Source organism: Kitasatospora sp. NPDC054795 (assembly GCF_053611565.1).
This window is the reverse complement of record NZ_JBSHAP010000013.1, coordinates 49039-105504: the sequence shown is the minus strand read 5'-3', so window position 1 is coordinate 105504 and position 56466 is coordinate 49039. Positions and strand designations below refer to the sequence as shown.

The following is a 56466-nucleotide window of genomic DNA, read 5'->3' as shown; positions in this document are numbered from 1 at the left end:
GGTCCCGACCAGCCGGCGCCGACCCCGGTGGCCGGCCCCGGCGCCCGGTCCGATCTGCGCGGCCGTCCCGGCCGGCCGTTCCCCGGCGGGCCCGCCGACGCCCCGGGCGCCCCGGGCGGTCCCGGCGGTCCGGGCACGCCCGCCGAGGGCAGCCTGCTGGACATGCTCAAGGTCGCCATCGCGATCCTGGACACCGCGGGCCGGGTGGTGCTCTGGAGCCCGGCCGCCGAGGAACTGCTCGGCTGGCCGAACGAGCTGCTGGTCGGCCGCCGGATCGACGAGCTGATCCCCGACCGGGAGCAGGTCGTCCGGATCCGGCGCGCGATCCAGGACACCCTGCGGCACGGCCGCTGGGCCGGCCCCGCCGAGCTGCGCGACCGGGACGGCTCCCCGGTCGCCGTGGACGCCCGGATCTCCCTCCTGGTGGACGGCGACGGCACCCCGTTCCTCCAGGTCAACATGGCCGAGGCGGCCGCCGTCCAGGCCGTCGAGCGGGACCTCGCGGTGCGCGACGCGCTGTTCGAGCAGTCCCCGCTGGGCATCGCCATCATGGACACCGACCTGCGCTACACCGCCGTCAACCAGACCCTCGCCGAGATGAACGGCGTCGCCCTGGACGACCACGTCGGCCGCACCACCGGCGAGACCCTGCCGGAGCGGGCCGCCGACGAGATCACCGCCATCCAGCGCCAGGTGCTGGCCACCGGCGAGCCGGTCATCGACGTCACCCTGGCCTCCCCGGTCACCGCCCGGGCCGGCTACCGGTCGATCTCCTACAGCCGGATGACCGACCGTTCCGGCCGGGTGCTCGGGATCTCCGGCACCGTGATGGACGTGACCGAGCGCTACCGGGCGGTCGCCAAGGTCGAGCACGCCCGGCGCCGGCTCTCGCTGCTCAACGAGTTCGGCTCCCGGGTCGGCGACCTCCTGGACGCCTCCCGGATCGCCCAGGAGCTGGCCGGCTCGGTCGTCCCCCGGCTGGCCGACCACTCCGCGGTGATCCTGCTCCAGGCCGTCGCGCACGGCGACGACCTGCCCCGGCACGGCCACGACCGGCGCACCTCGCTGCTCCAGCTCGGCACCGCCTCCGTCCAGGACGGCCCCGAGGTGGACGTGATGCTGCGCCGCGGCGCCCGGATCACCTTCGCCGAGGACTCCGTCTGCGGCCGGGTGCTGCGCACCGGCGTGCCCGAGCCGCTGTCCGGCGCCGACCAGCTGGACGAGGTGACCTACCCCGGCGACCCGAAGATGCAGGCCGCGCGGGACCTCGGCGTGCACTCGATGCTGGTCGTGCCGCTGCGCGCCCGGGGCATCGTGATCGGCCTGCTGCTGGTCAGCCGGTCCGGCTACCGCGAGGGCTTCGACCGGGACGACCTGGCCTTCACCGTCGAGCTGGCCGACCGGGCCGGCAGCTCGCTGGACAACGCCCGCCTCTACGCCCGCGAACGCACCGCCGCGCTCACCCTCCAGCGGACCCTGCTCCCGCAGCAGGTCCCGCAGCCCACCGGCGTCGAGGTCGCCTACCGGTACGTGCCCGGCAGCAGCGGCACCGAGGTCGGCGGCGACTGGTTCGACGTCATTCCGCTGCCCGGCGACCGCACCGCGCTGGTCGTCGGCGACGTGATGGGCCACGGCCTGCGGGCCGCCGCCACCATGGGACGGCTGCGCACCGCCGTCCGGGTGCTGGCCGCCCTCGACCTGCCGCCGGACGTCCTGCTGCGGCACGTCCACGAGCTTGCCGACGACCTCGCCCAGGGCCCGGACGAGGCGCTGCTGGCCACCTGCGTCTACGCGGTCTTCGACCCGACGACGGCCCGGCTCACCGTGGCCAAGGCCGGGCACATCCCGCCGGTGCTGGTGGTGCCCGGCGAGGCCGCCCCGGAGCCGACCCGCAACGGCGGCCCGCTGCGCGGCGGCGCCGGCCGCATCCTCGACCTGCCCTCCGGCGCCCCGCTCGGAGTGGGCGGAGTTCCGTTCGAATCGGTCGAACTGAAGATCCCCGAGGGCAGCCTGCTGGCGCTGTGCACCGACGGCCTGGTCGAGTCCCGGGACAAGGACCTGGACGTCGGCCTCGGCCGGCTGATCACGGTGCTCCAGGAGCCGCACGCCTCCATCCAGGCCGCCTGCGAGGCGGTGCTGGACACCATGGAGCAGGGCCGGGAGCCGGACGACGTCGCGCTGCTGCTGGCCCGGCTCGGCCACGGCCAGGCCGGCACCCCGACGGCGGGCTGGACCCTGCCCGCCGAGCCCACCGCCGTCTCCCGGGCGCGCCGGCTGGTCCGCGCCACGCTCGCCGAGTGGGGCGTCGAGGAGCTCACCGACATCGCCGAGCTGCTGGTCAGCGAGCTGGTGACGAACGCCGTCCGGTACGCCAGCGCCCCCATCGGGGTGCGGCTGACGCTCGGCGAGACGCTGCTGGTCGAGATCTCCGATCCGCTGCCCGACCCGCCCCAGGAGCGGCACGCCGCCGAGGCCGACGAGGGCGGGCGCGGTCTGGAGCTGGTCCACCGGCTGGCCCTGCACTGGGGCGCCCGGGCCGAGGGGATCGGCAAGGTGGTCTGGTTCGAGCAGGCGCTGCCGGGTAATGAGCCGGACGGATCGTGAGCGGAGCGAACAGCGAGGAGGGGGTGTCGCCAGTGCCATCGGGCGCTCAGGGGGAGCGCGCGCTCCGGAAGGGGGCGCGGGCGTGGCATTGTGGTTGCGCGGGCGGTAGGACAAAAACCTTCGCCCGATCTGATGTTGTGATGTTGAGGGCGTGTGAACGTACCCCTCGATGATGAATACTCGGTCTTCTCGACATCCGGACGGTCGCGGGTTGGAGGGGTCGGTCCGTTGAACAGCACTCCGGCGCGGAGCGTGTCGCCGAGGAGCAGCGGTCATGCCGCTGTACCCGGGCAGGCCGGCTCCTCGCACCTGCCCGTACCGGACGGCGCGCCCGCCGGCCGCGGCCACCACCCCGTCGCCGAGGACCGGCCCTGGGGCGCGGGCGACCCCGGCTCGATCTACGACTACATCCGGGTCGCCACCTTCGCGATCGGCCCCGACGGGCGGATCAGCCAGTGGAGCGAGCGCGCCGCCGAGTTCTTCGGGGTCCCGGCCGCCGAGGCCGTCGGCGCCGACCCGATCTCCACCTTCGTCCCCCGCGAGCTCTGGCAGCGCGGCCGGGCCCGGCTGGAGCGCACCCTGGCGGGCGAGGAATGGGTCGGCACCACCCCGTACCGGGACGCCGACGGCGGCGAGGGCCTCGCCGAGCTCTACCTGATGCCCGACAGCTCCCTGCCCACGGCGGGTGCCACCTGCCTGGCCGTCGACCTCGGACGGCTGCGCCGGATCGAGACCGACCTGGCCGCCTCCGAGGCCGTCTTCGGACAGACCCCCACCGGCTTCGTGCTGTTCGACGACCGGCTGCGGCTGCAGCGGGTCAACGACGCCTTCGCCTCCGGCATGGGCCTGGTCCCCACCGACCTGGAGGGCCTCACCCCGCACGACCTCTTCCCGTCGTCCGAGGCCGACCGGCTCTCCGCCGCCCTGCGCAAGGTCCTGGCCACCGGCGAGCCCGTCTTCGACCTGCGCTTCCACGGCGCCGTCCCGACCCGCGAGGGCAACCGGCTCTGGGCCGTCTCGCTGTACCGCCTGAACGGTTCCGCCGGGCAGACCATGGGCGTCGCCGGGCAGGTCTCCGACGTCACCAGCCGGCACGTCGCCGAGCGCGAGGCCGACGGCGTGCGCCGCAACCTGGCCCTGCTCAACGAGGCCAGCGCGCACATCGGCTCCACGCTCGACCTGGAGACCACCGCCAAGGAACTGCTGGACGTCGTCGTCCCGCCGTTCTGCGACCTCGCCACCGTCGACCTCTACACCGCGCTGCTCTCCGGCGAGACCGTGCCCAGCGCCGGCCGGCTCGGCGACACCGTGCTCACCGACGGCAGCGGCGAACTGCGCCGGGTCGCCGTCTCCAGCGTGGTCGGCGGCGCCTCCTCGGTGCTCGGCTCGGTGACCGGCCTGCCGATCGCCGAGGCCGGCGGCACCCTCTGTTACCCCCGCCGCTCCCCGCACGCCCGGGCGCTGCGCACCGGCCGCAGCGTCGTCCCCGAGCCCGGGCGCGACCCGCTGCTGCGCTCCACCCTGATCGTCCCGCTGGTCGCCCGCGACCAGGTGCTCGGCCTCGTCCAGCTCTCCCGGGCGATCGGCAGCGAGCCCTTCGACGCCCGCGACGTCGCGATCGCCGAGGAACTCGTCGCCCGCGCCGCCGTCTGCATCGACAACGCCCGGCTCTACCGGCGCGAGCACGAGCGGGCGCTGATCCTCCAGCGCAGCCTGCTGCCCCCGGGCAACCCGGCCGCCAGCGGCCTGGAGATCGCCTGCCGCTACCTGCCCAGCAACAACAACACCGAGGTCGGCGGCGACTGGTTCGACGTCATCCCGCTGCCCGGCAACCGCACCGCGCTGGTCATCGGCGACGTGATGGGCCGCGGCCTGCGCGCCGCCGTCGCCATGGGCCAACTGCGCACCGCCGTCCGCACCCTGGCCATGCTCGACCTGGAGCCGGGCGAGGTGCTCACCGCCCTGGACGAGATCGCCCGCGGCCTCGGCGACGACTCGGTGCCGGTCGGCCCGCCCACCCCGTACGGCCGGCTCACCTCGACCGCCGACGAGGAGGCCCGCGAGGTCTACCTGGCGACCTGCGTCTACGCGGTCTTCGACGCCGTCAGCCGGCGCTGCTGGATCGCCAACGCCGGCCACCTGCCGCCCGTCCTGCTCAGCCCCGGCGAGGGCGCCCGGATGCTCGACGTACCGCCCGGCCTGCCGCTCGGCGTCGGCGGCGAGCCCTTCGAGGAGGTCGAGATCGACCTCCCGGACGGCGCCGTCTTCGGCCTTTACACCGACGGCCTGGTGGAGAGCCGCAAGCACCAGCTGGACGAGGGCCTGCGGGCCTTCCGCTCCGCGCTCTCCGACGAGGGCAAGGGGCTGGAGGACCTCTGCGACCACGTGCTCGGGGAGCTCAATCCGCACCACGGCGAGGACGACATCGCCCTCCTGATGGCCAAGGTGCACGCCTTCCCCGACGACGCCGTCGGCAACTGGTACCTGCCGCCCGAGCCCACCTCGGTGGCCAAGGCCCGGGAGCTGGCGTGCAGCTGGCTGCTCGCCCGGGGGCTGGATGAGCTGGTCGACACCACCGAGCTGCTGGTCAGCGAGCTGGTCACCAACGCGCTCAAGCACGGGCGGGGCGAGATCCGGCTGCGGCTGCTGCGCGAGCGCAGCCTGGTCTGCGAGGTCTGGGACGACGGCTACGCGCAGCCCCGGCAGCGGCGCGCCCAGGAGACCGACGAGGGCGGGCGCGGCCTGCAGCTGGTCAGCCTGCTGGCCGAGCGCTGGGGCAGCCGGCGCACGCCCAAGGGCAAGATCGTCTGGTTCGAGCTGGCCCTGTAGCCGCCGCAACGGTGGGCCGGACGGGTGCAGTCGCCCGGCGGCCCGCCGTGTCGGCACGGGCCGGGCGGCCGCGGCGGCGTTCGATGGCCGCCATGCGTGTCCGCCAGCTCACCGCCGCAGCCGCCGCGCTGCTGCTCTCCGCCGGTCTCGGCGGCTGTTCCGACGACCCGGGCCCCCGTGCCCCCGCCCCCGTGCCCGTGCCCGCCCCGGCCGATCCCACCGCCACCACCGGGGACGTCGGGCCCGCCGACCGCACTGCCGTCCTGGACGGCGGCACGCTGCGCTGGGCGGTGGACGGCGTCCCGGCCACGCTGAACGTCTACCAGGGCGCGGCGACCGCCGACTCGGCGCTGCTCGCCCACGCGCTGTACCCCTCGCTGTTCCGGCCCGACGAGCACGGCCAGCTCGTCCCCGACCCCGACTACCTGGCGGGCTTCGACTCCACCCCACCCGGGCAGCAGCCGCAGGTGGTGACCTACCGGCTCAACCCGCGCGCCGTCTGGAGCGACGGCACCCCGGTCTCGGCCGCCGACCTCGACGCCCAGCGGATCGCGCTGTCCGGTCCGGACCCGGCCAGCCGGAGCGGGAAGGCGGCCGGGTACGACACCATCGAGTCGGTCGCCCAGGGCGCCGACCCGTCCGAGGTGCGGGTGACGTTCCGGCGGCCGTACGCGGAGTGGCGCGCACTGTTCGGCCCGCTCTACCCGGCCGCCGAGACGGCCGGCCCGGCCGCCTCCACCCGGCCGCCGGCCGAGGGAGGCCGGCCGAGCGCCGGCCCGTACACCCTCTCCCGGTACGACGCCGAGGGCGGGACGGTCACCGTGGTGCGCAGCCCGCTCTGGTGGGGCGATCCGCCGAAGGCCGACCGGATCGACTTCCTCGCCGTGCGGCCCGAGCAGCGGCTGGACGCGCTGGACCAGGACCGGCTGGACATCGCCCCGCTCACCGCGGCGGTGGACCGGGCGGCGCCGGCCGCCCCTCCCGAGCCCTCCGCCTCCGCCTCCGCCTCCGCCTCCGCCTCCGCCTCCGCCTCTGCCGCGCCGCCGCCCGCGGCCGCGCCCGAGGCCGCGGCACTGGCGCTGCGGCGGGCCGAATCGCTGCCGGGCGTCACCGTGCACCGGGCCGCCGCGGCCTCGCTCACCCAGCTCACCCTCAACGCGGCGCGCGGCCCGCTGACCGACCCGCTGGTGCGGCGGGCCCTCACCCGGGCCGTCGACCGGCGGCGGATCGCCGACGCCGCGCTCACCCCGCTCGGCCTGCCCGCCGCCCCGCTGGGCAGCCACCTGTTCGCGGGCGACCAGCAGGGCTACCGGGACAACAGCGACGCGGCCGGTCCGGCGGACCCGGGCCTGCTGCTGGACGAGGCGGGCTGGATGCGGCCCGCCGGCGGGGGCACCCGGGCCAAGGACGGCAAGCCGCTCGCCCTCTCGCTGCTCGTCCCGGCCGGTTCGGCGACCGCCGAGCGCACCGCCGACGCGCTCGTCGCAGAGCTCGGGGAGTCCGGGATCGCGGTGCAGCGGGTGCCCGCGCCCGCCGAGTCCTTCGTCGGGGAGCACCTGGCGGCCGGGGACTACGACCTCGCGCTCCTCTCCTGGCCGGCCGGCCCCAGCCCGGCGGTCGAACAGCGTTCCGTCTATGCCAAGCCCCGGCCGGACCTGGACGGCGTGCCCCAGCCGGGCGGCAACTTCGGCCGCAGCGGCACGGAGGAGATCGACCGGCTGTTCGACCGGGCGGCCGCCGAACCGGACCCGGCGGCCCGGCTGGGCCTGCTCCAGGAGGCGGACGTGCGGATCTGGCAGCTCGGCCACTCGGTGCCGCTCTACCAGCGGCCGGAGCTGGTCGGGGTCCGGACCGAGGTGGCCGGCGCGGGCGCGTACGGCTACGGGTGGCCGCGCTTCCAGGACGTGGGCCTGCTCGGCTAGAGCTCCCGGGCGAAGCGGCGCACGGCGTCAGTGACGGCCTCCGGAGCGTCGAGGTTCGCGAGGTGCCGGAGGCCGGCACTGAACCGGGTGCCGCGCACCAGGACGATCGGGACACTCACCGGGCCGCCTCCACCGGCTCCAGCATGCGTTCGACATCGGCGATCCGGGCCAGTTCGGGGCACTCCCGGCGGGCCCGGGCGAGCGCCTCGCGGGCCTCCTCCGGACGCCCGGCCGCGATGAGGGCGGCGGCGAGGGAGCAGCAGGCCAGGGACCGGTGGAAGCGGGAGCCGACCGTGTGCGACAGACGGCGGGCCATGCGGACGGCGGCCTGCGGATCGTTCTGGAACCGGGCGAGCTCGACCGCCGGGAGGAAGTCGCGGGCGAGCGTCCGGTCGTGGACGCCCAGTCGGACGAGATACGGCTCCAGCAGTGCTCCGGCCCGCGCGGGGGAGTGCTCCCCGGCGTCGACGCGGCCCACGAAGGTCATGGCGGCGATGAAGGCCACGGCCGAGTCGGCGGGGGTGTGGCCCCGTTCGAAGGCCTCGTCGGCGAGCCGGTCGGCCTCCTCGTAGTGGCCCTCGGCCAGCGCGATCCCGGCAGCGGTGAGGACCATGGGTGTGCCCTTGTCCAGCTCGCGGCGCGCCTCGGAGATCCGGCCCCGGACCAGGAACCGCTCGGCCTCGACGGCGCTCGGCGACTCGGCGTCGATCGTCACGGATCCTGGCCGGAAGGGCATGACGAACACGGCCCAGAGGGAGTTGACCGGGCTCGTCGCGGAGGTCACCGCGGTCATGGCGAGGGAGAACAGCAGCCCGAGGCCGATGCCCCGGGGCAGTTCCGTGGCGGAGGCCGCCAGCCAGGCCCCGAGCCCCGCGTGGACTCCGAACCGTGCGACCGAGACGAGCCACAGCCGCAGCCGGGGTGCGCGGACCGGCAGCAGGCCCCAGGGGAACAGGAATCCGCTCGTCGGCCGCAGCCCCAGTTCGACGGGCACCCCGGCGACCGAGCCGCTCCACAGGGTCCGGCCCCTGCCGTACGAGGCGCTGTACAGCCGCCCTCCGCAGAGCCGGTGGGTGAGCAGGAACCAGAGGTCGGACAGCGGCTCCTGGCCCACCAGGAAGCCGATCACGCAGCCGAGAGCGGTTGGGTCCGGCAGGTCGTGGAGGACCGCCAGGTACAGGAGCACGGCGCCGACGGCGCGGAACAGCCAGGGCAGCGAGGCCCGGAGGTGTTGGATCACGACCGGAAGAGTGTCGGAGGCGGGCCGCGGAGTGAAGGGTGTGTGGCCCACCTGTGATCTTGATCCCGTGCGACCTGCCCGTTTCTGCTCACCTGGGCGCTTCCCCGTACGATAGGAGGAAGCCGAGGCATGTCGATATGCCCGGCGGGTGGACCGGTAGTAGCAGGCGGAACGGGTGGCAGCGACCGAAGGGGTCGCAAGTGCGCGTCTCGCGGCCGGGCGCCGTAACCCACGATTCCGGGAGAATCCGCTAGGCATGCCCACGCGCAACGACATCCGTAACGTCGCCATCGTCGCCCACGTCGACCACGGCAAGACCACGCTGGTCGACGCCATGCTCAAGCAGGCCGGCGCCTTCGCCGCACACCAGCACCTCGATGACCGGATGATGGACTCGAACGACCTGGAGCGCGAGAAGGGCATCACCATTCTCGCGAAGAACACCGCGGTCAAGTACCACCCCAAGGATGGTGGCGCGCCGATCACCATCAACATCATCGACACCCCGGGCCACGCCGACTTCGGTGGCGAGGTCGAGCGCGGTCTGTCGATGGTGGACGCGGTCGTCCTGCTGGTCGACGCCTCCGAAGGCCCGCTGCCGCAGACCCGCTTCGTGCTCCGCAAGGCGCTCACGGCCCGCCTGCCCGTCATCCTCTGCATCAACAAGACCGACCGCCCGGACTCCCGGATCGACGAGGTCATCAACGAGACCTACGACCTGTTCCTGGACCTGGACGCGGACGAGGACCAGATCGAGTTCCCGATCGTCTACGCCTGCGCCCGTGACGGCGTCGCCTCGCTGACCAAGCCGGAGAACGGCACCGTCCCGGCCGACAGCACCAGCCTGGAGCCGTTCTTCTCCACCCTGCTGGAGCACGTCCCGGCCCCCAGCTACGACGAGGCCGCGCCGCTCCAGGCCCACGTCACCAACCTGGACGCCGACAACTTCCTCGGCCGCATCGCGCTGCTCCGCGTCGAGCAGGGCGAGCTGCGCAAGGGCCAGACCGTGGCCTGGATCAAGCGCGACGGCTCGATCCAGAACGTCCGCATCTCCGAGCTGCTGATGACCGAGGCGCTCACCCGCAAGCCGGCCGAGGTGGCGGGCCCCGGTGACATCTGCGCCGTCGCCGGCATCGGCGAGATCATGATCGGCGAGACCCTGGCCGACCCGGAGAACCCGATCGCGCTGCCGCTGATCACGGTGGACGAGCCGGCCATCTCGATGACCATCGGCACCAACACCTCCCCGCTGGTCGGCCGTGGTGGCAGCGGCAAGGGCGCGGACGCCAAGGCCGCCGGCAAGGTGGACCGCAAGGTCACCGCCCGCCAGGTGAAGGACCGCCTGGACCGCGAGCTGATCGGTAACGTCTCGCTGCGCGTCCTGGACACCGAGCGTCCGGACGCCTGGGAGGTGCAGGGCCGCGGTGAGCTGGCGCTGGCCATCCTGATCGAGACCATGCGTCGCGAGGGCTTCGAGCTGACCGTCGGCAAGCCGCAGGTGGTCACCAAGGAGGTCAACGGCAAGACCCACGAGCCGGTCGAGCGCCTCACGGTGGACGTGCCCGAGGAGCACATGGGCGCGGTCACGCAGCTCATGGGCATCCGCAAGGGCCGGATGGACAACATGTCCAACCATGGCTCGGGCTGGGTCCGGATGGAGTTCGTCGTGCCGTCCCGCGGCCTGATCGGCTTCCGTACCGAGTTCCTCACCAACACCCGCGGCACCGGCATCGCCCACTCGATCCACGAGGGTCACGAGCCGTGGTTCGGCAACCTGACCACCCGCAACAACGGCTCGCTGGTCGCCGACCGGGCCGGCGTGGTCACCGCCTTCGCGATGACCAACCTGCAGGAGCGCGGCGTGCTCTTCTGCGAGCCGGGCACCGAGGTGTACGAGGGCATGATCGTCGGTGAGAACTCGCGTGCCGACGACATGGACGTGAACATCACCAAGGAGAAGAAGCTCACCAACATGCGGTCGGCGAACGCCGACGTGGCCGAGTCGATCGTCCCGCCGCGCAAGCTCTCGCTGGAGCAGTCGCTGGAGTTCTGCCGCGAGGACGAGTGCATCGAGGTGACCCCGGAGACGGTTCGCATCCGTAAGGTCGTCCTTGACCAGAAGGACCGCGGACGCACTGCCTCGCGCGCCAAGAAGGCGTGATCCGGACGCACTGAACGGCCATTGGCCGGAATGATTCGCCCCCCTTTCCCATGGAGAGGGGGGCGAACTTTTTCAACTACTCCAAGTTGTCGGGGCCGCTATTCACGGAATAGCGCTCATCACAGCCGAGTGTCCGCTGAGCGGACGTGACAGTTCGTCATCCGTGACGACTGTCCGTTTGGTGCCTGTCTGGCTATGTCTCAAATGTCCGGTTTTCGAAACTTACCGACTGTTCATGTGACCTAATTGAGATCGTCACTGGTCACTTTCGTGTCCGTGCGTGACGGATAGTGGGTGCAGTCAGGCTCGGGTCAAGGGTGAACGCGCAGGGGTGCGCGCCGAAACCACGAGCGCGGACGGCACAGCGGGCCCGGTGATCACCGTTCCGCAGTGCCCTCCTCGTTGCAACGTCGAATTCAGGAGGCACACCGATGCGCGGTGCGAGCCAGGCCAAGTGGGTTGTCGCAGCTGTTGCTGTCGCCCTCGCTGCGACTGCGTGCAGCAGCAGCGACTCCTCCGGGGGTAGCTCCGACAGCGCTGCGGTCGACCCCGGGGCCAGCTTCAGCTACCAGAGCGCGGAGCCGCAGCGCCCGCTCCAGCCGGCGAACGCCATGGAGAACCAGGGCGGCCGTATCGTCAAGCAGCTCTTCAAGGGCCTCGTCGACTACGACCCCGCGACCGGTGCCCTGCGCAACCAGGTGGCCGACAAGATCGAGACCACCGACGCCAAGAACTACACCGTCACGCTGAAGTCCGGCTGGACCTTCCACGACGGCACCCCGGTCACCGCCAAGTCCTTCGTCGGTTCCTGGAACTGGTCGGCCAACCCGAAGAACAACCAGATCAACTCGGACTGGTTCTCGGACATCGTCGGCTACGACGCCGTGCACCCGGAGAAGGGTGACCCGACCGCCACCGAGATGTCCGGTCTGAAGGTCGTCGACGACACCCACTTCACGATCGAACTGACCAGCCCCGTCTCGTACTTCACGTACAAGCTCGGCTACTCGGCCTTCTTCCCGCTGCCCGAGGGCTTCTTCGCCGACCCGGCCGGCTACGGCCAGAAGCCGGTCGGCAACGGCCCCTACAAGTTCGTCTCGTGGGAGCACAACAAGGCCATCACGCTGGCCGCGTACGACAAGTACACGGGCATCGACAAGCCGAAGAACGGCGGTGTCGTCTTCCGCAACTACACCGCCGGTGAGGCCGCGTACAAGGACCTGATGTCCGACACGCTGGACGTGCTGGACCAGGTCGACCCGACCGACCTGCCGAAGTACAAGGACGACCTGGGCAAGCGCGCGGTCGACCAGCCGCAGGGCGCCATCCAGAACATCGGCTTCGCGCTGTACCAGGGCGGCTGGAGCGAGCAGGGCAAGGAGAAGGTCCGTCAGGGCCTCTCGATGGCGATCGACCGCGAGACGATCACCAAGACCGTGCTGAACGGCAACCGCCTTCCCGCCGACTCGTTCGTGGCGCCCGGCGTCATGGGCTACAAGGCCGGCACCTGCGGCGACGCCTGCAAGTACAACCCGGAGAAGGCCAAGCAGCTGATCACCGAGGGCGGCGGCGTCCCCGGCGGCAAGGTCCTCATCCAGTACAACTCCGACGGTGGCCACAAGGAGTGGGTGGACGCGGTCTGCAACTCGATCCGCCAGGCGACCGGCGTCGAGTGCCTCGGTGACCCGAAGCCGGACTTCAAGACCTCGCGCGACATCATCACCAACAAGCAGGTCCAGAGCATGATGCGGACCGGCTGGGTGCAGGACTACCCGCTGAACGCGAACTTCCTGCGTGACGTCTACGGCACCGGTGCCGCGGCCAACGACGGTGGCTACTCGAGCCCCGAGTTCGACAAGCTGTCGAAGGAGGCGGACGCCGCCACCACGGTCGAGAAGACCGCCGAGCTCTACCAGCAGGCCGAGGCCGTTCTGGCCAAGGACATGCCGGCCATCCCGCTCTGGTACTACAAGACCAGCTCCGGCTACTCCAAGAACGTCCAGAACGTGAAGTTCAACTCCTTCGGCGACCCGGTCTACACCGACGTCGAGGTCAAGAAGAAGAAGTAATCGGTCGGCACCGCCTGACCCGGTGACAACGGCCGGTGCCCGTCCATCCCCACAAGGGCGAGGACTGGCACCGGCCGTTGGCACGCCGACTTTTCTCTTGCCGAGTTGACGGGCTCGGCAGGGCCATACATGGAGGCACGATGGGGCGCTTTGTCGCAAGGCGACTGCTCCAGATGATCCCGGTGTTCCTCGGAACGACCGCACTCATCTTTTTCATGGTGCACTTGCTGCCTGGTGACCCGGTGGCAGCACTGTGGGGCGACAAGGCACCGGACCCGGTGCAGCTCGCCGCTCTCAAGCACCAGCAGGGCTTCGACAAGCCGCTGATCCAGCAGTACTTCGACTACATGGGCAAGCTGCTCACCGGTGACTTCGGCACCGGTCTGGACCAGCGCCCGGTCATCGACAAGATCACCGAGGCACTGCCGGTCACGACCCGGCTGGCGCTGTTCGCGTTCGCCATCGAGATCGTGCTCGGCATCGGCATCGGCCTGTACGCCGGTCTGCGCCGCGGCAAGATGTTCGACAAGGGCGCCCTGGTCCTCACCCTGCTGCTGATCTCGATCCCGGTCCCGGTGCTGGGCTTCATCTTCCAGACGGTCTTCGGGCAGAACCTGAAGTGGGTCACCCCGACCGTCCAGGACAGCAACGACATCACCCAGCTGGTGCTGCCGGCCGTGGTGCTCGGCTCGCTCTCGCTGGCCTACGTCGCGCGCCTCACCCGTACTTCCATAGCCGAGAACATCAAGGCCGACTACGTGCGCACCGCGGTGGCCAAGGGCCTGCCGCGGCGCAAGGTGATCGGCACCCACCTGCTCCGCAACTCGATGATCCCGGTGGTCACCTTCCTCGGCACCGACCTCGGCGCCCTGATGGGCGGCGCGATCGTGACCGAAGGCATCTTCAACGTCCAGGGCGTGGGTCACGCGCTCTACCAAGCGATCAACATGAAGGAGGGCGCGACCGTCTCCGGCTTCGTGGCCTTCCTCGTGATCGTCTACCTGGCCGCCGGCCTGATCGTCGACCTGCTTTACGCGGTCCTGGACCCGAGGATCCGTTATGCCTGACCTGACCGAGAAGAAGACCGCCGGGGACATCCCGGCCCAGCGCGCGGCGGACGCCCCGGCGCCGAAGCAGGAGAAGGCCCGCAGCCTCGGCTCGGACGCCTGGCACGACCTGCGCCGCAAGCCGATCTTCGTGATCTCCGCGCTGCTGATCCTGCTGCTGATCGTCATCGCCATCGCCCCCGGGCTGTTCACCTCGGTGGACCCGCGGGCCGGCGACCTGCGCAACCACTACCTGTCGAAGCCGAACTACAGCCACTTCTTCCAGGCGGACTGGTTCGGCTACGACCTCCAGGGCCGCAGCATCTACGCCCGCGTCGTCTACGGCGCCCGCGCCTCGGTCGTGGTCGGCATCTGCGTCACCCTGGGCGTGACCATCCTCGGCGGCCTCGCCGGCATGGTGGCCGGCTACTTCGGCGGCTGGGTCGACACGATCATCTCCCGCATCACCGACATCTTCTTCGGCATCCCGCTGCTGCTCGGCTCGCTGGTGGTCCTGAACGCCTTCACCGACCGCACCGTCTGGAGCGTGGTCTTCGCGCTGGTCGCCCTGGGCTGGACCCAGATGACCCGTGTCATGCGCGGCTCGGTGATCACGGTCAAGCAGGCCGACTTCGTGACGGCGGCCAAGGCACTCGGCGCCGGCACCGGCCGGATCATGTTCAAGCACATCCTGCCGAACGCGATCGCCCCGGTGATCGTCGTCGCCACCATCGCGCTCGGCGGCTACATCGCCACCGAGGCGACGCTGAGCTTCCTCGGCATCGGTCTCCAGGACCCGACCATCTCCTGGGGTATCGACATCAACTCGGCCCAGAAGGTGATCCGCACGGCGCCGTTCGCCCTGTTCTTCCCCGCCGGAATGCTGAGCCTTACCGTGCTGGCGTTCATCATGCTCGGCGACGCGGTGCGCGACGCCCTCGACCCGAAGCTCCGCTGAGAGAAGAGGTGACGACCCGATGACCACCGTGATCGAGAACAACCAGAAGAATGACCGGCTCGAAGTCGGCACTCCTCTCCTGGAGGTGAAGGACCTCCACGTGGAGTTCCACACCCGGGACGGCGTGGCCAAGGCAGTGAACGGCGTCAACTACTCCGTCGCGGCCGGCGAGACCCTCGCCGTGCTCGGCGAGTCCGGCTCCGGCAAGTCCGTGACGGCGCAGACCATCATGGGCATCCTGGACATGCCTCCGGGCAAGGTGACCCAGGGCCAGATCCTGTACCGCGGCCAGGACATGCTCACGATGAGCGGCGAGGAGCGGCGCCGGATCCGCGGCCGGAAGATCGCGATGATCTTCCAGGACGCGCTCTCGGCGCTGAACCCGGTGCTCAGCGTCGGCTACCAGCTCGGCGAGATGTTCCGCGTGCACCAGGGCGCCTCCAGGAAGGAGGCGAAGGAGAAGGCCATCGAGCTGATGGAGCGGGTGCGCATCCCGGCCGCCCGCCAGCGGGTGAACGACTACCCGCACCAGTTCTCCGGCGGCATGCGCCAGCGCATCATGATCGCGATGGCGCTCTCCCTGGAGCCGGACCTGATCATCGCGGACGAGCCCACCACCGCCCTGGACGTCACCGTCCAGGCCCAGGTGATGGACCTGCTGGCCGAGCTCCAGGCCGAGTACAACATGGGCCTGATCCTGATCACCCACGACCTCGGCGTGGTCGCCGACGTCGCGGACAAGATCGCCGTGATGTACGCGGGCCGGATCGTGGAGACCGCCCCGGTGCACGACCTGTACGCGAACCCCGCGCACCCGTACACCAAGGGCCTGCTCCGCTCCATCCCGCGCCTGGACCAGAAGGGCCAGGAGCTGTACGCGATCAAGGGCCTGCCCCCGAACCTGCTCAAGGTTCCGGCCGGCTGCGCGTTCAACCCCCGCTGCGACGTCGCCACCGACCTGTGCCGCACCGAGACCCCGGCGCTGCACCACGTGACGGACAAGGACGGCAAGGAGCTCACCGGCCGCCGCAGCGCGTGCCACCTCTGGAAGGAGACCCTCCATGGCTGAGAACATCCTGGAGGTCAAGGACCTGGTCAAGCACTACCCGCTGACCCAGGGCATCCTCATGAAGAAGCAGGTCGGCGCGGTCAAGGCGGTCGACGGCATCTCCTTCGAGCTGAAGAAGGGCGAGACGCTCGGGATCGTCGGCGAGTCCGGCTGTGGCAAGTCCACGCTGGCCAAGGTGCTGATGAACCTGGAGCGGGCCACCTCCGGCCAGGTGCTCTTCAAGGGCGAGGACATCTCCACGCTCCAGGGGGCGGCCCTCAAGGCCGTCCGCCGGAACATCCAGATGGTGTTCCAGGACCCGTACACCTCGCTCAACCCGCGCATGACGGTCGGCGACATCATCGGCGAGCCGTTCGAGATCCACCCCGAGGTGGCGCCCAAGGGCGACCGCCGCAAGGCCGTCCAGGACCTGCTGGACGTCGTGGGTCTGAACCCGGAGTACATCAACCGGTACCCGCACCAGTTCTCCGGCGGTCAGCGCCAGCGCATCGGCATCGCCCGCGGTCTCGCGCTCAAGCCCGAGATCATCATCTGCGACGAGCCGGTCTCCGCGCTGGACGTGTCCGTCCAGGCGCAGGTGATCAACCTGCTGGAGCAGCTGCAGGGCGAGTTCGGCCTCTCCTACATGTTCATCGCGCACGACCTCTCCATCGTCCGGCACATCTCCGACCGCGTCGGCGTGATGTACCTGGGCAAGATGGTCGAGATCGGCTCGGACGAGGAGATCTACGAGAACGCCACCCACCCGTACACCCAGGCGCTGCTCTCCGCGGTGCCGGTGCCGGACCCGGCGGCGCGCGAGACCCGCGACCGGATCGTGCTCAGCGGGGACATCCCCTCGCCGGCCAACCCGCCGTCCGGCTGCCGCTTCCGCACCCGCTGCTGGAAGGCGGAGGAGCGGTGCTCCGAGGAGGTCCCGCTGCTCGCGGTCCCCTCGCTGCTGAAGGGCCCGGCCGCGCACGAGTCGGCCTGCCACTTCCCCGAGGTCCGGGAGCAGGCCGCGGCCTGATTCCCCCGTTGGTCCCAGGAAGGGTCCGTGGCGTTCGCGCCGCGGGCCCTTCCGGCATCTGTGGACCCGGCGCCGCGTGGATCCGGTGCTGCGGCGATCCGGCGCCACGTCAACTCGGCAGGGGGTCACGGCACCCGTCCGGGTGCACCTGACTCGCGCCGTCGCCGGGGCGCGCTTCTCATGGGGTGTGATGCGACACACACCCTGAGGAGGGACCTCCATGCCCGAAGCCGCCCGTGCTCGTTGGGTCCTCGCCGTCGCGACGTCCGTGGTCCTGGTGGCCACCGGGTGCAGCGGCAGCAACGGCGGAGGAGGCAGCGGCTCGTCGGACGCCAGCAAGACCTTCAGCTACCAGAGCAACGAGCCGCAGAACCCGTTGCAGCCCGCCAACGCGAACGAGGTCGGCGGTGGTCGCATCATTCAGAACCTCTTCAAGGGGCTGGTCGACTACGACCCCACCAATGCCAAGATCCGGATGCAGGTCGCCGACACGATCGACACCAGTGACTCGCTGACCTTCACCATCACCCTGAAGGACGGCTGGAAGTTCCACGACGGCACCCCGGTGCACGCCCAGAACTTCGTCGACGCCTGGAACTGGGGCGCCAACCCCGCCAACAACCAGATCAACAGCTCCTGGTTCTCCGACATCGAGGGCTACCAGGACGTCCACCCGGTCTCCGGCCAGCCGACCTCGGACAAGATGTCCGGACTGACCGTCACCGACGACCTGCACTTCACCGTCAAGCTGAACCACAAGGTCTCGTACTTCGAGTACAAGCTCGGCTACATCGCCTTCTCGCCGCTGCCCGAGGGCTTCTTCAAGGACCCGGCCGGGTACGGACAGAAGCCGGTGGGCAACGGCCCGTACCAGTTCGTCAGCTGGGCGCACAACAGCCAGGTGGTCACCAAGAGCTTCCCGGACTACCAGGGCGTGGACAAGCCGAAGAACGGCGGCGTCGTCTTCAAGATGTACACCACGTCCGAGGCCGCCTACGCCGACCTCCAGTCCAACAACCTGGACGTGATGGACCAGGTGCCGCCGTCCGCGCTGGCCACGTACAAGAGCGATCTCGGCGACCGCGCGGTGGACGCGCCGCAGGGCGCCATCCAGAACATCGGCTTCACCCTCTACCAGGCCGACTGGGCCGCCCCGGAGAAGGCCCAGGTGCGCCAGGGCCTGTCGATGGCGATCGACCGCGCGACCATCACCAAGACGGTGCTGCAGGGCTCCCGCGCGCCGGCCAGCGCCTGGGTGGCGGAGGGCGTCGAGGGCTACAAGGCCGGCACCTGCGGGGACTTCTGCAACTTCGACCCCGCCAAGGCCAAGCAGCTGATCCAGCAGGGCGGCGGCGTCCCCGGCAACAAGGTGCTGATCACCTACAACGCGGACGGCGGCCACAAGGAGTGGGTCGACGCGGTCTGCAACTCGATCCGGCAGAACACCGGCGTCGACTGCCTCGGTGACCCGAAGCCCGACTTCAAGACCGCCCGCCAGGCCATCACCGCGCACCAGCTCAACGGCGCCTTCCGCACCGGCTGGGTGCAGGACTACCCGCTGAACGCCAACTTCCTGGCCGACGTGTACCGCACCGGTGCCGCGTCCAACGACACCGGGTACAGCAGCCCGCAGTTCGACCAGGCGGCGACCCAGGCCGACGAGGCCGCCAGCGTCGCCGACACGGTGACCGGCTACCAGCAGGCCGAGGCGGTGCTGCAGAGCGGCATGCCGGCCGTCCCGCTCTGGTACTACCGCACCAACTCGGGCTACTCGACCAAGGTGCAGAACGTGAAGTTCGACTCCTTCGGCAACCCGGCCTGGACGCAGGTCGAGGTCAAGGGCTGATCCCCGGACCCTGATCCCCGCGCACCGGCCCCGCCCTCCCCGCACGGAGGGCGGGGCGCGGTCTCCCGGCCGACCGGCCCGGCCCGGTCGGCCACACAGGAAGGAGGCTCGGATGGGCAGTTACGTGCTGCGGCGGGTGCTGCAGATGATCCCGGTGTTCTTCGGCACCACGCTGCTGATCTTCGTGATGGTCTACACGCTGCCGGGCGACCCGGTGGTCGCGCTGTTCGGCGAGAAGGCCGCGGACCCGTCGGTGGTCGCGAGCATCAAGCACACGTACTACCTGGACCAGCCGCTCTGGAAGCAGTACCTGCACTACATGGGGAACCTCTTCCAGGGGGACTTCGGAACCAGCTTCACCGGCCGCCCGGTCTCCGACATCATGGCGGACGCCTTCCCGGTCACCATCCGGCTGGCGCTGATGGCCTTTCTCTTCGAGATGATCGTGGGCCTCGCCTTCGGCGTGCTCTCCGGGCTGAAGCGCGGCAGCATCGCGGACACCCTGGTGCTCATCCTGACCCTGGTGGTGATCTCTATCCCGGTCTTCGTGCTGGCCTACATCGCGCAGACCGTGTTCGCCACCAACCTGGGCTGGGTCACGCCGACGGTGCAGGACAGCTACGACCTCTCCCAGCTGATCCTGCCGGCGGTCGTCCTCGGCTCGCTCTCGCTCGCGTACGTCGCCCGGCTCACCCGGACCTCCATCGGCGAGAACCTGCGGGCCGACTACATCCGGACCGCGACCGCCAAGGGCCTGCCCCGGCGGACCATCATCTCCCGCCACCTGCTGCGCAACTCGCTCATCCCGGTGGTCACCTTCCTCGGCACCGACCTCGGCGCGCTGATGGGAGGGGCGATCGTCACCGAGGGCATCTTCAACGTGCAGGGCATCGGCAACGTCCTGTACCGGGCGATCAACCAGAAGGAAGGCCCGACCGTGGTCGGCATCGTGACCGTCCTGGTGATCATCTACCTGGTCGCCAGCCTGCTCGTCGACCTGCTCTACGCGGTCCTGGACCCGAGGATCCGCTATGTCTGACATGCACGACGAGGACTCCTATGAACCACACCCCAAGCCTGGTGTCTCCCGTCTCGACTACGCGGGGGAGCAGGGCATGGCGGTGGAGCAGGAGACCCTGGTCGAATCCGACGTGGAGAAGCGGGAGGAGGCCCGCAGCCTCTGGGGCGACGCCTGGCGGGACCTGCGCCGACGGCCGATCTTCCTGCTCTCGGTCGTGCTGATCGTGCTGCTGGTGCTCGTCGCGATCTTCCCCTGGGCCTTCACCGACGCCAACCCGCGCAGGGCCGACCTGGTGCACGACTACCTCCGGCGGCCGGACTGGACGGACTTCTTCGGCGCCGGCTGGTTCGGCTACGACGCCCAGGGCCGGTCCATCTACGCCCGGGTGGTCTACGGCGCCCGGGCCTCGATCACCGTCGGCATCTTCGTGACCGCCGCGGTCACCCTGCTCGGCGGGCTGACCGGCATGGTCGCCGGGTACTACGGCGGGGTCGTCGACGCGGTGGTCTCCCGGATCGTCGACATCTTCTTCGGCATCCCGCTGCTGCTCGGCGCCCTGGTGCTGTTGAACGCGTTCACCGTCCGCACGGTGTGGACCGTGGTGGTCGCCCTGGCCGTCCTCGGCTGGACCCAGATCGCCCGCGTCATGCGCGGCGCGGTGCTGACCGTCAAGCAGTCCGACTTCGTGACGGCGGGCCGGGCCCTCGGGGCCGGGACCGGACGGCTGATGCTCCGGCACATCCTGCCGAACGCGGTCGCGCCGGTGATCGTGGTGGCGACCATCGCGCTCGGCGGCTACATCGCGACCGAGGCGACGCTGAGCTTCCTCGGCATCGGCCTGCAGGAGCCGACCATCTCCTGGGGCATCGACATCTCCTCCGCCCAGAAGGTGATCCGGACCGCGCCGTACGTGATGTTCTTCCCGGCCGCGGCGCTCTCCATCACCGTGCTGGCCTTCATCATGATGGGCGACGCGGTCCGCGACGCCCTCGATCCGAAGCTTCGCTGAGCGAGGGAGCGCATCGTGAGTACAGCGGTGGACACCACCGGGCGCGAGCAGGAGGCGCCGTACCAGGGGCCGCTGCTCGACGTGCGGGACCTGCACGTCGAGTTCGTCACCCGGGACGGCGTCGCCAGGGCCGTGAACGGCGTCAACTACTCCGTCGCGGCGGGGGAGACGCTGGCGGTGCTGGGGGAGTCCGGCTCGGGCAAGTCGGTGACGGCGCAGGCGATCATGGGCATCCTGGACATGCCGCCGGCCAGGATCCCGCGCGGCGAGATCCTCTACCGGGGCCAGGACATGCTCAGGATGAGCAAGGAGGAGCGGCGGCGGATCCGAGGCCAGAAGATCGCGATGATCTTCCAGGACGCGCTCTCGGCGCTGAACCCGGTGCTCAGCGTCGGCTACCAGCTGGGGGAGATGTTCCGGGCGCACCGGAAGGTCTCCCGCAAGGAGGCCCGGGACCGGGCCGTGGAGCTGATGGACCGGGTGCGCATCCCGGCCGCCGGGCAGCGGGTGAACGACTATCCGCACCAGTTCTCCGGCGGTATGCGCCAGCGCATCATGATCGCGATGGCGTTGGCCCTGGAGCCGGACCTGATCATCGCGGACGAGCCCACCACCGCGCTGGACGTGACGGTGCAGGCGCAGGTGATGGACCTGCTGGCCGAGTTGCAGGCCGAGTACAACATGGGCCTGATCCTGATCACCCACGACCTGGGTGTGGTCGCCGACGTCGCGGACAAGATCGCCGTGATGTACGCGGGCCGGATCGTCGAGACGGCCCCGGTGCACGACCTGTACGCCCGGCCGGCGCACCCGTACACCCGGGGACTGCTGGACTCCATCCCCCGGCTCGACCAGAAGGGCCAGGAGCTCTACGCGATCAAGGGCCTGCCGCCCAACCTCCTGCGCATCCCCGAGGGCTGCGCCTTCAACCCCCGCTGCCCGCGTGCCCGGGACCGCTGCCGGACCGAGGTGCCGGAGCTGTTCCCGGTGACCGAGGAGGACGGGACGCCGCTGGAGGGGCGCGGCAGTGCCTGCTTCTTCTGGAAGGAGACCCTCCATGACCGTTAACGGGTCCAGCGCACTGGGCGCGGCGATGCCGGAGGAGGTCGCCTTCGAGCAGGAGGTGCCGCGCGGCCGGCCGATCCTCGAAGTCCGGGACCTGGTCAAGCACTTCCCGCTCACCAAGGGCGTCCTGTTCAAGAAGCAGGTCGGCGCGGTGAAGGCGGTCGACGGGGTCACCTTCGAGCTGATGCAGGGCGAGACGCTCGGGATCGTCGGCGAGTCCGGCTGTGGCAAGTCCACGCTGGCCAAGGTGCTGATGAACCTGGAGCCGGCCACCTCGGGATCGGTCCGCTACAAGGGGGAGGAGATCTCCCGGCTCTCCGGGGCCGGGCTGAAGGCGGTCCGCCGGAACATCCAGATGGTGTTCCAGGACCCGTACACCTCGCTCAACCCGCGCATGACGGTCGGCGACATCATCGGTGAGCCGTACGAGATCCACCCCGAGGTGGCGCCCAGGGGCGACCGCCGCAAGGCCGTCCAGGACCTGCTGGATGTGGTCGGGCTCAACCCCGAGTACATCAACCGCTATCCGCACCAGTTCTCCGGCGGTCAGCGCCAGCGCATCGGCATCGCCCGCGGTCTCGCGCTCAAGCCGGAGATCATCATCTGCGACGAGCCGGTCTCGGCGCTGGACGTGTCCGTCCAGGCGCAGGTGATCAACCTGCTGGAGCAGCTGCAGGGCGAGTTCAACCTGTCGTACATGTTCATCGCGCACGACCTCTCCATCGTCCGGCACATCTCCGACCGGGTCGGCGTGATGTACCTGGGGAAGATGGTCGAGATCGGCAGCGACGCGGAGATCTACGACCACGCCACCCACCCGTACACCCAGGCGCTGCTCTCCGCGGTGCCGGTGCCGGACCCGAGGGCGCGGGAGATCCGGGACCGGATCGTGCTGACCGGCGACGTGCCCTCGCCGGCCAACCCGCCGTCCGGCTGCCGCTTCCGCACCCGCTGCTGGAAGGCGCAGCAGCGGTGCGAGGCCGAGGAGCCGCTGCTGGCCGCGCCGTCCTGGCTGGACGGCGCGGCGCGGCACGACTCGGCGTGTCACTTCGCGGCGGAGCGGGAGGCCGGGCAGGGCGCCGGCTGAGACCGGTCGATGACCAGGGCGCGCCCCTGCCGGCGGGGCGCGCCCATTCCCGTGACGGAAAAGAGATCTGCCGCAGGCTCGCCAAGTGCGGTCCGTTCCTTGATAGTTGCTCTGCGCCCAGCAGTGGGTGCCGCGGCGCCGGGGAGGCTGCTCTGATGGACGCGGTGGAGCTGATCGGCGGCGGTCGGGGGAGCGCGGAACCCGGGGCGCCGCTGCTGGAGGTCGACGACCTGCACGTGGAGTTCCGTACCCGGGACGGCGTCGCCAGGGCCGTCAACGGGGTGAGCTACTCCGTCGCGGCGGGGGAGACGCTGGCGGTGCTGGGGGAGTCCGGCTCGGGCAAGTCGGTGACGGCGCAGGCGATCATGGGCATCCTGGACATGCCGCCGGGGCGGATCACCGCGGGGCGGATCCTGTTCCGCGGCGAGGACCTGCTGACCATGGGTGCCAACGCCCGGCGGTCCATCCGGGGTGGGCACATCGCGATGATCTTCCAGGACGCGCTCTCGGCGCTGAACCCGGTGCTCAGCGTCGGCTACCAGCTGGGGGAGATGTTCCGGGCGCATCGGAAGGTCTCCCGCAAGGAGGCCCGGGACCGGGCCGTGGAGCTGATGGACCGGGTGCGCATCCCGGCCGCCGGGCAGCGGGTGAACGACTATCCGCACCAGTTCTCCGGCGGTATGCGCCAGCGCATCATGATCGCGATGGCGTTGGCCCTGGAGCCGGACCTGATCATCGCGGACGAGCCCACCACCGCGCTGGACGTGACGGTGCAGGCGCAGGTGATGGACCTGCTGGCCGAGTTGCAGGCCGAGTACAACATGGGCCTGATCCTGATCACCCACGACCTGGGTGTGGTCGCCGACGTCGCGGACAAGATCGCGGTGATGTACGCGGGCCGGATCGTCGAGACGGCCCCGGTGCACGAGCTGTACGCCCGGCCCGCGCACCCGTACACCCGGGGACTGCTGGACTCCATCCCCCGGCTCGACCAGAAGGGCCGGAACCTGCACGCCATCAAGGGCCTGCCGCCGAGCCTGCTGAGCCCCCCGGAGGGCTGCGCCTTCAACCCCCGCTGCCCGCGTGCCCAGGACCGCTGCCGGACCGAACTCCCCGCGCTGACACCGGTGACCGGCGAGCACGGGACGGAGCTGGCGGGCCGCCGCAGCGCCTGCCACTACTGGCGCGAGACGCTGCACGGCTGAGGCCGCGCCCGGCCCGGCCGGCGGCTACTTCGCGAAGCCGACGTTCTCCCAGACGATGTCGGACAGGCCCTGCGCGCCGATGTTGGCGAGGTCGGCGCGGGCCCCGTACAGCTGCGGGCGCTGGTAGAGCGGCAGGACGCCGGCCACCTTCCAGAGCTCCCCGTCGGCCTGGTTGATCGCCTCGGTGGCGGTGGCGGCGTCGGCCGCGGCCGCCGCCCGGTCGAGCGCGGCGTCCACCGCCGGGCTGCCCGCCCCGACGTGGTTGGTGCCGCCGCTCTGGACGAAGTTGGCGCGGTTGCCGCTGGCCGGGAAGGGGGTGCCGATCAGCGAGTAGGCGGCGATGTCGAAGTCGTTGCGGTTGACGTACTTGTCGAAGAACTCGTTGGCGGGGGCGGTCACGGTGGTGACCTTGATGCCGACGTCCTTGAGCATTCTGGTGGCGTTGGCGGCCTCGGCCTGGGCCGGGTTGACGCCGGCCGGGACGACCATCCGCAGGTTCAGCTCGCGGCCGTCCTTCCTCCGCACGTCGCCGTCCAGCTTCCAGCCGGCCGCGTCCAGCTTGCGGGCGGCCTCGGCGGGGTCGTAGCGGGCCAGGCCCAGGGAGTTGTCGCGGTAGCCGTTCTGGTTGGTGACCAGCAGGTGGTTGTTGAGCGGGACGGCGGGCCAGTCCAGGCCGCTGAGGTCGGAGCGGATCACCACGTCCCGGTTGATCGCCTGGAAGACGGCCTGGCGCACGGTCGCGTCGCCGAGCGCGGGAGTGCGGGCGTTCAGGGTGAGCTGGCGGAAGTCCGGTCCGCCGGCCCGGCGCACCGCGGCGCCCTTGGTGTTTCTGACCACCTGGTAGCCGGCCACGTCCGGGCCGATGTTGACGAGGTCGAGCTGTCCCTTGGCGAAGGCGGCGGGCATCGCGTCGGGCAGCATCGCGTGGAAGACGATCCGGTCCAGCACCGGCTTGTCGCCCCACCAGGAGGGGTCGGCGACCAGGGTGACGGTCTGGGCGGCGCGGTCCAGCTGCTCGACCTTGAACGGGCCGGCGGTGACCGGGAACGCGTCCAGGTAGGAGGAGTTGAACAGCTCCGGCGTGGAGATCCGGCCGGCGGGCAGCAGCGGGGCGTTGCCGGCGCTGTTGAACATCGACTGCCACTCGGAGAACGGGTGGTCGAAGGTCATCACGGCCTGGAAGTCGTCCTTGCCGCGCTCCACCGCGGAGACCAGCTCGAAGCCGGTGCTGCTGGAGGACTTGTAGGCCGGGTCCTTCCCGTTCAGGGCGCGCCAGTTGGCCTCGATGTCGCGCCAGGTGATCGGGGTGCCGTCGGACCAGTGGGCCTTCGGGTTGAGCGTCCAGGTGACCACCTGCCGGCCGTCCCGGAGCTCGGCGTGCGCCTCCTGCAGGTAGGCCGGGTTGGCGGTCTGGGTGCCGGCCGCGTCCGAGCGGAAGAAGGTCGGCAGCAGCGGCTTGCTGACCATGACGGTCGAGGACTCGCTGCCGTCGGTGTGGATCGGCGACCACTGGCGGGAGAACTGGGCGATCGCCAGGTTCAGGGTGCCGCCCTGGCGCAGCTGGGCCCGGTCGTGCGGGTTGATGTCGACCGAGGTGAGCTTGGGCGACGCGAGGGCGGCCGTCGGGGCCTCGGCGGCGTCCTGACCGGAGGTGCAGGAGCAGAGGGCCAGCGAGAGGGTGAGGGCGGTGAGACCGGCGAGCAGGGCCGTCCCGTGGTGCTGGAGGCGGCGGCGCATCGGCGTGCTCCCCGGGGTGGATGTGGCGGATGGTGTGGCGTCACATCTTGCTGACCGGGACGGGTGTTGTCGAGGGGCGGGCCCGGATGCGGGCCCGCCCCTCGTGCGGTGCGGGTACGGCGGACGCGGACGCGCCGGCCCCCGACCGCGTCAGACCACGAACTTGAAGGTGCGGTCCTTGTCGCCGGTCTTGTCGAGCACCGAGGTGATGCCGTCCGCGACGTCCTGCGGGGTGATCGCGGCGACCTGGCCGTTCTTCTTGACCTTCACCTTGTCGAACGCGGTGCCCAGCTGGGCGGCGAGCGCGTCGAGGTCCCACTTGGGCACGATCTTGCCGGAGGCGTCCGGAACGAGGGTGAGCGCCTTGGCGGCGGTCTTCGGGCCGAAGTCCCAGGACTTGGCGCCGGCCACGACGTGCACCTTGCCCGCGGCGATCTGCTTGCCGAGGGTGTCGGCGGCACCCTGGAGGGCCTGGGTGGAGATCTTCGGCTGGGCGGCCGTGACGGCCAGGGCGATCGGCTGCTCGGGCTTGCCGTCGGCGCGGTCGCGGTAGGCCTGCGCGATCACGTCCAGGGCGCTCGCCGAGTCCACCGCCTGGCCGGCCCGGCCGGGCACGACGATCGGCTCGCCGTTGACGTCGCCGAACTTGACGTAGCCCTCCTGGAGGCCCTGGCCGGAGCCGGCCGCGAGGGTGTCGAGAGCGGCCTTGAGCTTGGCCTTGTCGACCTTGACCTCGGGGGCGACGGTCTTGGTGCCGCCCTTGAGCGACTTGAAGACGTCCAGCGGGTTGTAGCTGTGCTGGGCCAGGCCGTCCACGGTGGCGGTGGTGTCGAAGCTCAGGCCGGCGACCGCCGGGTCGAGGTCCACGGCCTGGTCGCCGATCTTCAGCTTGAGCGGCTGCTGGCCGGCCTTGCCGACCGACTCGTCCAGCTGGTGGATCGCCTGGTCGCGGCTGCTGCCGCCGATCTCGGCGCCGAGCACCACGGTGCCCTTGGGGACGTCGGACTGGTTGAGCATCAGGCCGGTGCCGTACGCGGCGGCGCCGAGGAACAGCACCGCGACGACGCCGTAGACGCCCAGCTTGACCAGCTTCTTGCCGGCCCCGCCGCGCTTGGCCCTGGCCGGGGCGGCGGGCTCGGCCTTCGCCTTGGCGGGGGCCGGAGCGGGGGCCGGGGTGGCCTTGGAGCCCTTGGAGCCCTCGGGCCGGGGGCCGGGTGCCGGGGCCGGCAGCGGGGTGACCGCGGTGGCCTCCGGGTCGCCGGGCTGCGCGGCGGTGCCGGGCGCGCCCGGGAAGAGGGCGCCGGGGCCCGCCGGAGCGGCGGGGACCTCCTGGCCGTGGCCGGGGGCGGCCGGGCGCTGGGCGGCGAACGGGTCGGTGCCGGTCGGGGCCGAGGCGAACAGGCCCGGCTGCGGACGGCCGTCGGCGCCGTGCGGGGCGCCGTTGCGGGGCAGGCCGGGTATCGCGGCGGGCGGTGGGGTGTTGTCGCGGATCGGCGCGAAGCCGTCGACGGAGGTGTCCTCCGGGTTCGGCTCGGTGACCGGCCCGGCCTGCGGGTGCGGCGCGGGCGCCTGGTGGCCGTTCGGCTGGAAGCCGTTCTGCGGGCCGGGCTGCTGCGGCCCGCCCGGCCGGTTCTTGCGCTGCTGACGGTTCTGCGGCTGCCCGTTCTGCCGCCCGTTCTGCTGTCCGGGGTTCTGCTGCCCGCCGTTGCGCCGGGGCAGGCCCTGCGCGCCGGCGTCGGGAACGGAGGTGCCGAACGGGTCGGTGACCGGCGCGAACGGGTCGGCGGCCTCGTACACGCCGGGCTCCTCCACCGGGGCCTCGGCGTGGAACGGCGCGACGGGCGCGGCGGCCGGGTTCGGCCGCTTGCCCTGGGCGGGCACCGACCGGCCGTTCGGGGCGTCGTTCCGCGCGCCGTCGGCACGGGCGGGCCGGCCCGCGGCCGGACGGGCACCCTGCGGGTGCGGCTCGGCGCCGCCGGGGGCGACCGGGACCTCCGTGGTGCCCACGGCACCGGCCGGAACGGTCGCCGGAGCCGTGGCCGGCGCGGACTCGGCGGTCGCGGCCTTCTTCTGGCGCGGACGGAACCAGGCGCCGGTGGACTCCGACTCCGAGGTCGCCGGCGGGATCGGCGGGATCTGCCACTCCGGCGGCAGGTTCGGCGGGGCGGCCTGGTGGCCGCCGTCGTCCATCACACCGAGGACGGGCGAGGTCGGCGCGGAGCGGTGCCGCGGGCCGCCCGGTTCGGCGGCGGCGGCCGGGGCGTCATCGCCCGGGCCGTCCTCGTTCTTGACGGTGCTGCGGACGACGACCGGCGGGATCGGACGCGAGCCGGGGATGTTGATCCGGACCCGGGTGGTCAGGGTGGTCTCGGTCTTCGGACCGTCGTCCTCGCCGCCCGACGCGGTGCCCGGTCCGGCGTCGGCCCGGTCGCCGCCGGGGAGCCCCGGCGTGCCGTAGGGCGGGGTGCCCGACGGGTAGGCGTCCGGGCCCGTGCGCCGGGGCGTCGGGTGGGCGTTGTCAGATTCGCGGCTGCTCAATGCTGCTCTGCTCCGGGTTCGCGGGCGGGCCGTGCGGCGCGACCGCGGTTCGTGGTCGCCGGGCCTTGACTGGGGCGGGCGGCGGTCGGGTACGGCGTTCTGCGGGACCACCATACTGGGAAGAACTGAGCGGCGAACGGCTTCGGACAGATCCTGATACGTCCGGTTCCTCCGGTATGAGAGTAAGGCCGTACGCTCCTGACTGCTCGTCGTACGCGGTACGGTACGCCGTGCACGACCCGGGTCAGCGCGGGGGGCCGGGCACCCCGGGGAACCAGCTGGTGCGGGTGGGCAGGGTGGCGCAGATCACGCCCAGCACCGACCCGGCGAACAGCCAGGCCAGCGAGGTGGCGTTGGACCACAGCACGTTGTCGCCCTCGGGCCGGGGCACGATCAGCAGCAGCATCGCCAGGAACCAGCCGGCCGCGGGCGCGCCCGCGCCGAGCCGGGTGCCGGTGACCCGCAGGCCGCCGTAGAAGGTGGCGCCGGTCGCGGCGAGCGCCAACAGGACTCCCACCGGCGGCCACAGGGCCTGCACAAAGGCTCCGCAGACCGACACCGCGGCACCCAGCAGGAAGAACAGGACGTAGGCCACGATCCGGGCGGCACGCGGGGGCCGGGGCTCCGCCAGCCGCTCCTCGCGGGTGCCGAGGACGGCGGCGGCGAGCGTGCGGCGCGGCGGTGTGGCGTCGGACTTGCTCATCGGGTGCCCTCCTCGGCGTGGGCGGCGTCGAGCGGAAGGCCGGCGAACAGGTCGTCCTCCGGCCCGCCCGGCCCGGCCTGGCCGTGCACCAACTGGTAGTACTCGGTGGTGAACAGCGGCTGGGCGAGGTCGTTGGAGAGCGCGAAGAAGGCGCCGTCCACGGTGATCTGGGTGGCGTGGGCGGTCAGCGCGGCGGCCTTGCGCCCCGCGTACGCCGCGCCGTCCAGGACGGTGGTGACCACCTCGTCGTCGACCACGCCGGGGACGTCGGAGGGCTGCGCCACGCCCGGGAAGGACGCCTTGGCGGCGGCCTCGGCGAGCCCGGCCTCGATCACCGAGCGGGGCATCCGGTTCCAGTACACCTTGGCGATCCGCCAGGCCGGGCCCAGCTCCGGCCGGTGCGCCGGGTCGGCGGCCAGCTCGTGGGCGCGCATCGCGACCCGGTGCGCCTGGATGTGGTCCGGGTGCCCGTAGCCGCCGTCCGGGTCGTACGTGACCAGTACCTGCGGGCGCGCCTCGCGGATCACCGCGACCAGGTGGCCGGCCGCCTCCTCGACGTCCGCCCGCCAGAAGCAGCCGGGCACGTCGTTCTCGGGCACGCCCATCATCCCGGAGTCGCGGTAGCGCCCAGGGCCGCCGAGGAAGCGGAAGTCGGTCACGCCGAGGGCGCGCATCGCCTCGGTGAGCTCGCCGATCCGGTGCGCGCCGAGGGTGTCGTCCCGATCGGCCGTCAGGTGGGCCAGCCGCGCGGGGATCACCTCGCCGCCCTCGCCGAGGGTGCAGGTCACCAGCGTGACCCGGGCGCCCTCGGCGGCGTACCGGGCCATGGTGGCGCCGTTGCCGATCGACTCGTCGTCGGGGTGCGCGTGCACCAGGAGGAGGCGGCGGCCGGTAGTCGCGGTCATGGGAGGAAGCCTAGGGCCTGTCGTCGCGCTCCCGTCGTCCGCCCGGACGGCGGGCGGGGCGGGCGCGCGGGCGACGACAGGCCCTCGCGGGCCGCGGCGGCGGGGTCAGAGCCTCAGGCCGTTGATCATTCCGGCGAGGTTGCTGGTGACCTGGCTGATCGACGGGGCGATCGAGCTGGAGGCCAGGTAGAAGCCGAGCAGCGCGCAGACGATCGCGTGCGCCAGCTTCAGGCCGGACCGGCGGATCAGGATCACCACGATGACCAGCATCAGCACGGCGGCGGAGATGTTCATGGCCATGTCGGCTCACACCCCTTCTCGGGCACGCCGCCCGGGGAGAGCGGCGAGGGACGGTGCGGGACTGGGGGCTGCGGGTGACCGCGGTCCGGGACGGGGCCGGGCGTTCACTCGCGCGACAAGTCATACCCGATGAGTGAGGGTGTCATTACCCTCGGTGAGTCCGCGCGCGCCGGGGCATCGCGGCATCCGAGGGGCGCGTGGGCCGGTCGGAGGCGGTTTGGACCTCTTTGGGGCGTACTTGTCGACGATGCTCCGAACGAGTGATCAACTCACGCCCGGGGGCGGTGGTCCGTCGTCATAAGGTCTGGTGCCATGACCTCCCACACCTCTGCCGACACCTTCCCGAGGCAGTACGCGCGGACCCTGCGCTACACCGTCGGCGCGCCCCGCTCCTTCTCCGTCGCGCCGGACGGCTCGCGGGTCGTCTTCCTCCGCTCGCGATCCGGCCGCGACCGGGCCAACCTGCTCTGGACCCTCGACACCGCCACCGGCGAGGAGCGGGTCGCCGCCGACCCGGCCGCGCTGCTCGGCGGCGGCGAGGAGGACCTCTCGCCGGCCGAGAGGGCCCGCCGCGAGCGCAGCCGCGAGGGCTCGGCCGGCATCGTCGGCTACGCCCTGGACACGGCCGGGAAGCTGGCCGCCTTCGCCCTCTCCGGCCGCCTGTTCACCGCCGACCTGGCCACCGGCGCCACCGCCGAACTGCCCGCCGAGGGGCCGCTGCTGGACCCGCGCCCGTCCCCGGACGGCGCCTACGTCGCGTACGCCAACACCGCCGGCGAGCTGCGGCTGACCCGCACCGACGGCGGCGGCGACCGGGTGCTCGCCGAGCCGGACGGCCCGAACGTCACCTGGGGCCAGGCCGAGTTCATCGCGCAGGAGGAGATGGACCGCGACCGCGGCTTCTGGTGGTCCCCGGCGGGCGACCGGCTGCTGGTCGAGCGCGCCGACGACAGCCCGGTGCGCCGCTGGTGGATCGCCGACCCGGCGAACCCGGACCGTGAGCCCGCCGAGGTCGCCTACCCGGCGGCCGGCGGCGCCAACGCCGAGGTCGGGCTCTGGCTGCTCGACCTGCACGGCGGGCGCACCGAGGTGGTCTGGGACCGCGAGGCCTACCCGTACCTGGGCCGGGTGCACTGGTCGAAGGGCGGCGTGCCGCTGCTCCTGGTCCAGACCCGCGACCAGCGCGGCCAGCGGATCCTCGGCCTGGACGCCGCCACCGGCGCCACCGAGGTGCTGCACGAGGAGAAGGACGGCGTCTGGCTGGAGCTGTTCCCGGGCGCGCCGGCCTGGACCCCGGACGGCAAGCTGGTCCGGATCTCCGACGAGGGAGGCGTGCGGGCGCTGGTGATCGGCGACCGCGCCGTGACCGGGGCCGACCTGCACGTCCGCTCGGTCGTCGCGGTCACCGAGCGGGAGGTGTTCTTCGGCGCCGCCGGCGGCGCCGAGGAGACCGACCCCGAGCCGGGCTGGATCGGCGTCGGCCGGATCAGCCACGACGGCACGCGACTGGGCTGGGAGTCCGCCAACGGGCGGCCGTTCACCTCCGTCACCAGCGCGGTGCACGGCGGCGGGATCACCGTCCGGGCCACCGCCGAGCCGGACCTGCCCGGCACCCTGGTCCAGGTCGCCCGGGACCTGCCCGAGGGCCTGGCGGTCGACGACGTCGCCACCATCGCCTCGTACGCCGAGACCCCGGTCATCACCGCCCGCCCGGTCTTCCGCTTCGCGGGCGAGCGCCGCATCCCGGCCGCCGTCTTCCTGCCCACCGGCTACGACCGGGAGCGGGACGGCCTGCTGCCCGTCCTGATGGACCCGTACGGCGGCCCGCACGGCCAGCGCGTCGTCCAGGCGCACAACCCGCACCTCAACTCGCAGTGGTTCGCCGACCAGGGCTTCGCGGTGGTCGTCGCCGACGGGCGCGGCACGCCCGGGCGCGGGCCGGCCTGGGAGAAGTCGATCGCCTTCGACTTCGCCGGGGCCACCCTGGACGACCAGGTGGAGGCGCTGCAGGGGCTCGCCGGGGAGTTCCCGCTGGACCTCGACCGGGTCGCCGTCCGCGGCTGGTCGTACGGCGGCTACCTCTCCGCGCTCGCCGTGCTGCGCCGCCCGGACGTCTTCCACGCGGCGGTGGCCGGGGCGCCGGTGACCGACTGGGAGCTGTACGACACCCACTACACCGAGCGCTACCTGGGAGACCCGGCCGAGCGGCCCGAGGTGTACGCCGCCAACTCGCTGAGCGGGTACGCGGCGGGCCTGGAGCGCCCGCTGATGATCATCCACGGGCTGGCGGACGACAACGTGGTGGCCGCGCACACCCTGCGGCTGTCCTCGGCGCTGCTCGCCGCCGGGCGCCCGCACACCGTGCTGCCGCTGTCCGGCGTCACCCACATGACCCCGCAGGAGGAGGTCGCGGAGAACCTGCTGCTGCTCCAGGTCGACTTCGTGAAGCGCTCGCTGGGGGCGTGACACCCGTCCGACCAGCGCTTTCGGCGGCCGGTGCCCCTGACGGGGGTACCGGCCGCCGGCATGACATCCGTCATGCCGAAGGCACGACGGCGCACACTGCCGCCGCCACCCGCCCGCGCGGGACTCTGAGGTGGTGCGAACAGCACCCGACCGTGACACCACGGGCGCGACACCATCAGAGGACAGGAGCCGGGCGATGGGTACCGAGGTGGCCGCCTTCCGCGGCGTGGGCAAGAGCTTCGGGCGGGTGCGCGCCGTGGACGGACTCGACCTCGTGCTGAGGCCGGGAGAGACCGTCGCCCTGCTCGGACCGAACGGCGCCGGGAAGTCCACCAGCCTGGACCTGCTGCTCGGCCTGCGCGAGCCCGACCGGGGCAGCGTGACCCTGTTCGGCGGCACCCCGCGGGCGGCGATCGAGGCCGGCCGGGTCGGCGCGATGCTGCAGAGCGGCGGGCTGATGACCGACGTCAAGGTGCGCGAGCTGGTGCGGCTCGCCTGCGACGTGCACCCGCGCGGCCGGTCGGTCACGGAGGTGCTGACCGACGCCGGGATCACCGAGCTGGCGGAGCGGCGGGTCGACAAACTGTCCGGCGGCCAGGAGCAGCGGGTCCGCTTCGCCCTGGCCATCGCCGGCGACAACGACCTGATCGTGCTGGACGAGCCGACCACCGGCATGGACGTCAGCGTGCGGCAGTCGTTCTGGGCGAGCATGCGCGCGCAGGCCGACGCCGGGCGCACGGTGCTGTTCGCCACCCACTACCTGGAGGAGGCCGACTCGATCGCCGACCGCGTCCTGGTGCTGCACCGGGGCCGACTGATCGCCGACGGCAGCTCGGCGGAGATCAAGGCGCGGGCCGGCGCCCGCCGGGTCGCCTTCGAACTCCACGACGCGGACGGCGGGTTCGAGGAGTCCGTGCTGCGCACCCTGCCGGGCGTGCAGTCGCTGGACGTCACCGCGAGGGTCCCGGGGGTGCGGACGGTACGGATCCGGACCGCGGACGCCGACGCCACCGTGGCCGGGATCTACCGGGCGGGGCTGTACCCGCGCGGGCTGGAGGTCGCCGGCGTGGGCCTGGAGCAGGCCTTCCTGACCATCACCGGCGAGCTGGACCGCGAGGACGGCGCCGGCCGCGAGAGCACCGAGAAGGAGACCGTGCGATGACCACCCTGATCCGGCTGGAGATCCTGCGGACCCTCCGCAACCGGCGCTACCTGCTCTTCACCGTCGCCTACCCGGCGCTGATGTACTTCTTCTTCATCAACGCCTACGGCTCCACCCAGCTCGCCGGGGGCCTGCCGGTGAAGACCTACTTCATGGTCTCGATGGCCACCTTCGGCGCGGTCGGCGCGGTGCTGACCGGAAGCGCGCAGCGGATCTCGCTGGAGCGCAAGAGCGGCTGGGTGCGCCAGCTGCGGCTGACCGCGCTGCCCGGCCGGGCGTACACCGTCGGCAAGATCGCGGCGACCGCCGTCACCACGCTGCCGGCGATCCTGGTGGTCTTCGCGGTCGGCGCGAGCCAGGGCGTCTCGCTGAGCGCGCCGCAGTGGCTCGGGCTGGCGGCTGCGCTCTGGCTGGGCAGCTTCGTCTTCGCCGCGCTCGGGGTGGCGCTCGGGTACGCGGCGGCGCCGGACGCGGTGCAGCCGATCGTGATGATCACCTACATGGCGATGGCCCTGCTCGGCGGCACCTGGTTCCCGGTGAGCGGCTCGCTGGAGAAGTTCGCCCGCTTCAACCCGGTGTACCTGTACAACCAGCTGGCCGACTTCACCCGGCCCGGGCACTCCCTGGACACCGGCGCGGTCGCCGGGCTGGCCGCCTTCCTCGTGGTGTTCGGCGCCGCCGCGGCGGCCCTGTACCGCCGCGACAGCCGCCAGGCATGATGATCGACATGAGTGACGCGCGCCAGGCCCACCGCCCCGACGAACCGCCGGAGGTGGGCGTGGCGCGCGCCTCCTTCATGAACGTGCCCGGTTCCCCGGTGGAGAGCAGGCGCCAGCTGCTGGTCAAGGTCGCCTGGATGATGCTGTGGATGCTCTACCTCGCCTACCCGGCGGGCGACCTGCTGAACGGCGGCCACACCACGGCCGGGACGGTGCTCGGCTGGTGCTGCCTGGCCGGGTTCGTGGTCGCCTACGTGCTGCTGGTGGTCTTCCGCTCGCAGGCCGGGATGCGGCCGCGGGCCTGCCTGGTGATCGTCACGACGATGGTCGGGCTCGCCGTCGCCGCCCCTGTCGGCCTCGGAGCCGCGTTCCTGACACTGTTCATCTACGCCTCGGTGTGCGTCGCGATCATCGTGCCGACCCACTACGCGCTGCGTGCCCTGGTCGCCATGGCCGTGCTCACCGCCGCCGTCGGGACGGGCATCGGGGCCGGCGTCGGCAACGTCTCCACCTTCGCGCTCAGCGCCTTCCTCTCCGGCGTCGCGATGACCGGTCTGCAGCGGCTGGTCGCCACCATGAAGGAGCTGCGCGATGCCCGGGCCGCGGTCGCCCACCTGGCGGCCTCCGAGGAGCGGCTGCGGCTGGCGCGCGACCTGCACGACCTGCTCGGGCACTCGCTGTCGCTGATCACCCTGAAGAGCGAGCTGGCCGGGCGGTTCATGGACGCCGGCAAGGACGAGGCGGCGCGGGCGCAGGTCGCCGACATCGAGCAGGTCGCCCGGCAGTCGCTGATCGACGTCCGGGAGGCGGTGACCGGTTTCCGCCGGCCGACCCTGCCGGTCGAACTGGCCGCCGCCCGTACCGCGCTGGCCGCCGCGCAGGTCCGGCTGGAGGCCGCGCCGGAGCTGGTGGACGCCTGGCCGTCGCTGGCCGACGAGGAGGCCGGGGCGCTGGCCTGGGCGCTGCGCGAGGCCGTCACCAACGTGGTCCGGCACGGCGAGGGCGCCACCGTCTGCACGGTGACGGCGGACGAGAGCTGGGAGGCGAGCGGCGAGCGCTACGCCGTCCTGGAGATCACCGACAACGGGCGCGGGCCGGGCAAGTCCCAGCCGGGCAACGGCCTGTCCGGGCTGGAGGAGCGGCTGGCCCTGGTCGGCGGGCGCCTGGAGACCGGGCCGGGGGAGCGGGGGAGGGGCTTTCGGCTGCGGGCCTCGGTGCCGCTGCGGACGGTGTCCGCGGCCTCGGCCCAGGCACGCCCCGCACCCTAGGAGTCCCGTCCGGCCGACGGCAGTTCCAGCACGAAGCGGGCGCCGTGCGGGGCGTGGGCGACCCGCAGGGTGCCGCCGTGCCGGGTCGCGATGTCCGCCGAGATGGCCAGGCCCAGGCCGCTGCCGCCGGCGTCCCGGCTGCGGGCCTCGTCGAGCCGGGTGAACGGCTCGAAGATCCGCTCGCGGTCCTCCGGCGGCACGCCCGGGCCGTCGTCCCGGACCTCCAGGACACAGCCGTGCACGGTGTGCCGCACGGACAGCACCACCTCGGCGGCCGCGTGCCGCTGGGCGTTGTCCAGCAGGTTGCGCACCAGCCGGTGCAGCCGGATGCGGCTGCCGCGCACCAGCACCGCTTCGGGCGCGTCCACCAGCAGGGCGAGCCGGGCGCCGACGACCGGGCGGTACTGGTCGGCGAGTTCGCGCAGCACGGCGGACAGGTCGACGTCGGTGAGCCGGCCGGCCGATGCCGGGTGCGAGTCCCGGGCCAGGAACAGCAGGTCCTCGGTGAGCTGCTGGAGCCGCTCGACCGAGGTGAGCGCCTCCCGGGTGGTGGCCGGCCAGTCGGTGCGCTCGGGGTGCGCCAGCGACACCTCCAGATTGGTGCGCAGCGCGGCGATCGGGCTGCGCAGCTCGTGCGAGGCGTCCGCGACGAAGCGCTGCTGCTGCACGGCGGAACGCTCCAGCCGGTCCAGCGTGGCGTTGGTGGTCCGGGCCATCCGGGTGAGCTCGTCGCCGGCGCGCGGCACCGGGACGCGGCGGTCCAGCCGGTGCTCGCCGATCTCGGCCAGCCCGGCGCGGATCGCCTCCACCGGGCGCAGCGCCCGGCTGGTCGCCGCCCAGGCCACCAGCGCGACCAGCAGCGCGGCGGCCGGCACGCCCAGCTGCAGTACCGGGTCGATGGTGTGCAGCGAGGCCTCGGCGGCGAACGGGGTGACCAGCACGTACACCGTGAACGGGCCGGCCATCGGTTTCGTCTGGTCGCCGTCCTTGCGCAGCAGGGGGCTCCAGCTGCCCATCGCGGTGAAGGTGCGTCCCGAGTAGCGGTTGGCCGCGGCCGTGCCCGCGGCGCCGATGGTGATCCGCTGGACGGACTGCCAGTCGTCCCGGGCCAGGTGCGGCACGGAGGCGGGCGGGGGCCCGACCAGGTGCTGGGTGGTCAGCGTGCCGCCCATGAACAGCACCTGGCCGTCGCCGCCCAGCACCACGTACGGCAGCCTCCAGTTGTCCACCAGCTGCTGGCCGAGCTTGTAGCCGTTGCTGAGATCGTGGGACTGCGACGTGGCCTCCGCCCGGGCGGCCTCCAACTGGGCGTCGTACAGGTGGCCGCGCAGCCACCAGGCGCCGCCGCCGAGCAGCAGCAGCGCGGTCAGTCCGGCCGCCAGCGAGGTGCGCAGGCGGGTGGAGAGGCGGCTCAGCACGGTGCGGTCTCCAGTCGGTAGCCGGCGCCGCGCACCGTGGTGATCGAGCGGACGCCGAACGGGGTGTCCACCTTGCGGCGCAGCATGCTGACGTACACCTCGACGATGGACTCCTCGCCGTCGAAGGCGATGTCCCACACCTCGTCGACGATCCGGCGCTTGGAGAGCACCTCACCGGGATGCTCGGCCAGGCAGCGCAGGACGGCGAACTCCCGCTCGGTGAGGGTGATCTCGGAGCCGCCCCGGCCGCAGCGGCGGCCCGCCGGGTCCAGCCAGAGGTCGCCGACCCGCAGCAGCGGGCCCGGGGTCTGGCTGCGGCGGAGCAGGGCGCGCAGCCGGGCCAGGAAGACCAGGTAGGAGAACGGCTTGGTGAGGTAGTCGTCGGCGCCGGTGTCCAGGCCCTCGGCCTCGTCGTACTCGCCGTCCTTGGCGGTCAGCATCAGGATCGGGGTGGTGACGCCGCCGACGCGCAGCGCCTCGCACACCTTGTAGCCGTTCAGGCCGGGCAGCATGATGTCGAGCACGATCGCCCGGTAGGCGTGCCGCTGGGCCAGCCGCAGGCCGGTGAGACCGTCCGGGGCGAGGTCGACGGTGTAGCCCTCCGCCTCCAGACCGCGCCGTACGGCCGCCGCGACCTGGGCGTCGTCCTCCACCACCAGAATCTCCATGCGGATCAGGATGCCATCGGCGCCGGATCCGTTCCTTAAGTCGCCTTCAGCTTTCTCAGCCTCGCTTCAGGGGAGCCGGAGCATGCTCTCGCCGTCTTCGCCGATCCGTCCGGGTCGGCGCTGCTCGGAGCGGGAGGGACCGGCGGATGAGTGTTCTGGAGGGCCCCGCGGTGCCCGTCCGGCACCGCAGGCCGCGCCGTGCGCTCCCGCCCGGCCTGGTGATGGCGGCCGGGACGGTGGTCTCCCGGGTCACCGGCTTCGTCCGCTCGGCGCTGCTGGTGGCGGTCCTCGGCTCGGGGCTGCTCGCGGACGGGTACAACGTGGCCAACACGGTGCCCAACATCCTGTTCGTGCTGCTGATCGGCGGTGCGCTGAACACCGCGCTGGTGCCCCATCTGGTGCGCGCCGCCAAGGAGTCGGCGGACGGCGGGGCGGCGCACGTCGACCGGCTGGTGACAGTGCTGGTGGTCGCCCTGCTGGTGCTGACGGCGGTCGTGGTGCCCGGCGCGCCGTACCTGGTGCGGGCCTACACCTCGTACGACGGTGCCCAGTTGGACCGGACGGTGCTGCTGGCGTACCTGTGCCTGCCGCAGGTGTTCTTCTACGGGCTGTTCACGGTGCTCGGCCAACTCCTCAACGCCCGGCGGCGGTTCGCGCCGATGGCGTGGGCGCCGGTGCTCAACAACCTGGTGGTGATCGGGGTGTTCGGCGCCTTCGTCGGCCACCGCTCCTTCGACGAGCGGGACCTGACCGTGCTCGGGGCCGGGACGACGGCCGGCGTGGTGGCCCAGGGTCTGGTGCTGCTGCCCTGCCTGCGGGCGGCCGGGGTGCGGCTGCGGCCGCGCTGGGACTGGCGGCGGGCGGGGCTCGGCGAGCCGCTGCGCGCCGCCGGGTGGACGCTGCTGCTGGTGCTCGCCGACCAGGCGGGCTACTGGGTGGTCACCAGGCTGTCGACCTCGGTCGGCGCGCAGGCCGCCGCGGCCGGGCTGCCGGGCGTCGGGTACACCGCCTACAGCAGCGCGTACCTGCTGTGGATCGTGCCGCACGGGGTCGTCACGGTGTCGTTGGTGACGGCGGCGGTGCCCGCGCTCAGCGCGTCCGCCGGCTCCCCGCGAGCCGTGCGGGCGCTGCTCGCCCGGACCGTGCGCACCATCGCGGTGGTCACCGTCCCGGCGGCCTGCGGGTTCGCGGTCCTCGCGCCGCAGCTGTGCGCGCTCGCCTTCGGGCACGGGAGCACCGACCCCGCCGACGTCCAGGCCATCGCCGGAATGCTGACCGCCTTCGCGCCCGGCCTGGTCCTCTACTCGGCCTCGTACGCGCTGACCCGCGCCTTCTACGCCCTGGGCGACAGCCGCACGCCCTTCCTGCTCAACCTGCTGCCGGTCGCCGCCACGGCCCTGGGGGCGGTGCTCTGCCACCGGCTGCTGCCGCTGCGCTGGGCCGTCACCGGGATGGCCGGCTGCTACGGGGGCTCGTTCCTGCTGACCGTCCTGGGCGCCTCCCTGCTGCTGCGGCGACGCCTCGGCCCGGTGCGGGTCCTGGGCGACCACGCCAGGCTGCTGCTCGCCGCCCTCCCGGCCGCCACCGCGGCCTGGTGGACGGCGCGGTACGGCCTGGCGCCGGCCGCCGCCACCCTCGCCGTCGGCTACCTCCTGCTCGCCCGCCTCCTGCGGGTCGACGAACTGTCGGCCCTCACCACACGATTGCGCAGATGCCCATGACTCTCCTTCCCACCGATGTCGCCCGTGTCCTCGACGTCCTCCTCCCGGAGGGCCACCCCCTGCGCGCCCAGGTCCCGCACCTGCGCGTGGAGTCCCGCTGCCGGTGCGGCTGCAGCACGGCCCTCTTCGCCGGCGTCGCGGACGGCGCCCGTTCGGACGTGGTGGCCGAGGCGGCGATCGGCTCCGACGGAGAGATCCTGCTCTTCGCCGAGGACGGCCGGCTCTCCTGGCTGGAGGTCTGCTCCTGGAGCGATCCCAAACTCACCCTCGCCGACGCGGCCCGCTTCCTGCGCGGGGAACCCGGGCGGCCGGGGTGAGCGTCCTTTCGGACATGCCCACCGTTCTCGTGCTCGGCTTCGACCCGCACACCGTCCCCGGCACGGACGGCGACGCCGTGCGGGCCCTCCTCGACGCCGAACTCGCCCGCTTCGCCGAGCAGGGCATCGACGCCGCCGTCGCCCTGGTGGCGCCCGACGACACCGCCGAACCCGCCGTCGTCGCGGCCCTCGCCGGGCGGGGGTGGGACGTCGTCGTCATCGGCGGCGGCATCCGCAAGCCCGAGCCGGCCCTGCCCTTCTTCGAACTCGTCGTCAACCTCGTCCGCCGCCAAGCCCCGCAGGCCGCCATCGCCTTCAACACCAGCCCCGCCGCCTGCTTGGTGCCGGCCGGGGGCTGGCTGGCGTGGGGGGCGGCGGGCCGGGCGGCCCCCCCGCTCCACCCGGCTCCCGTACTTCCCCTCGGCGCGGCACGGGCCCTTCGGCCGTTCGCCCTGCTCACCGTCGCCCTGCCCGTCGGACTGCCGGGTCCGCCCGCCGGCGTGCCTCAGCCGAGGTCGGCCAGGTCGCGGCGGTAGGCGAGGGCGGGGCGGTCGCCGAGGAGGAACTCGTGCCGGAACGCGAAGCCGTTCCGGGCGAGGACTGTCCGCGAGGCGGGGTTGTCGCGGGTGGTGACGGCGGTGAGGAAGCGCAGTCCGTACCCGGCGGCGGCGAGCCGGCACGCCTCGGCGACGGCGGCGATGGCGACGCCGCGGCCGGCGGCGGACTCGGCCACCCGGTAGCCGATCTCGGCGCCGCCGTCGGCGAGGTCGACGAGGTTGACGCGGCCGACCAGCTCGCCGGCCGCGTCGCGGACGACGTGGAACCGGCAGGTGCCCGCGGCCTGTTCGGCGAGGAGGGCGGCGTGTCGGTCCGCGAACCCGGTGAAGTAGTCGTCACCGCGGTCCGGGATGCTGCGGGCGAAGTGGGCGCGGTTGACGCGTTCGAAGCCGAGCAGCTCCTCGGCGTGGTCGGGGTGCAGCGGTTCCAGGGTGATCATCCCGACAGTCTGGCCCGGAGGGCCTCGGTGAACCACTCGAATACGTCCCGCAGGTTCTCCGGCACCGGCCAGCCGTTGACGGTCGCCATCAGCTGCCAGTAGCGCTCGGCCCGGGGGTCGTCGGCCGTTCCGAGGCGGTCGAGCAGCCACCGCCGCAGCGCGGTGTCGTCCGGGCGGCCGAAGGCCTCGGCGTAGGCGGCGGCGAGGGCGGCGACGACGGGGTCGGCCTCGGGGGAGGCGGGGGCGACGCCGGCCGCCAGCGCGGTCCGGACCAGGGAGGTCACCGTCCCGGTGAGCTCGACGTGCAGGCCGGTGCGGTCCCCGTCGGCGCGCTCGGCGGCCTGGTGCTCGGCCATCCGGCGCACCGCCGCGCGGAAGTCCGGGTCCTGGACGAGTTCGCCCAGTTCCACCCAGGCCTCGACCTGCTCCGCCCGCGGCTCGTCGGGCAGTTCGGGCATGGCCGAGCGCATCATGGCGACGAACTCCGGGTTGGCGTCCAGGCCGCCGAAGACCTCGTCGACGAAGTCGTGGATCAGACGCCGGCGTTCGGCGTCGGAGAGCGCGGCGAGCTTGTGCATGAGTCTCATCTCCTCGGGTGTGGAACCGCGTTGGGCGACGGCGAGCAGTACCGCCCGGCGCAGCCGGAGGGTGCGGATCTGCACCTCCAGCGCCTCGGCGTGCGCGGCGGCGACCTCCCGCAGCGGGGCCTCCCGCTCCAGCACCCGGCGGATCGCGGGCAGGTCGAGCCCGAGTTCGCGCAGGGTGCGGACGAGGTCCAGCCGGGCGAGCGCGTGGACGTCGTACCGCCGGTAGCCGGCCGCGGTGCGGCCGGTGGGCGGCACCAGGCCGGTGTCGGCGTAGAACCGGATGGCCTTGACGGTGAGTCCGGTGCGCCGGGCGAGCTCGCCGATCGAGTAGAGCGTGTCGCTGCCGTCCATGGACCTCACTCTGGACCCTCCCCTTACCGGAGACACAAGCCCGTCGCCGTCGCCGGACACGCCCTAAGGTCGTGGCCATGAACGACACTGACAACGGGGCCTCGATCCGCGTGCTGCTCGCCGAGGACCAGGGGATGGTCCGGGAGGCGCTGGCCGCGCTGCTCGGGCTGGAGGGGGACATCGACGTCGTCGCGCAGGTCGGCCGCGGGGACGAGGTGGTGGCGGCGGTGCTCGCGAACGACGTGCAGGTCGCCGTGCTGGACATCGAGATGCCGGGGATGACGGGCATCGAGGCGGCCGCCGAGCTGCGCGACCGGGCGCCCGGGACGAAGGTGGTCATCGCGACGACCTTCGGCCGGCCCGGCTACCTGCGCCGGGCGATGGAGTCGGGCGCGGACGCCTTCCTGGTGAAGGACGCGCCGGCCTCCGAGCTGGCGGAGGCGATCCGCCGGGTGCTGCGCGGCGAGCGGGTGATCGACCCGGTGCTGGCCGCCGCCGCGCTGGCGGAGGGCGCCAACCCGCTGACCCCGCGCGAGCGGGACGTACTGGGCGCGGCCGCCGACGGCGCGGTGAACGCGGACATCGCCCGGCGGCTGCACCTGTCCGAGGGGACGGTGCGCAACTACCTGTCGATGGCGATCCAGAAGACCGGGGCCCGCAACCGTACCGAGGCGGTGCGGATCGCCCGCGAGAAGGGCTGGCTGTAGGCGGGCGGGTCAGTTGAGCCGGTGCCGGGCCGCCCGGGCCTCCTGGCGGACCTTGGCGGCGGTGTCCGGGTCGAAGGTGTCCAGGATCTGCGCGTAGGCGTCCATCTCCGCCGATCCGCCGAGGAAGTCCCCGGTGCGGACGAGGAGTTCGGCCCGTTCCAGGCGCAGCTGGGCCGGGTGCCGGGGCAGCAGCAGGGAGAGTTCGGTGGCCCACAGCTGGGTGCGGGCGTGCTCGGGGCGTTCGGCGGCCCAGACCCGGATGTTGCCGAGCACCCGCAGCACGATCTCCAGCGGCTGGGCCGGGGTGAGCAGGGCGGGGGTGAACTCCTGCCCGGCGGCGGCGACCAGCCGTTCGACGTCCTCCGGGTCGAGCAGCCGCCCGCCGTGGAACGGGTCGGCCAGGACGTAGTCCTCGCCGCCCGCCGGGCCGCCCACCGCGACGATGAAGTGGCCGGGCAGCGCGATGCCGTGGACGGTCAGCCCGGCCCGCCGCCCGACCGCCGTCCACACCAGGGAGAGCGTGATCGGCAGTCCGCGCCGCCGCCGCAGCACCTCGGGCAGCAGCGAGGACTCCAGGCGCCGGTAGTCCGACTGCCGTCCGTGGAAGCGCTCCCGTCCGCCGAGCACCGCGGCGAGCAGGGCGGCCGTCTCCTCCGGCCCGGTGGGCGCCCGCTCGGCGACGGCCTGCCGGACGGCTGCCGCGTGCCGCTCCAGCGCGGCCTCGCAGGCGGCGAGCAGTGCGTCCACGCCGGGCGGCTCGCCGGGGTCGCCGGGGTCGGGCACCATGCCGTGCTCGGCGGCGGCGAGCAGGCACAGCAGCACCGGGTCGGGCTGCTCGGCGCGGGCGGCGGTCCGGAAGCGGTCTCTGCTCTGCTCGGTCACGGTGACGGCGACGGCTTTCGTACGGCGGACGGACAAGGCGGCGGACGGACGGTCGGGTGGTCGGTCGGGTGATCGGTCGGACGGTACGGACTGGCGGCTACCCCTGGGGAAGAAGGGCGTAGTGGTAAGTGTGACTGGTCGTGAAGCCGAGTCCGTCATAGAGCGCGATCGCCCCCGCGTTCTCCGCCTCGACCTGGAGGTACCCGCCGCTCGCCCCCTCCTCGGCCGCGCGCGAGGCGAGCACCGCCATGACCGCCGTCGCCAGCCCGGCCCGCCGGGCGTACGGCTGGACCTCGATCGCGCCGAAGCAGGCCCAGTCCCCTTCGGCGACGCAGCGTCCGATCGCCAGCGGGGGCTGCCCGGGGGCGCCCGGCACGGTGGCGAACCAGACGGAGGGCCCGCCGTGCAGCACCTGCCGGGCGGCCTCCTCGACGGCCGGGTCGCCGCTCACCCGCCGGTACACCGACAGCCACCGGTCGTCCGCGGTCCGCGCCAGCCGGACCCTCTCGTGCCCGGTGCCGACCCGGGCGAGCACGGCCAGCGGGGCGGTGCGGACCAGGGTGGGCGCGTACCCGGCGCCCAGCCGGTCGAGTTCGGCGACCAGCGCGGTCGGCGAGCCGGGGGAGATCACCTCGACGTACGCGGGCAGCCCGCGCGCCGCGTACCAGGCGCGGACGGCCGCCAGCGCCTGAGGCAGCGGCAGCCCGGGGTCCCCGAGCGCCTGGACGGAGTTGGCCCGCCGGGTGAACCCGGCCGCGGCGCGCAGCGTCCACTCGCCGAGCGGCTCCTGCTCGACGGCCGGCCAGCCGCGGCCCGCGATCCGCTGCAGTTCGACCGGCGCGGTGACCGGCAACGGGGCCCGCCGAACCGGAAACGGCGGCACGACCTTGCCCGCGACCAGCAGCTTCTCCGGCAAGTGCACCGGATCGCCGGAACGCGGGGCGATCGTCAGCCCATGATCGTCCCACGATGTGAGCACGCCGATCGAATCCCGGAACACCGGCCGGTCGTCCACGAACTCCGCGAGGCGTCGGACCGACACGCGTCGTCCCACGTCAGAGCGATCTATCCGGACCTCCGGACGGTCGCCGACCGGGTTGACCGTCGCCATCTGGCCACCTCCTGTGCATTTGCGGTCTCCGACCCGCGATACTAGGGGCGGGCATCGACGACGCCGCGCTCACCGCGCACGGCAGCAGAACAGAACGGGCCACCAGGCCCTTCCGAGGAGGAACGACAGCGTGACCTACGTCATCGCGCAGCCTTGTGTCGACGTGAAGGACAAGGCGTGCATCGAAGAGTGCCCGGTTGACTGCATCTACGAGGGCGAGCGATCGCTCTACATCCACCCGGATGAGTGTGTCGACTGTGGCGCGTGCGAGCCGGTCTGCCCGGTCGAGGCGATCTTCTACGAGGACGACACTCCGGAGGAGTGGAAGGACTACTACAAGGCGAACGTCGAGTTCTTCGACGACCTGGGTTCGCCCGGTGGCGCCTCGAAGCTCGGCCTGATCGAGCGTGACCACCCGTTCATCGCCGCTCTGCCGCCGCAGAACGCCGACCACTGACGATCGGTGGCAGAACAGCTGTGAGCACCAACAGCACGCGCGCGCCGTTCCCGGGCCACCCGGGGGCGGCGCGTCGCGTTTCGGACAAGCTCCCGGTCTTCCCCTGGGACAAGCTGGAACCGTACAAGGCGACCGCCCTGGCCCACCCAGGCGGGCTCTGCGACTTCTCCGTCGGCACCCCGGTGGACCCGGTCCCCGAGGTCGTCCAGAAGGCGCTGGCCGCGCACACCGACACCCCCGGCTATCCGACCGTCTGGGGTCCGCTGGAGCTGCGCGAGGCGATCGCCGGCTGGCTGCACCGCCGGCTCGGCGCGCGGATCGGCCCGCAGGCCGTGCTGCCGACCGTCGGCTCCAAGGAGCTGGTGGCCTGGCTGCCGACCCAGCTCGGCCTCGGCCCCGGCGACCAGGTCGCCTACCCGCGCCTGGCCTACCCGACCTACGAGGTGGGCGCCCGGCTGTGCGGCGCCGAGCCGGTCGAGTACGACTCGGTGGACGAGCTGGACGGCTCCCGGGTGCGCCTGCTCTGGGTGAACTCGCCGTCCAACCCGACCGGCCGGGTGCTGGGCGCGGACGAGCTGCGCCGTGCCGTCGAGTGGGCCCGGGAGCACCGGGCACTGCTGGTCAGCGACGAGTGCTACCTGGAGCTGGGCTGGGAGGCCGACCCGGTCTCGGTCCTGCACCCGGACGTCTGCGGCGACGGCCACGAGGGCCTGCTGGCCGTGCACTCGCTCTCCAAGCGCTCCAACCTGGCCGGCTACCGCGCCTCCTTCGTGGCGGGCGACCCGGTGGTGGTCAAGGAGCTGCTGGAGGTGCGCAAGCACGGCGGCATGATCGTGCCGGCGCCGGTCCAGGCGGCGACGGTCGCCGCGCTCGCGGACGACGCGCACGTGGCCGAGCAGCGCGAGCGGTACGCGGCCCGGCGCTCGGCCCTGCGGGCGGCGCTGGAGGCGTACGGCTTCCGGATCGAGCACTCCGAGGCGAGCCTCTACCTGTGGGCGACCCAGGACCGCCCGTGCTGGGAGACGGTGGCCGAACTGGCCGGGCTGGGCATCCTGGTGGCGCCCGGCGACTTCTACGGGCCGGCCGGCGACCGCTTCGTGCGGGTCGCGTTCACGGCGACCGACGAGCGGGTCGCCGCGGCCGTGGAGCGGCTGGGCGCGGCGCGCTGACCGCACCCGGACGACCGTACGGCGAAGGGGGCCGGTGTCACGGACACCGGCCCCCTTCGGGGTTCTCCGCGGAGGCGGGGGTTACAGCGGCAGGCCGTTGAGGCCGCCTCCGTTGAGGCTGCCCAGCAGGCCGCCGAGCGGGCCGAGCGCCCCGGTCAGGCCGGACAGCGGGCTGTTCGAGCCGAGGTCGGCACCGCCGAGGCGGTTGGCCGACCCGTGCTCGGCCAGGCCGAGCACGTCGGTGGCGGGCAGGTCGGCCGGCAGGGTCTGCTCGACGGAGCCGAGCGGCAGCGCGCGCTGCACCGCGCCGACGGGCAGGGCGTCGGCGACGGCGGTGCCGCCGGGGACGGCGCCGGTGAGGGTCCCGGCGGCCGGCAGGGTCTGGGTGACCGGGCCCGACGTGAGCCCGTCGAGCGGGCCGGTGCCGGCGGTGGCGCTGCGGGTGGCCGTGCTCCTGCCGGTGACGGCCTCGCCGAGCTTGCCGGCCAGGGCCGAGGTGACCTTCGGGGTGACCGAGGAGAGCCGGCCGGCCGTCGCGGCGGTCTCGTCGACCGGGGCGGTCAGCGAGCCGGCCTTCTCGTTGGCCTCGGGCAGCTGCTGGGCGACGATGTTGCCGGCGGCGTCGGCGGAGGCCGGTACGCCCGCGGCGACGGTGGCCGCACCGGTGGTGCCGGCGGCCTGGCCGAGCTGGTGGGTGGTGTGCTGGAGGGTGGAACCGGTGTCGGTGTTGGTCAGCTGGCCCAGCGGTGCCGCGAGGTCGCTCTTGGGCAGCAGGGCGTCTCCGCCCAGGGCGGACGCGGAGCCGGCGGCGAGCAGCGGGGTCGCTCCGGCGGCCACGACGAGCGCGGCCTGGGCGATCCGGCGCGTGAGGGGGTGAGACATGGGGCTCCTCGAAGGGGTCTGGGTCCGTCCCGTCCGCCCCGGGGCCGGGTGTGGCCGATCGGGCGGACGACGTTGTTACCGCTTGAGAAGCCAGAAGGTTTCGGCCGGTGCAAGGAAGCTTTCTGGCCGATCATCGGATCGTACGACCGCGACAGGGGTGTCCGCCGGGCCCGGTCGGACGTCGCCGAACCGGGCCCGGCCAAGGGCAGTGACGGTTCTCCATCCCGGTTCGCCGGAACGGGGGGTCGGTCCACCGGGGTTGACCGCAATCACCCGACCGGCGGCAACCCGAACACCAGTGCGTCAGCCCTTGTCGGCCGGGGCCAGAGTGACCTGGACGAGCTTGGTCGAGGTGCCCGAGGTCTGGCTCTGCCAGCCGTCCTCGGACTTGGACTTGCGCCAGATCTTCCCGTCGTAGGCGACCGTCGCGATGCCCAGCTGCTGGGCCTGGGCGACCGCCCAGTGGGCGACCTCCCAGCCGCTCGCCCGCTCGGCGACCACCCCGCCGTCCGCCCCCGCGTCCGAGGAGGAGGTCAGCGCGGCGGTGGCCGGGTCCGGGGTCAGCGAGACGGCGTTCTCGGCGCCCTTGATGGTCGAGGTGTAGCCGGTCGCCGGCGTCACCGTGCGGCCGAACTCCCGGCGCACCCGGTCGGACAGCACCTGCGCCCGGTCCGCCGCCGCGGCCGGCGTCGCGGTGGCGCCCGGGGTCGAGCCCGGGGAGGCTGACGCGGAGTCCTCCGGGTCCGGCTTGGCATAGTCGTGCACCACGCAGGAGAACGAGGCGGGCTCCCGGCCGGCCAGCGCCGAGGTGAGCAGGGTCGCCTTGGTCTCGTGCTTGGCGTAGGCCTGCGGGTAGCCGCTCTTCTGCACCGTCTGCGCGGCGTCGGTCAGCGGCATCCGGGTGTAGCCGGGGACCTTGACCAGGCCGTCCAGGAACTTGTTGGTCGCGTACACCGGGTCCGAGATCTGCGCCGGGGTTCCCCAGCCCATCGACGGCCGCTGCTGGAAGAGGCCGATCGAGTCCCGGTCGCCACCCGCCAGGTTGCGCAGCTTGGACTCCTGCATGGCCGTCGCCAGCGAGATCGCGGTGGCCCGGTCCGGCAGCCCGCGCGAGCGCGCCACCGCGGCGATCGTCGCGGCGTTGGCGGCCTGCGGCAGCTCCAGCGTGCCGCTGCCCGCCGCGGTCTTCACCGTGCACTCCTCGGACGCGCCCGGCTTGAAGCCGAACCACCAGATCCCGACCACGGCCAGACCGGCGACCAGGGCCAGGCCGAGCAGCCCGACGATCACCATCAGCAGGGCGCGCAGCGGCCCGCGGCGGCGAGTGGGCTCCTCTTCGTCGCCCAGCTCCTCGCTGCTCCTTCTCCTGGCCACCGTCGCCCCTCTCGCGCCTGCTCCTTGATCCGACACCGTACCCACTCGGACGGGTGTGCGGCGCCTCCCGGTTGCTGTTGCCCGCCCACTCGCCGCCCTCTCACCGTCCCGGCGCCGGCCCCGGGGGCGGCGGCGGCCGGTCCGTGTCACCGGGCGGCCGCACCGGCCCGCACCGGGCCTCGGACTAGGCTGGCGCCCATGAGCAGCCCGAACCCGACGCCCCTGGACCTCACTCTCGACGGCGGCGCGCTGACCGCCCGCCTCGTCGACTTCCCCTCGGTGAGCGGCGACGAGCAGGCGCTCGCCGACGCCGTGGAGGCCGCGCTGCGCGGCTACCCGCACCTCACCGTGGACCGCCACGGCAACAACGTGGTCGCCCGGACGAACCTGGGCCGGGCCGAGCGCGTCGTCCTGGCCGGCCACCTGGACACCGTGCCGATCGCCGACAACCTCCCCTCGTACGTCGAGGGCGACCTGCTCTACGGCTGCGGCACCTCGGACATGAAGTCCGGCGTGGCCGTCCAGCTGCGCCTGGCCGCCACGCTCGCCGAGCCCAACCGCGACCTCACCTTCGTCTTCTACGACTGCGAGGAGGTGGAGGCCCACCGCAACGGCCTGGGCCACCTCGCCAAGGACCACCCGCAGTGGCTGGCGGGCGACTTCGCGGTGCTGATGGAGCCCAGCGGCGGCATGGTCGAGGGCGGCTGCCAGGGCACCCTGCGGGCGCAGGTGCGGCTCACCGGCGTGCGCGCCCACGCGGCCCGCAGCTGGCTCGGCGACAACGCCATCCACCACGCCGCCGAGGTGCTCACCCGGCTCGCGGACTACCGGCCGCGCCGGGTGGAGATCGACGGCCTGGAGTACCGCGAGGGCCTGAACGCGGTGCGGATCGACGGCGGCGTGGCCGGCAACGTGATCCCGGACGAGTGCGTCGTCACGGTCAACTTCCGTTACGCGCCGGACCGCAGCGAGGCCGACGCGGAGAAGCACGTGCGCGAGGTCTTCGACGGCTTCGAGCTCACCGTCACCGACTTCGCCGCGGGCGCCCTGCCCGGACTCGCCCAGCCGGCCGCCCAGGCCTTCCTGGCGGCCACCGGCGGCCAGGCCCGGGCCAAGTTCGGCTGGACCGACGTCGCCCGCTTCAGCGCGCTCGGCGTCCCGGCCGTCAACTACGGCCCCGGGGACCCGAACCTGGCGCACAAGCGCGAGGAGCACTGCTCGCTGAGCGCCATCGCCGAGGTCGAGGAGCGGCTGCGCGCCTGGCTGACGAGCTGAGCCGCGCGCGGCTCAGCTCGTACGATCAGCGGTCGAACGCCATCTTCCGGTTGCTCAACCGACCTTCCCCCGTTGCCTGAAAACGGGGGAAGATCGGCGTAGGGTTTCGTCATGACAGGCACAGGAGACGAGAAGCACTACGGTCACGGTCCCGAGCAGGTCGGGGTGCCGCGGAAGAAGAAGGCCTGGCCCGAGAAGCAGAAGGGCCCGGTGCTGGTGCGCCGGGACCAGGTCGGCACGAGCACCACGGACCAGCGCCTGCTGGACACCACCGGCCCCACCGACTGGCTGCACACCGACCCGTGGCGGGTCCTGCGGATCACCTCCGAGTTCGTCGAGGGCTTCGGCGCCCTCGCCGAACTCCCGCCCGCGATCAGCGTCTTCGGCTCCGCCCGGACCCCGGTCGACTCGCCCGAGTACCAGGCGGGCGTGGAGATCGGCCGGGCCCTCGTCGAGGCCGGCTACGCGGTGATCACCGGCGGCGGCCCGGGCGCGATGGAGGCCGCCAACCGCGGCGCCTCCGAGGCCGGCGGCCTCAGCGTCGGGCTCGGCATCGAGCTGCCCTTCGAGCAGGGCCTCAACGAGTTCGTCGACCTCGGTCTGAACTTCCGCTACTTCTTCGTCCGCAAGACGATGTTCGTGAAGTACGCCCAGGGCTTCGTGGTCCTGCCCGGCGGCCTCGGCACGCTGGACGAGCTGTTCGAGGCGCTCACCCTGGTGCAGACGAAGAAGGTCACCCGCTTCCCGGTGATCCTCTACGGCAGCGCCTACTGGGGGGGCCTCTACGAGTGGCTGAAGAACACCCTGGTCGCGCAGGGCAAGGCGGCCCCGCACGACCTGGAGCTGTTCCACATCACCGACGAGATCGACGAGGTCATGAAGATCCTCGCCGACGCCCGCCGGCCCGCCGGCGAGATCTAGCCCCAGTGCCCCGCCGCCCGGCCCCGTCGGCCGGACCAGCGGGCAGGCCCCGGCCCGGCCGGAGCCTAGGCCAGCCCCCGGCGGGCGACCGCCGGGGCGCGGGTGCCCCGGATCGAGGCGACCATGTCCAGCACCTGGCGGGTCTCCGCGACCTGGTGCACCCGGTAGACCCGCGCGCCCAGCCAGGCCGAGACCGCGGTGGTGGCCAGGGTGCCGAGCAGCCGCTCGTTCACCGGCTTGTCCAGGGTCTCGCCGACGAAGTCCTTGTTGGAGAGCGAGACCAGCACCGGGAAGCCGGTCGCGGTCATCTCCGGCAGCCGCCGGGTGGCCTCCAGCGAGTGCCGGGTGTTCTTGCCGAAGTCGTGCCCCGGGTCGATGACCACCGCGTCCCGCCGCACGCCGAGCTCCACCGCGCGCTCGGCCAGTCCCACGGTCACCCGCAGGATGTCCGCCATCACGTCCTCGTACCCGACCCGGTGCGGCCGGGTGCGGGGTTCGGCGCCGCCCGCGTGGGTGCAGACCAGCCCGGCGTCGTACCGGGCGGCCACCTCGGCGAGCTTCGGGTCCACCCCGCCCCAGGCGTCGTTCAGCAGGTCCGCGCCCACCTCGCAGACCGCCTCGCCGACCTCGTGCCGCCAGGTGTCCACGCTGATGACCGCCTCGGGGTGGCGCTTGCGCAGCTCGGCCACGAAGGGCACGGTGCGCCGCAGTTCCTCCTCGACCGTGACCTCGTCGCCCGGCCCGGCCTTCACCCCGCCGATGTCCAGGATCGCCGCGCCCTCGGCCATCGCCCGGTCCGCGGCGGCGAAGGCGGCCTGGTCGGCGAAGGTCGCGCCCTTGTCGAAGAACGAGTCCGGCGTCCGGTTGACGATCGCCATGATCACCAGCTCGTCGTCACCGAATTCCCGCGGTCCCAGGCGCAGTGCCACCGATGTCTCCTCCACAGCTCCTGCGGGTGCGATGATGGCCCCCGGCCTCACTAAGGGACCATGCTGTCATGATCAGTGTGGTTACCCGCCACCACATAGCGGACCGGCCGGGAGTTCGGGAGGACAGCTCGTGTTCTGGGTGATCGTGGTCGCCATGGCCGTGGTGGTCGGTGGTGCCGCCCTGGTGGCGCTGGGTGGGGGCGGGTCGATGCCGGAGGCGGTACCGGACCGCATCTCCGCGCGACTGCCGCAGGACCGCCCGCTGGGCAAGGCGGACGTGGACGAGCTGCGCCTGCCGATGGCGCTGCGCGGCTACCGGATGGACGAGGTGGACGACGTCCTGGACCGCCTCGGCGCCGAACTCGCCTACCGCGACGCGCGGATCGCCGAGTTGGAGGCCGCCGCCCACCTGCGCGGCGCGGTCGAGGCGACCACCGCCCCCGACCCGGCGGCCGAGCCGCTGCCCGGCCTGGAGGAGTTCGCCCAGGTGGTCGAGCCGGCCGTGGTGCTCGCCAAGCAGCCGGCCGGGGAGCAGACCCCCGAGGACGCGAAGCCGGGGGCCGACAAGTGAACGGGTGCGCATGAGTGGTGAGGTCGAGGGCGCGGTGCTCGGTGCGGACGGGCTGCGCCGCTGCGCCTGGGGCGATTCCACCGACGACTACCGGGTCTACCACGACACCGAGTGGGGCCGTCCGGTGCACGGCGACGACGCGCTGTTCGAGCGGGTCTGCCTGGAGGCCTTCCAGTCCGGCCTGTCCTGGCTGACCATCCTGCGCCGCCGCGAGGGCTTCCGGGCCGCGTTCGCGGGCTTCGAGATCGCCGAGGTCGCCGAGTTCGGCGAGGCGGACAAGGAGCGCCTGCTCGCCGACGCCGGCATCATCCGCAACCGGGCCAAGATCGAGGCGGCGATCGCCAACGCGCGGGTCGCCCGCGATCTGGAGGGCGGCCTGGACGCGCTGATCTGGCGGTTCGCCGCCGAGCCGGACCGGCCGGCCCCCCGCACGCCGAGCGAGGTGCCGGCCGTCACGCCGGAGTCGACGGCGCTGGCGAAGGCGCTGAAGAAGGAGGGCTTCCGCTTCGTCGGCCCGACCACCGCCTACGCCCTGATGCAGGCCTGCGGGCTGGTCGACGACCACCTGGCGGACTGCCACGTCCGCACCGGCGCCAAGGGCTGACCGCCGGCGCGGGGACCCGGTGGTCGGCCCCCGCGCGCCTCAGCGGCCCAGGTACTTCGGCTTCTCCTTGGCGATGAAGGCGCGCACCGCGATCCGGTGGTCCTCGCTGTCGCCCGCCAGTGTCTGCAACTCGTCCTCCTTGTCGAGGAGTTCGTCCAGCGAGTGGGAGGCGCCGTACGCCAGCGACTCCTTGATGGCGCCGTAGGCGACGGTCGGGCCCTCGGCCAGCTCGCGGGCGAAGGCCCGGGCGGTGGCGGCGAGTTCCTCGGCCGGTACCACCTTGGTGGCCAGGCCCAGCTCCATCGCCTCGGCGGCCTTGACCGTCCGGGGGAGCATCAGCAGCTCGGTGGCCCTGGCGTGCCCGACCAGCCGGGGCAGCGTCCAGGAGGCGCCCGAGTCGGCGGTCAGCCCGATCCCGGCGAAGGCGGTGTTGAAGCCGGCCCGGTCGGACAGGAAGCGGAAGTCGCAGGCGAAGGCGAGCGAGGCGCCGGCTCCGGCCGCCACCCCGCCGACCGCGGCGACGGTCGGCTTGCGCATTCCGGCCAGCGCCCGCACCAGCGGGTTGTAGTGCTCGGCGACGGTGCGCAGCGCGCCCTCGCCGGTCTCCTCGGCCCGCTTCAGCAGGGTCAGGTGCTCGTTCAGGTCCTGGCCGACGCAGAAGGCCCGCTCGCCCGCCCCGGTCAGCAGGACGGCCCGCACCGCCGGGTCCGCGGCCGCGGCGGTCACGGCGGTGCGCAGCGCGATCTTGGTGGCGACGTCGAGCGCGTTCATCGCCTCCGGGCGGTTGATGGTGAGGACGGCCAGGCCGCCGTCCAGCTCGTACAGCACGGAATCGGACATGGGTGAGGGCTCCCGGGGTCGTGGCGGTGTCGGTCGTGTGTGTCAGGATGCCGGAGCACACGGGGGCCTGGGGAGTGTGAGGTATCGCACCTTCCGGTGCTGTCCGTGCCGCCGCCACGCCGGGGCTTATGACGCGGTTTGCGGCGGTTGGGGGCGGTCCGGCCGTGGTTGCACCGAGAGTGATGTTGGTCATCAGCCCGTGGCATGCGGGATAATGGCTTCCGATCAATGCGTTCGATACCGGCGGTGGACGGACTGCCGGTGCGTAGCTGAGCGGTTGCAGGAAGGGGAACGAGCATGGCGGCCATGAAGCCGCGGACGGGTGACGGCCCGCTCGAAGTCACCAAAGAGGGGCGGGGCATCATCATGCGCGTTCCGCTCGAAGGCGGCGGACGCCTTGTGGTGGAGCTCACGCCTGACGAGGCCGACGCCCTCGGCGAGGCCCTGAAGAAGGCCTGCGGCTGACCGCAGCAGGTGCTCGCCATCTCCTGGAGATGTGCTGCCGGGCCCGGGTACGACGTCATGTCGGCCCGGGTCCGCACGTTTTCCGGGCCCGGTCCCCGCGGGGCGCCGGGCTCAGCGCTTGATGGCGCAGAGCAGTCCGTCCGACACCGGCAGCAGTGCCGGCAGCAGGGCCTCGCTCTCCCGCACGTCCCGGACCAGGTCCCGGACGGCGCCGGTCTGCGGGTCCTGGAGCTCCGGTTCGGCCAGCCTGCCCTCCTGAAAGACCCCCTCGAAGCAGACCATCCCACCCGGCCGCAGCAGCCGCAGCGCCTCCAGCAGGTACTCGCAGGACTCGACCGGGTCGCCGTCGCAGAACACCAGGTCGTACTGGCCGTCGGCGAGCCGGGGCAGCACCTCCAGGGCCCGGCCCGGTATGAATCGGGAGCGGTTGGCCGCGAACCCGGCCGCCTGGTACGCCTCGCGCGCCAGCTGCTGGCGCACCGGTTCGGAGTCCACCGTGGTGAGCACGCCGTCCGGCCGCATCCCGCGCAGCAGGTAGACCCCTGATACCCCGGTGCCGGTGCCGATCTCGGCGACCGCTTTGGCGTCGAGTGCGGCGGCCAGCAGCCGCAGGCAGGCCCCGCCGCTCGGCCCGATCGCCTTTATCCCGGTCCGCGCGGACTGGGCCCGGGCGTAGGTCAGCACCGCGTCCTCGCTCACGAAGGTGTCGGCGAGGGCCGCACGTGCGGGCCCGAATTCGCTGATGGCTGCCTCTTTCGGAGCGCCGGGCGGCAGCCCGGTGCCGAGGGATGTCGATATTTCCTGGCACAGATTACTGGCCGACCGGGAACCGCGTACGGCGGCGGGCCGTTGTCAGGACGGACCGGGTGCGGAAGGCCTCCCGGGCACTTTTATCCGGGCTTGACGGGTGAGGTGGATATGGTGGTGGCCCTGCTGGGCAGAAGAGCCGACCGAGGAGGTGTGGCCGAGGGCGACGTCCCTGTGCGGCGGCACTCCCGCGGCACCGCGTCGGCCCGTACGCCGAAGCCCGTGATGAACCAGCCTGCGCACTCCGACCTGGACCAGCCCGCGGCCGCTACGCCGACCGCCGGTGCCACCGAGGCCCCCGCCCTCGCGACCTTCACCGAAGGTCCCGACGCGCAGACCTGGACTCCGCCCACCTGGGAGGAGATCGTCGAGGCGCACAGCGCCCGCGTCTACCGGCTCGCCTACCGTCTGACGGGCAACCAGCACGACGCCGAGGACCTCACCCAGGAGGTCTTCGTCCGGGTGTTCCGTTCGCTGTCGACCTACACCCCCGGCACGTTCGAGGGCTGGCTGCACCGGATCACCACCAACCTCTTCCTGGACATGGTCCGCCGCCGCCAGCGCATCCGCTTCGACGCGCTCGGCGAGGACGCGGCGGAGCGGCTCGCCTCCCGCGAGCCCAGCCCGGCCCAGCACTTCAGCGACACCCACTTCGACGCCGACGTCCAGCAGGCGCTGGACACCCTCGCGCCGGAGTTCCGGGCCGCCGTGGTGCTCTGCGACATCGAGGGCCTGTCCTACGAGGAGATCGCCGCCACGCTGGGCGTCAAGCTCGGCACCGTCCGCAGCCGCATCCACCGCGGCCGCTCGCACCTGCGCGCCGCGCTCAAGCACCGCGCCCCCGGCTCGGCCCCCGGCCGTGAGCGCCGCGGCGGCTCGGAGGAGCCGGTGCCGGTCGGCGTCGGCGTGGTCGAGGCCGCGGTCGCGCCCGGTGGGCGCGGACGGAGGCGATCGTGAGCGGAACCAGCCGGTCCGGTTCGGATCGTTCGGATGCGTCCGACCGGTCCCTGACCCGACGGGGCTGGGCCCTGCCGGGCCGTCGCGGAGGCGACGAACCCGGTGAGCCCGTGCTGCCCGCGGTGGCACTGCCCGCGGACACGGCGCTGCATGCGCTTCCCGTCCGCCCCACCGCGCCCGCCGCCGAGGAGCACCACCTGGGCGAGCGACTCTCCGCCTTCCTGGACGGCGAACTCGGCCACGACTCGCGCGACCGCGTCCAGGCCCACCTGGCGACCTGCCCCCAGTGCCTCGCCGAGGCCGACGAGGGCCGCGCCGTCAAGCACATGCTGACCCGCACCGGCACCCCCGGCCCGTCCTCCGCGCTGATGGCCCGCCTGATGGCCGTCGGCAGCCTCCCCGAGGACGCCCCGGCGGGCCGCGGCCGGCCGGCACGCACGGCGCCACCCGGATATGCCGACGCGCCTTCCGGCGCGGGGCGGGCGGGCACATGGACCCAACGGAGGCGGCCGCAGAAA

Annotated in this window: 50 protein-coding genes; 32 read left to right on the top strand and 18 right to left on the bottom strand. The window is 72.8% G+C overall.

Annotated elements, in window-relative coordinates; all coding sequences use genetic code 11:
- The 3 genes from ACWGJO_RS07290 to ACWGJO_RS07280 all read left to right on the top strand — a co-directional run.
- Positions 1–2604 (top strand): SpoIIE family protein phosphatase (locus ACWGJO_RS07290; RefSeq protein WP_452182560.1); only part of this gene is annotated, 2604 nt, incomplete at its 5' end.
- 228 nt (positions 2605–2832) lie between these two features.
- Positions 2833–5433, top strand: coding sequence for a SpoIIE family protein phosphatase (locus tag ACWGJO_RS07285; protein ID WP_452182559.1), 2601 nt, complete (start codon positions 2833–2835; stop codon positions 5431–5433).
- A gap of 92 nt (positions 5434–5525) precedes the next feature.
- Complete coding sequence (locus ACWGJO_RS07280; RefSeq protein WP_452182558.1) at positions 5526–7355, top strand: ABC transporter family substrate-binding protein; 1830 nt, start codon at positions 5526–5528, stop codon at positions 7353–7355.
- Here the strand turns inward: ACWGJO_RS07280 and ACWGJO_RS07275 are convergent.
- A complete protein-coding gene (locus tag ACWGJO_RS07275) occupies positions 7352–7474 on the bottom strand; it encodes a hypothetical protein (RefSeq protein WP_452182557.1) in 123 nt (40 codons plus the stop codon). The two genes, ACWGJO_RS07280 and ACWGJO_RS07275, sit on opposite strands and share 4 nt — an antisense overlap.
- Positions 7471–8595, bottom strand: coding sequence for a hypothetical protein (locus tag ACWGJO_RS07270; protein WP_452182556.1), 1125 nt, complete (start codon positions 8593–8595; stop codon positions 7471–7473). The genes ACWGJO_RS07275 and ACWGJO_RS07270 overlap by 4 nt, the downstream gene beginning before the upstream one ends.
- Before the next feature lie 256 nt (positions 8596–8851).
- Between ACWGJO_RS07270 and typA the strand changes: the two genes are divergently transcribed.
- From typA to ACWGJO_RS07210, 12 genes are all read left to right on the top strand, one after another.
- The gene (gene typA, locus ACWGJO_RS07265; protein ID WP_359899557.1) at positions 8852–10756 is read left to right on the top strand and encodes a translational GTPase TypA; all 1905 of its coding nucleotides are present in this window, start codon (positions 8852–8854) and stop codon (positions 10754–10756) included.
- Between the two features lie 431 nt (positions 10757–11187).
- Positions 11188–12825 (top strand): peptide ABC transporter substrate-binding protein, encoded by a 1638-nt coding sequence (locus ACWGJO_RS07260; RefSeq protein ID WP_401043469.1) that lies wholly within the window; start codon positions 11188–11190, stop codon positions 12823–12825.
- A 140-nt stretch (positions 12826–12965) separates the two neighbouring features.
- Positions 12966–13892, top strand: a complete 927-nt coding sequence (locus ACWGJO_RS07255; RefSeq protein ID WP_380551692.1) for an ABC transporter permease — start codon at positions 12966–12968, stop codon at positions 13890–13892.
- Positions 13885–14829, top strand: a complete 945-nt coding sequence (locus ACWGJO_RS07250) for an ABC transporter permease (RefSeq protein WP_380551695.1) — start codon at positions 13885–13887, stop codon at positions 14827–14829. Before ACWGJO_RS07255 ends, ACWGJO_RS07250 begins: the two co-directional genes overlap by 8 nt.
- 19 nt (positions 14830–14848) lie before the next feature.
- Positions 14849–15898 (top strand): ABC transporter ATP-binding protein, encoded by a 1050-nt coding sequence (locus ACWGJO_RS07245; protein ID WP_380551698.1) that lies wholly within the window; start codon positions 14849–14851, stop codon positions 15896–15898.
- Positions 15891–16907, top strand: a complete 1017-nt coding sequence (locus tag ACWGJO_RS07240) for an ABC transporter ATP-binding protein (RefSeq protein WP_452182555.1) — start codon at positions 15891–15893, stop codon at positions 16905–16907. The genes ACWGJO_RS07245 and ACWGJO_RS07240 overlap by 8 nt, the downstream gene beginning before the upstream one ends.
- A 220-nt stretch (positions 16908–17127) precedes the next feature.
- Positions 17128–18753 (top strand): peptide ABC transporter substrate-binding protein, encoded by a 1626-nt coding sequence (locus tag ACWGJO_RS07235; protein ID WP_452182554.1) that lies wholly within the window; start codon positions 17128–17130, stop codon positions 18751–18753.
- A 112-nt stretch (positions 18754–18865) separates the two neighbouring features.
- Positions 18866–19792 (top strand): ABC transporter permease, encoded by a 927-nt coding sequence (locus tag ACWGJO_RS07230; protein WP_380633855.1) that lies wholly within the window; start codon positions 18866–18868, stop codon positions 19790–19792.
- 76 nt (positions 19793–19868) lie between these two features.
- Positions 19869–20783, top strand: coding sequence for an ABC transporter permease (locus ACWGJO_RS07225; RefSeq protein WP_359899595.1), 915 nt, complete (start codon positions 19869–19871; stop codon positions 20781–20783).
- Positions 20784–20798: 15 nt separating this feature from the next.
- The gene (locus ACWGJO_RS07220; RefSeq protein ID WP_452182553.1) at positions 20799–21851 is read left to right on the top strand and encodes an ABC transporter ATP-binding protein; all 1053 of its coding nucleotides are present in this window, start codon (positions 20799–20801) and stop codon (positions 21849–21851) included.
- Positions 21852–21876: 25 nt separating this feature from the next.
- Positions 21877–22935 (top strand): ABC transporter ATP-binding protein, encoded by a 1059-nt coding sequence (locus ACWGJO_RS07215; protein ID WP_452182564.1) that lies wholly within the window; start codon positions 21877–21879, stop codon positions 22933–22935.
- A gap of 155 nt (positions 22936–23090) precedes the next feature.
- Positions 23091–24140, top strand: a complete 1050-nt coding sequence (locus tag ACWGJO_RS07210) for an ABC transporter ATP-binding protein (RefSeq protein WP_452182552.1) — start codon at positions 23091–23093, stop codon at positions 24138–24140.
- Between the two features lie 24 nt (positions 24141–24164).
- Here ACWGJO_RS07210 and ACWGJO_RS07205 read toward each other — a convergent pair whose 3' ends face one another.
- The 5 genes from ACWGJO_RS07205 to ACWGJO_RS07185 all read right to left on the bottom strand — a co-directional run bounded on the left by ACWGJO_RS07205 (position 24165) and on the right by ACWGJO_RS07185 (position 30323).
- Positions 24165–25877 (bottom strand): ABC transporter family substrate-binding protein, encoded by a 1713-nt coding sequence (locus ACWGJO_RS07205; protein WP_452182551.1) that lies wholly within the window; start codon positions 25875–25877, stop codon positions 24165–24167.
- Between the two features lie 150 nt (positions 25878–26027).
- A complete protein-coding gene (locus ACWGJO_RS07200) occupies positions 26028–28415 on the bottom strand; it encodes a hypothetical protein (protein WP_452182550.1) in 2388 nt (795 codons plus the stop codon).
- Positions 28416–28659: 244 nt separating this feature from the next.
- The gene (locus tag ACWGJO_RS07195) at positions 28660–29118 is read right to left on the bottom strand and encodes a DUF6113 family protein (RefSeq protein WP_452182549.1); all 459 of its coding nucleotides are present in this window, start codon (positions 29116–29118) and stop codon (positions 28660–28662) included.
- Complete coding sequence (gene mshB / locus ACWGJO_RS07190) at positions 29115–30023, bottom strand: N-acetyl-1-D-myo-inositol-2-amino-2-deoxy-alpha-D-glucopyranoside deacetylase (protein WP_452182548.1); 909 nt, start codon at positions 30021–30023, stop codon at positions 29115–29117. Before mshB ends, ACWGJO_RS07195 begins: the two co-directional genes overlap by 4 nt.
- A gap of 105 nt (positions 30024–30128) precedes the next feature.
- Entirely contained in the window at positions 30129–30323 is a 195-nt protein-coding gene (locus ACWGJO_RS07185; RefSeq protein WP_049658010.1) for a DUF2304 family protein, read from the bottom strand.
- Between the two features lie 312 nt (positions 30324–30635).
- Between ACWGJO_RS07185 and ACWGJO_RS07180 the strand changes: the two genes are divergently transcribed.
- The 4 genes from ACWGJO_RS07180 (at position 30636) to ACWGJO_RS07165 (ending at position 35938) form a co-directional block, all read left to right on the top strand.
- Positions 30636–32789 (top strand): prolyl oligopeptidase family serine peptidase, encoded by a 2154-nt coding sequence (locus ACWGJO_RS07180; protein WP_452182547.1) that lies wholly within the window; start codon positions 30636–30638, stop codon positions 32787–32789.
- Positions 32790–32985: 196 nt separating this feature from the next.
- The gene (locus ACWGJO_RS07175) at positions 32986–33951 is read left to right on the top strand and encodes an ABC transporter ATP-binding protein (protein WP_452182546.1); all 966 of its coding nucleotides are present in this window, start codon (positions 32986–32988) and stop codon (positions 33949–33951) included.
- Positions 33948–34670: an ABC transporter permease gene (locus tag ACWGJO_RS07170; protein ID WP_452182545.1), complete on the top strand. Its 723-nt coding sequence runs from the start codon at positions 33948–33950 to the stop codon at positions 34668–34670. Before ACWGJO_RS07175 ends, ACWGJO_RS07170 begins: the two co-directional genes overlap by 4 nt.
- Before the next feature lie 8 nt (positions 34671–34678).
- Positions 34679–35938: a sensor histidine kinase gene (locus tag ACWGJO_RS07165; RefSeq protein ID WP_452182544.1), complete on the top strand. Its 1260-nt coding sequence runs from the start codon at positions 34679–34681 to the stop codon at positions 35936–35938.
- Here ACWGJO_RS07165 and ACWGJO_RS07160 read toward each other — a convergent pair.
- Positions 35935–37356 carry a sensor histidine kinase gene (locus ACWGJO_RS07160; protein ID WP_452182542.1) on the bottom strand — a complete coding sequence of 474 codons (1422 nt, stop codon included), beginning with the start codon at positions 37354–37356 and terminating at the stop codon, positions 35935–35937. The two genes, ACWGJO_RS07165 and ACWGJO_RS07160, sit on opposite strands and share 4 nt — an antisense overlap.
- On the bottom strand, positions 37350–38024 hold the full coding sequence (locus ACWGJO_RS07155) for a response regulator (RefSeq protein WP_452182541.1): 675 nt from the start codon (positions 38022–38024) through the stop codon (positions 37350–37352). Before ACWGJO_RS07155 ends, ACWGJO_RS07160 begins: the two co-directional genes overlap by 7 nt.
- Positions 38025–38170: 146 nt before the next feature.
- On the opposite strand from ACWGJO_RS07155, the gene murJ reads away from it, so the two are divergent.
- From murJ to ACWGJO_RS07140, 3 genes are read left to right on the top strand one after another with little or no spacing between them, the layout of a single operon-like run.
- On the top strand, positions 38171–39745 hold the full coding sequence (gene murJ / locus ACWGJO_RS07150; protein ID WP_452182539.1) for a murein biosynthesis integral membrane protein MurJ: 1575 nt from the start codon (positions 38171–38173) through the stop codon (positions 39743–39745).
- Positions 39736–40062: a hypothetical protein gene (locus ACWGJO_RS07145; protein WP_452182538.1), complete on the top strand. Its 327-nt coding sequence runs from the start codon at positions 39736–39738 to the stop codon at positions 40060–40062. Before murJ ends, ACWGJO_RS07145 begins: the two co-directional genes overlap by 10 nt.
- A gap of 14 nt (positions 40063–40076) precedes the next feature.
- The gene (locus ACWGJO_RS07140) at positions 40077–40598 is read left to right on the top strand and encodes a hypothetical protein (RefSeq protein ID WP_452182537.1); all 522 of its coding nucleotides are present in this window, start codon (positions 40077–40079) and stop codon (positions 40596–40598) included.
- Here ACWGJO_RS07140 and ACWGJO_RS07135 read toward each other — a convergent pair.
- Together ACWGJO_RS07135 and ACWGJO_RS07130 are read right to left on the bottom strand one after the other, a co-directional pair.
- The gene (locus tag ACWGJO_RS07135; protein ID WP_452182536.1) at positions 40568–41059 is read right to left on the bottom strand and encodes a GNAT family N-acetyltransferase; all 492 of its coding nucleotides are present in this window, start codon (positions 41057–41059) and stop codon (positions 40568–40570) included. The two genes, ACWGJO_RS07140 and ACWGJO_RS07135, sit on opposite strands and share 31 nt — an antisense overlap.
- Entirely contained in the window at positions 41056–41997 is a 942-nt protein-coding gene (locus ACWGJO_RS07130) for a MerR family transcriptional regulator (protein WP_452182535.1), read from the bottom strand. The genes ACWGJO_RS07135 and ACWGJO_RS07130 overlap by 4 nt, the downstream gene beginning before the upstream one ends.
- Positions 41998–42074: 77 nt before the next feature.
- Here ACWGJO_RS07130 and ACWGJO_RS07125 point away from each other — a divergent pair, with 77 nt between their 5' ends.
- Positions 42075–42704, top strand: a complete 630-nt coding sequence (locus ACWGJO_RS07125; RefSeq protein ID WP_452182534.1) for a response regulator — start codon at positions 42075–42077, stop codon at positions 42702–42704.
- Positions 42705–42713: 9 nt separating this feature from the next.
- Here ACWGJO_RS07125 and ACWGJO_RS07120 read toward each other — a convergent pair whose 3' ends face one another.
- Together ACWGJO_RS07120 and ACWGJO_RS07115 are read right to left on the bottom strand one after the other, a co-directional pair.
- The gene (locus tag ACWGJO_RS07120; RefSeq protein WP_452182533.1) at positions 42714–43622 is read right to left on the bottom strand and encodes a transglutaminase family protein; all 909 of its coding nucleotides are present in this window, start codon (positions 43620–43622) and stop codon (positions 42714–42716) included.
- 61 nt (positions 43623–43683) lie between these two features.
- Positions 43684–44697: a GNAT family N-acetyltransferase gene (locus tag ACWGJO_RS07115; protein WP_452182532.1), complete on the bottom strand. Its 1014-nt coding sequence runs from the start codon at positions 44695–44697 to the stop codon at positions 43684–43686.
- Between the two features lie 130 nt (positions 44698–44827).
- Here ACWGJO_RS07115 and fdxA point away from each other — a divergent pair, with 130 nt between their 5' ends.
- Complete coding sequence (gene fdxA / locus ACWGJO_RS07110) at positions 44828–45154, top strand: ferredoxin (RefSeq protein ID WP_030061559.1); 327 nt, start codon at positions 44828–44830, stop codon at positions 45152–45154.
- A gap of 20 nt (positions 45155–45174) precedes the next feature.
- Complete coding sequence (dapC, locus tag ACWGJO_RS07105; RefSeq protein ID WP_452182531.1) at positions 45175–46323, top strand: succinyldiaminopimelate transaminase; 1149 nt, start codon at positions 45175–45177, stop codon at positions 46321–46323.
- A gap of 81 nt (positions 46324–46404) precedes the next feature.
- Here the strand turns inward: dapC and ACWGJO_RS07100 are convergent, their stop codons facing one another.
- The gene (locus ACWGJO_RS07100) at positions 46405–47205 is read right to left on the bottom strand and encodes a hypothetical protein (protein WP_387694244.1); all 801 of its coding nucleotides are present in this window, start codon (positions 47203–47205) and stop codon (positions 46405–46407) included.
- 303 nt (positions 47206–47508) lie between these two features.
- On the bottom strand, positions 47509–48579 hold the full coding sequence (locus ACWGJO_RS07095) for a hypothetical protein (RefSeq protein ID WP_452182530.1): 1071 nt from the start codon (positions 48577–48579) through the stop codon (positions 47509–47511).
- Between the two features lie 198 nt (positions 48580–48777).
- On the opposite strand from ACWGJO_RS07095, the gene dapE reads away from it, so the two are divergent.
- A complete protein-coding gene (gene dapE, locus ACWGJO_RS07090) occupies positions 48778–49854 on the top strand; it encodes a succinyl-diaminopimelate desuccinylase (RefSeq protein WP_380539910.1) in 1077 nt (358 codons plus the stop codon).
- Between the two features lie 111 nt (positions 49855–49965).
- Positions 49966–50775: an LOG family protein gene (locus ACWGJO_RS07085; protein WP_359903553.1), complete on the top strand. Its 810-nt coding sequence runs from the start codon at positions 49966–49968 to the stop codon at positions 50773–50775.
- A gap of 65 nt (positions 50776–50840) precedes the next feature.
- Here the strand turns inward: ACWGJO_RS07085 and folP are convergent, their stop codons facing one another.
- Complete coding sequence (folP, locus tag ACWGJO_RS07080; protein ID WP_452182563.1) at positions 50841–51653, bottom strand: dihydropteroate synthase; 813 nt, start codon at positions 51651–51653, stop codon at positions 50841–50843.
- Positions 51654–51834: 181 nt separating this feature from the next.
- Between folP and ACWGJO_RS07075 the strand changes: the two genes are divergently transcribed.
- Both ACWGJO_RS07075 and ACWGJO_RS07070 read left to right on the top strand, forming a co-directional pair.
- Positions 51835–52275, top strand: a complete 441-nt coding sequence (locus ACWGJO_RS07075) for a DivIVA domain-containing protein (RefSeq protein ID WP_380350137.1) — start codon at positions 51835–51837, stop codon at positions 52273–52275.
- A gap of 10 nt (positions 52276–52285) precedes the next feature.
- Positions 52286–52879: a DNA-3-methyladenine glycosylase I gene (locus ACWGJO_RS07070; RefSeq protein ID WP_452182529.1), complete on the top strand. Its 594-nt coding sequence runs from the start codon at positions 52286–52288 to the stop codon at positions 52877–52879.
- Between the two features lie 39 nt (positions 52880–52918).
- Here the strand turns inward: ACWGJO_RS07070 and ACWGJO_RS07065 are convergent, their stop codons facing one another.
- The gene (locus ACWGJO_RS07065; RefSeq protein ID WP_452182528.1) at positions 52919–53719 is read right to left on the bottom strand and encodes an enoyl-CoA hydratase-related protein; all 801 of its coding nucleotides are present in this window, start codon (positions 53717–53719) and stop codon (positions 52919–52921) included.
- A gap of 297 nt (positions 53720–54016) precedes the next feature.
- Here ACWGJO_RS07065 and ACWGJO_RS07060 point away from each other — a divergent pair, with 297 nt between their 5' ends.
- Positions 54017–54184: a DUF3117 domain-containing protein gene (locus ACWGJO_RS07060; RefSeq protein WP_014137929.1), complete on the top strand. Its 168-nt coding sequence runs from the start codon at positions 54017–54019 to the stop codon at positions 54182–54184.
- Between the two features lie 111 nt (positions 54185–54295).
- Here ACWGJO_RS07060 and ACWGJO_RS07055 read toward each other — a convergent pair whose 3' ends face one another.
- On the bottom strand, positions 54296–54958 hold the full coding sequence (locus tag ACWGJO_RS07055) for an O-methyltransferase (protein ID WP_359903646.1): 663 nt from the start codon (positions 54956–54958) through the stop codon (positions 54296–54298).
- Positions 54959–55216: 258 nt separating this feature from the next.
- On the opposite strand from ACWGJO_RS07055, the gene sigE reads away from it, so the two are divergent.
- Together sigE and ACWGJO_RS07045 are read left to right on the top strand one after the other, a co-directional pair.
- A complete protein-coding gene (gene sigE / locus ACWGJO_RS07050; RefSeq protein ID WP_387694254.1) occupies positions 55217–55948 on the top strand; it encodes an RNA polymerase sigma factor SigE in 732 nt (243 codons plus the stop codon).
- A gap of 122 nt (positions 55949–56070) precedes the next feature.
- A partial coding sequence (locus tag ACWGJO_RS07045; RefSeq protein ID WP_452182527.1) for a zf-HC2 domain-containing protein occupies positions 56071–56466 on the top strand: 396 nt, incomplete at its 3' end.

What these genes read in the sequence shown, in the direction of transcription:
- ACWGJO_RS07140 (WP_452182537.1), top strand. Translation starts at nt 40,077, where the DNA reads ATGCCCACCGTTCTCGTGCTCGGCTTCGACCCGCACACCGTCCCCGGC.
- ACWGJO_RS07085 (WP_359903553.1), top strand. Translation starts at nt 49,966, where the DNA reads ATGACAGGCACAGGAGACGAGAAGCACTACGGTCACGGTCCCGAGCAG.
- mshB (WP_452182548.1), bottom strand. Translation starts at nt 30,023, where the DNA reads ATGACCGCGACTACCGGCCGCCGCCTCCTCCTGGTGCACGCGCACCCC.
- ACWGJO_RS07170 (WP_452182545.1), top strand. Translation starts at nt 33,948, where the DNA reads ATGACCACCCTGATCCGGCTGGAGATCCTGCGGACCCTCCGCAACCGG.
- ACWGJO_RS07185 (WP_049658010.1), bottom strand. Translation starts at nt 30,323, where the DNA reads ATGGCCATGAACATCTCCGCCGCCGTGCTGATGCTGGTCATCGTGGTG.
- ACWGJO_RS07180 (WP_452182547.1), top strand. Translation starts at nt 30,636, where the DNA reads ATGACCTCCCACACCTCTGCCGACACCTTCCCGAGGCAGTACGCGCGG.
- ACWGJO_RS07225 (WP_359899595.1), top strand. Translation starts at nt 19,869, where the DNA reads ATGGCGGTGGAGCAGGAGACCCTGGTCGAATCCGACGTGGAGAAGCGG.
- ACWGJO_RS07210 (WP_452182552.1), top strand. Translation starts at nt 23,091, where the DNA reads ATGGACGCGGTGGAGCTGATCGGCGGCGGTCGGGGGAGCGCGGAACCC.
- ACWGJO_RS07175 (WP_452182546.1), top strand. Translation starts at nt 32,986, where the DNA reads ATGGGTACCGAGGTGGCCGCCTTCCGCGGCGTGGGCAAGAGCTTCGGG.
- ACWGJO_RS07100 (WP_387694244.1), bottom strand. Translation starts at nt 47,205, where the DNA reads ATGTCTCACCCCCTCACGCGCCGGATCGCCCAGGCCGCGCTCGTCGTG.
- murJ (WP_452182539.1), top strand. Translation starts at nt 38,171, where the DNA reads ATGAGTGTTCTGGAGGGCCCCGCGGTGCCCGTCCGGCACCGCAGGCCG.
- ACWGJO_RS07255 (WP_380551692.1), top strand. Translation starts at nt 12,966, where the DNA reads ATGGGGCGCTTTGTCGCAAGGCGACTGCTCCAGATGATCCCGGTGTTC.
- sigE (WP_387694254.1), top strand. Translation starts at nt 55,217, where the DNA reads ATGAACCAGCCTGCGCACTCCGACCTGGACCAGCCCGCGGCCGCTACG.
- typA (WP_359899557.1), top strand. Translation starts at nt 8,852, where the DNA reads ATGCCCACGCGCAACGACATCCGTAACGTCGCCATCGTCGCCCACGTC.
- ACWGJO_RS07070 (WP_452182529.1), top strand. Translation starts at nt 52,286, where the DNA reads ATGAGTGGTGAGGTCGAGGGCGCGGTGCTCGGTGCGGACGGGCTGCGC.
- dapE (WP_380539910.1), top strand. Translation starts at nt 48,778, where the DNA reads ATGAGCAGCCCGAACCCGACGCCCCTGGACCTCACTCTCGACGGCGGC.
- ACWGJO_RS07195 (WP_452182549.1), bottom strand. Translation starts at nt 29,118, where the DNA reads ATGAGCAAGTCCGACGCCACACCGCCGCGCCGCACGCTCGCCGCCGCC.
- ACWGJO_RS07155 (WP_452182541.1), bottom strand. Translation starts at nt 38,024, where the DNA reads ATGGAGATTCTGGTGGTGGAGGACGACGCCCAGGTCGCGGCGGCCGTA.
- ACWGJO_RS07235 (WP_452182554.1), top strand. Translation starts at nt 17,128, where the DNA reads ATGCCCGAAGCCGCCCGTGCTCGTTGGGTCCTCGCCGTCGCGACGTCC.
- ACWGJO_RS07230 (WP_380633855.1), top strand. Translation starts at nt 18,866, where the DNA reads ATGGGCAGTTACGTGCTGCGGCGGGTGCTGCAGATGATCCCGGTGTTC.
- ACWGJO_RS07125 (WP_452182534.1), top strand. Translation starts at nt 42,075, where the DNA reads ATGAACGACACTGACAACGGGGCCTCGATCCGCGTGCTGCTCGCCGAG.
- ACWGJO_RS07135 (WP_452182536.1), bottom strand. Translation starts at nt 41,059, where the DNA reads ATGATCACCCTGGAACCGCTGCACCCCGACCACGCCGAGGAGCTGCTC.
- ACWGJO_RS07215 (WP_452182564.1), top strand. Translation starts at nt 21,877, where the DNA reads ATGCCGGAGGAGGTCGCCTTCGAGCAGGAGGTGCCGCGCGGCCGGCCG.
- ACWGJO_RS07065 (WP_452182528.1), bottom strand. Translation starts at nt 53,719, where the DNA reads ATGTCCGATTCCGTGCTGTACGAGCTGGACGGCGGCCTGGCCGTCCTC.
- ACWGJO_RS07130 (WP_452182535.1), bottom strand. Translation starts at nt 41,997, where the DNA reads ATGGACGGCAGCGACACGCTCTACTCGATCGGCGAGCTCGCCCGGCGC.
- ACWGJO_RS07240 (WP_452182555.1), top strand. Translation starts at nt 15,891, where the DNA reads ATGGCTGAGAACATCCTGGAGGTCAAGGACCTGGTCAAGCACTACCCG.
- ACWGJO_RS07245 (WP_380551698.1), top strand. Translation starts at nt 14,849, where the DNA reads ATGACCACCGTGATCGAGAACAACCAGAAGAATGACCGGCTCGAAGTC.
- ACWGJO_RS07165 (WP_452182544.1), top strand. Translation starts at nt 34,679, where the DNA reads ATGAGTGACGCGCGCCAGGCCCACCGCCCCGACGAACCGCCGGAGGTG.
- ACWGJO_RS07145 (WP_452182538.1), top strand. Translation starts at nt 39,736, where the DNA reads ATGCCCATGACTCTCCTTCCCACCGATGTCGCCCGTGTCCTCGACGTC.
- ACWGJO_RS07250 (WP_380551695.1), top strand. Translation starts at nt 13,885, where the DNA reads ATGCCTGACCTGACCGAGAAGAAGACCGCCGGGGACATCCCGGCCCAG.
- ACWGJO_RS07280 (WP_452182558.1), top strand. Translation starts at nt 5,526, where the DNA reads ATGCGTGTCCGCCAGCTCACCGCCGCAGCCGCCGCGCTGCTGCTCTCC.
- ACWGJO_RS07260 (WP_401043469.1), top strand. Translation starts at nt 11,188, where the DNA reads ATGCGCGGTGCGAGCCAGGCCAAGTGGGTTGTCGCAGCTGTTGCTGTC.
- folP (WP_452182563.1), bottom strand. Translation starts at nt 51,653, where the DNA reads ATGGCGATCGTCAACCGGACGCCGGACTCGTTCTTCGACAAGGGCGCG.
- ACWGJO_RS07115 (WP_452182532.1), bottom strand. Translation starts at nt 44,697, where the DNA reads ATGGCGACGGTCAACCCGGTCGGCGACCGTCCGGAGGTCCGGATAGAT.
- ACWGJO_RS07060 (WP_014137929.1), top strand. Translation starts at nt 54,017, where the DNA reads ATGGCGGCCATGAAGCCGCGGACGGGTGACGGCCCGCTCGAAGTCACC.
- ACWGJO_RS07205 (WP_452182551.1), bottom strand. Translation starts at nt 25,877, where the DNA reads ATGCGCCGCCGCCTCCAGCACCACGGGACGGCCCTGCTCGCCGGTCTC.